Source organism: Kitasatospora sp. NPDC096077 (assembly GCF_040303245.1).
GTDB lineage: Bacteria > Actinomycetota > Actinomycetes > Streptomycetales > Streptomycetaceae > Kitasatospora.
This window is the reverse complement of the sequence record NZ_JBEOSV010000005.1, coordinates 1-55968: the sequence shown is the minus strand read 5'-3', so window position 1 is coordinate 55968 and position 55968 is coordinate 1. Positions and strand designations below refer to the sequence as shown.

At 72.0% G+C, this 55968-nt stretch carries 51 protein-coding genes and 1 pseudogene (1 of these 52 only partly in view); 21 read left to right on the top strand and 31 right to left on the bottom strand.

The annotated features are described in order from the left end of the window. A protein-coding gene (gene corA / locus ABTZ03_RS07185; RefSeq protein ID WP_350511863.1) for a magnesium/cobalt transporter CorA crosses the window boundary here: on the top strand, positions 1–98 show its 3' end. Its footprint begins 1024 nt before the window's first position; 98 of the gene's 1122 nt are visible here — the last part of the coding sequence; its start codon lies beyond the left edge, outside the window; the stop codon is at positions 96–98. A gap of 45 nt (positions 99–143) precedes the next feature. On the opposite strand, the gene ABTZ03_RS07180 is transcribed toward corA, so the two are convergent. Further along, positions 144–1073 carry a DMT family transporter gene (locus tag ABTZ03_RS07180; protein ID WP_350511862.1) on the bottom strand — a complete coding sequence of 310 codons (930 nt, stop codon included), beginning with the start codon at positions 1071–1073 and terminating at the stop codon, positions 144–146. 138 nt (positions 1074–1211) lie between these two features. Here ABTZ03_RS07180 and ABTZ03_RS07175 point away from each other — a divergent pair, with 138 nt between their 5' ends. The 4 genes from ABTZ03_RS07175 to ABTZ03_RS07160 all read left to right on the top strand — a co-directional run bounded on the left by ABTZ03_RS07175 (position 1212) and on the right by ABTZ03_RS07160 (position 5042). Then, positions 1212–1751, top strand: coding sequence for a pyridoxamine 5'-phosphate oxidase family protein (locus ABTZ03_RS07175; protein WP_350511861.1), 540 nt, complete (start codon positions 1212–1214; stop codon positions 1749–1751). 145 nt (positions 1752–1896) lie between these two features. Then, positions 1897–3174, top strand: coding sequence for a magnesium transporter MgtE N-terminal domain-containing protein (locus tag ABTZ03_RS07170; protein WP_350511860.1), 1278 nt, complete (start codon positions 1897–1899; stop codon positions 3172–3174). Between the two features lie 102 nt (positions 3175–3276). Then, complete coding sequence (locus ABTZ03_RS07165) at positions 3277–3825, top strand: DUF1003 domain-containing protein (RefSeq protein WP_400924936.1); 549 nt, start codon at positions 3277–3279, stop codon at positions 3823–3825. A 56-nt stretch (positions 3826–3881) separates the two neighbouring features. Further along, complete coding sequence (locus ABTZ03_RS07160; protein ID WP_350511859.1) at positions 3882–5042, top strand: Mrp/NBP35 family ATP-binding protein; 1161 nt, start codon at positions 3882–3884, stop codon at positions 5040–5042. Positions 5043–5106: 64 nt separating this feature from the next. On the opposite strand, the gene ABTZ03_RS07155 is transcribed toward ABTZ03_RS07160, so the two are convergent. From ABTZ03_RS07155 to sigE, 4 genes are all read right to left on the bottom strand, one after another. Then, positions 5107–5784: a hypothetical protein gene (locus tag ABTZ03_RS07155; RefSeq protein ID WP_350511858.1), complete on the bottom strand. Its 678-nt coding sequence runs from the start codon at positions 5782–5784 to the stop codon at positions 5107–5109. A gap of 200 nt (positions 5785–5984) precedes the next feature. Next, positions 5985–6419, bottom strand: a complete 435-nt coding sequence (locus ABTZ03_RS07150) for a sec-independent translocase (RefSeq protein WP_350511857.1) — start codon at positions 6417–6419, stop codon at positions 5985–5987. Between the two features lie 119 nt (positions 6420–6538). After that, a complete protein-coding gene (locus ABTZ03_RS07145) occupies positions 6539–7459 on the bottom strand; it encodes an anti-sigma factor family protein (protein ID WP_350511856.1) in 921 nt (306 codons plus the stop codon). Positions 7460–7560: 101 nt separating this feature from the next. Continuing rightward, the gene (gene sigE / locus ABTZ03_RS07140) at positions 7561–8289 is read right to left on the bottom strand and encodes an RNA polymerase sigma factor SigE (RefSeq protein WP_400924765.1); all 729 of its coding nucleotides are present in this window, start codon (positions 8287–8289) and stop codon (positions 7561–7563) included. Positions 8290–8576: 287 nt separating this feature from the next. On the opposite strand from sigE, the gene ABTZ03_RS07135 reads away from it, so the two are divergent. Beyond that, positions 8577–9209 carry an O-methyltransferase gene (locus ABTZ03_RS07135; protein WP_030287423.1) on the top strand — a complete coding sequence of 211 codons (633 nt, stop codon included), beginning with the start codon at positions 8577–8579 and terminating at the stop codon, positions 9207–9209. A 92-nt stretch (positions 9210–9301) separates the two neighbouring features. Here the strand turns inward: ABTZ03_RS07135 and ABTZ03_RS07130 are convergent, their stop codons facing one another. Then, entirely contained in the window at positions 9302–9469 is a 168-nt protein-coding gene (locus ABTZ03_RS07130) for a DUF3117 domain-containing protein (RefSeq protein ID WP_188303543.1), read from the bottom strand. A 295-nt stretch (positions 9470–9764) separates the two neighbouring features. Here ABTZ03_RS07130 and ABTZ03_RS07125 point away from each other — a divergent pair, with 295 nt between their 5' ends. Then, positions 9765–10565: an enoyl-CoA hydratase-related protein gene (locus tag ABTZ03_RS07125; RefSeq protein WP_350511854.1), complete on the top strand. Its 801-nt coding sequence runs from the start codon at positions 9765–9767 to the stop codon at positions 10563–10565. Between the two features lie 20 nt (positions 10566–10585). Here the strand turns inward: ABTZ03_RS07125 and ABTZ03_RS07120 are convergent, their stop codons facing one another. Together ABTZ03_RS07120 and ABTZ03_RS07115 are read right to left on the bottom strand one after the other, a co-directional pair. Further along, the gene (locus ABTZ03_RS07120) at positions 10586–11188 is read right to left on the bottom strand and encodes a DNA-3-methyladenine glycosylase I (protein ID WP_350511853.1); all 603 of its coding nucleotides are present in this window, start codon (positions 11186–11188) and stop codon (positions 10586–10588) included. Beyond that, on the bottom strand, positions 11185–11595 hold the full coding sequence (locus ABTZ03_RS07115; protein WP_350511852.1) for a DivIVA domain-containing protein: 411 nt from the start codon (positions 11593–11595) through the stop codon (positions 11185–11187). The genes ABTZ03_RS07120 and ABTZ03_RS07115 overlap by 4 nt, the downstream gene beginning before the upstream one ends. 180 nt (positions 11596–11775) lie before the next feature. Here ABTZ03_RS07115 and folP point away from each other — a divergent pair, with 180 nt between their 5' ends. Then, entirely contained in the window at positions 11776–12588 is an 813-nt protein-coding gene (folP, locus tag ABTZ03_RS07110) for a dihydropteroate synthase (protein WP_350512054.1), read from the top strand. A gap of 41 nt (positions 12589–12629) precedes the next feature. Here the strand turns inward: folP and ABTZ03_RS07105 are convergent, their stop codons facing one another. Beyond that, on the bottom strand, positions 12630–13439 hold the full coding sequence (locus ABTZ03_RS07105) for an LOG family protein (protein WP_350511851.1): 810 nt from the start codon (positions 13437–13439) through the stop codon (positions 12630–12632). A 111-nt stretch (positions 13440–13550) separates the two neighbouring features. Next, positions 13551–14627, bottom strand: a complete 1077-nt coding sequence (gene dapE / locus ABTZ03_RS07100; RefSeq protein WP_350511850.1) for a succinyl-diaminopimelate desuccinylase — start codon at positions 14625–14627, stop codon at positions 13551–13553. A 134-nt stretch (positions 14628–14761) separates the two neighbouring features. On the opposite strand from dapE, the gene ABTZ03_RS07095 reads away from it, so the two are divergent. After that, positions 14762–15826 (top strand): VldE C-terminal domain-containing protein, encoded by a 1065-nt coding sequence (locus ABTZ03_RS07095; protein ID WP_350511849.1) that lies wholly within the window; start codon positions 14762–14764, stop codon positions 15824–15826. A gap of 320 nt (positions 15827–16146) precedes the next feature. After that, on the top strand, positions 16147–16950 hold the full coding sequence (locus ABTZ03_RS07090) for a hypothetical protein (RefSeq protein ID WP_350511848.1): 804 nt from the start codon (positions 16147–16149) through the stop codon (positions 16948–16950). A gap of 71 nt (positions 16951–17021) precedes the next feature. Here the strand turns inward: ABTZ03_RS07090 and dapC are convergent, their stop codons facing one another. Beyond that, positions 17022–18170, bottom strand: a complete 1149-nt coding sequence (gene dapC / locus ABTZ03_RS07085) for a succinyldiaminopimelate transaminase (RefSeq protein WP_350511847.1) — start codon at positions 18168–18170, stop codon at positions 17022–17024. Positions 18171–18190: 20 nt separating this feature from the next. Then, complete coding sequence (gene fdxA, locus ABTZ03_RS07080; RefSeq protein ID WP_350511846.1) at positions 18191–18517, bottom strand: ferredoxin; 327 nt, start codon at positions 18515–18517, stop codon at positions 18191–18193. A gap of 133 nt (positions 18518–18650) precedes the next feature. Here fdxA and ABTZ03_RS07075 point away from each other — a divergent pair, with 133 nt between their 5' ends. Then, the gene (locus tag ABTZ03_RS07075) at positions 18651–19652 is read left to right on the top strand and encodes a GNAT family N-acetyltransferase (protein WP_350511845.1); all 1002 of its coding nucleotides are present in this window, start codon (positions 18651–18653) and stop codon (positions 19650–19652) included. Between the two features lie 31 nt (positions 19653–19683). Further along, positions 19684–20592, top strand: a complete 909-nt coding sequence (locus ABTZ03_RS07070; RefSeq protein ID WP_350511844.1) for a transglutaminase family protein — start codon at positions 19684–19686, stop codon at positions 20590–20592. A gap of 31 nt (positions 20593–20623) precedes the next feature. Here ABTZ03_RS07070 and ABTZ03_RS07065 read toward each other — a convergent pair whose 3' ends face one another. After that, the gene (locus tag ABTZ03_RS07065) at positions 20624–21253 is read right to left on the bottom strand and encodes a response regulator (RefSeq protein ID WP_350511843.1); all 630 of its coding nucleotides are present in this window, start codon (positions 21251–21253) and stop codon (positions 20624–20626) included. 101 nt (positions 21254–21354) lie between these two features. Here ABTZ03_RS07065 and ABTZ03_RS07060 point away from each other — a divergent pair, with 101 nt between their 5' ends. Then, entirely contained in the window at positions 21355–21846 is a 492-nt protein-coding gene (locus ABTZ03_RS07060; protein WP_350511842.1) for a GNAT family N-acetyltransferase, read from the top strand. Here the strand turns inward: ABTZ03_RS07060 and ABTZ03_RS07055 are convergent. From ABTZ03_RS07055 to ABTZ03_RS07040, 4 genes and pseudogenes are all read right to left on the bottom strand, one after another. Next, complete coding sequence (locus tag ABTZ03_RS07055) at positions 21843–23102, bottom strand: sensor histidine kinase (protein ID WP_350511841.1); 1260 nt, start codon at positions 23100–23102, stop codon at positions 21843–21845. The two genes, ABTZ03_RS07060 and ABTZ03_RS07055, sit on opposite strands and share 4 nt — an antisense overlap. An 8-nt stretch (positions 23103–23110) precedes the next feature. Further along, entirely contained in the window at positions 23111–23833 is a 723-nt protein-coding gene (locus tag ABTZ03_RS07050; protein WP_350511840.1) for an ABC transporter permease, read from the bottom strand. Continuing rightward, positions 23830–24723, bottom strand: a pseudogene (locus ABTZ03_RS07045) (ABC transporter ATP-binding protein); the annotation flags it as partial. The gene ABTZ03_RS07050 and the pseudogene ABTZ03_RS07045, both read right to left, overlap by 4 nt. A gap of 241 nt (positions 24724–24964) precedes the next feature. After that, positions 24965–27118 (bottom strand): S9 family peptidase, encoded by a 2154-nt coding sequence (locus ABTZ03_RS07040; protein WP_350511838.1) that lies wholly within the window; start codon positions 27116–27118, stop codon positions 24965–24967. A gap of 312 nt (positions 27119–27430) precedes the next feature. Between ABTZ03_RS07040 and ABTZ03_RS07035 the strand changes: the two genes are divergently transcribed. From ABTZ03_RS07035 to ABTZ03_RS07015, 5 genes are all read left to right on the top strand, one after another. Continuing rightward, positions 27431–27625: a DUF2304 domain-containing protein gene (locus tag ABTZ03_RS07035; protein WP_350511837.1), complete on the top strand. Its 195-nt coding sequence runs from the start codon at positions 27431–27433 to the stop codon at positions 27623–27625. 30 nt (positions 27626–27655) lie between these two features. Further along, positions 27656–28594, top strand: coding sequence for an N-acetyl-1-D-myo-inositol-2-amino-2-deoxy-alpha-D-glucopyranoside deacetylase (mshB, locus tag ABTZ03_RS07030; RefSeq protein ID WP_350511836.1), 939 nt, complete (start codon positions 27656–27658; stop codon positions 28592–28594). Next, on the top strand, positions 28591–29049 hold the full coding sequence (locus ABTZ03_RS07025) for a DUF6113 family protein (protein ID WP_350511835.1): 459 nt from the start codon (positions 28591–28593) through the stop codon (positions 29047–29049). The genes mshB and ABTZ03_RS07025 overlap by 4 nt, the downstream gene beginning before the upstream one ends. A 239-nt stretch (positions 29050–29288) precedes the next feature. Continuing rightward, the gene (locus tag ABTZ03_RS07020) at positions 29289–31733 is read left to right on the top strand and encodes a peptidoglycan binding domain-containing protein (RefSeq protein ID WP_350511834.1); all 2445 of its coding nucleotides are present in this window, start codon (positions 29289–29291) and stop codon (positions 31731–31733) included. Positions 31734–31868: 135 nt separating this feature from the next. Next, positions 31869–33590: an ABC transporter family substrate-binding protein gene (locus ABTZ03_RS07015; protein ID WP_350511833.1), complete on the top strand. Its 1722-nt coding sequence runs from the start codon at positions 31869–31871 to the stop codon at positions 33588–33590. A 21-nt stretch (positions 33591–33611) separates the two neighbouring features. Here ABTZ03_RS07015 and ABTZ03_RS07010 read toward each other — a convergent pair whose 3' ends face one another. The 14 genes from ABTZ03_RS07010 to ABTZ03_RS06945 all read right to left on the bottom strand — a co-directional run bounded on the left by ABTZ03_RS07010 (position 33612) and on the right by ABTZ03_RS06945 (position 53784). Next, complete coding sequence (locus ABTZ03_RS07010; protein ID WP_350511832.1) at positions 33612–34661, bottom strand: ABC transporter ATP-binding protein; 1050 nt, start codon at positions 34659–34661, stop codon at positions 33612–33614. Between the two features lie 156 nt (positions 34662–34817). Next, positions 34818–35939, bottom strand: a complete 1122-nt coding sequence (locus ABTZ03_RS07005; protein WP_350511831.1) for an ABC transporter ATP-binding protein — start codon at positions 35937–35939, stop codon at positions 34818–34820. After that, the gene (locus tag ABTZ03_RS07000; RefSeq protein ID WP_350511830.1) at positions 35929–36981 is read right to left on the bottom strand and encodes an ABC transporter ATP-binding protein; all 1053 of its coding nucleotides are present in this window, start codon (positions 36979–36981) and stop codon (positions 35929–35931) included. The genes ABTZ03_RS07005 and ABTZ03_RS07000 overlap by 11 nt, the downstream gene beginning before the upstream one ends. Positions 36982–36997: 16 nt before the next feature. Beyond that, positions 36998–37996: an ABC transporter permease gene (locus ABTZ03_RS06995; protein WP_502894401.1), complete on the bottom strand. Its 999-nt coding sequence runs from the start codon at positions 37994–37996 to the stop codon at positions 36998–37000. Beyond that, positions 37989–38915 (bottom strand): ABC transporter permease, encoded by a 927-nt coding sequence (locus ABTZ03_RS06990; protein ID WP_350511829.1) that lies wholly within the window; start codon positions 38913–38915, stop codon positions 37989–37991. The genes ABTZ03_RS06995 and ABTZ03_RS06990 overlap by 8 nt, the downstream gene beginning before the upstream one ends. Before the next feature lie 112 nt (positions 38916–39027). Further along, positions 39028–40653, bottom strand: a complete 1626-nt coding sequence (locus ABTZ03_RS06985; protein ID WP_350511828.1) for a peptide ABC transporter substrate-binding protein — start codon at positions 40651–40653, stop codon at positions 39028–39030. A gap of 209 nt (positions 40654–40862) precedes the next feature. Beyond that, positions 40863–41879 (bottom strand): ABC transporter ATP-binding protein, encoded by a 1017-nt coding sequence (locus ABTZ03_RS06980; RefSeq protein ID WP_350511827.1) that lies wholly within the window; start codon positions 41877–41879, stop codon positions 40863–40865. Next, on the bottom strand, positions 41872–42924 hold the full coding sequence (locus tag ABTZ03_RS06975; protein WP_350511826.1) for an ABC transporter ATP-binding protein: 1053 nt from the start codon (positions 42922–42924) through the stop codon (positions 41872–41874). Before ABTZ03_RS06975 ends, ABTZ03_RS06980 begins: the two co-directional genes overlap by 8 nt. Positions 42925–42943: 19 nt before the next feature. Next, positions 42944–43885: an ABC transporter permease gene (locus tag ABTZ03_RS06970; RefSeq protein ID WP_350511825.1), complete on the bottom strand. Its 942-nt coding sequence runs from the start codon at positions 43883–43885 to the stop codon at positions 42944–42946. Next, positions 43878–44807, bottom strand: a complete 930-nt coding sequence (locus ABTZ03_RS06965; RefSeq protein ID WP_350511824.1) for an ABC transporter permease — start codon at positions 44805–44807, stop codon at positions 43878–43880. Before ABTZ03_RS06965 ends, ABTZ03_RS06970 begins: the two co-directional genes overlap by 8 nt. A 141-nt stretch (positions 44808–44948) precedes the next feature. Continuing rightward, positions 44949–46595 carry a peptide ABC transporter substrate-binding protein gene (locus ABTZ03_RS06960; RefSeq protein ID WP_350511823.1) on the bottom strand — a complete coding sequence of 549 codons (1647 nt, stop codon included), beginning with the start codon at positions 46593–46595 and terminating at the stop codon, positions 44949–44951. 432 nt (positions 46596–47027) lie between these two features. Beyond that, on the bottom strand, positions 47028–48932 hold the full coding sequence (gene typA, locus ABTZ03_RS06955) for a translational GTPase TypA (RefSeq protein ID WP_350511822.1): 1905 nt from the start codon (positions 48930–48932) through the stop codon (positions 47028–47030). Positions 48933–49213: 281 nt separating this feature from the next. Next, positions 49214–51043, bottom strand: a complete 1830-nt coding sequence (locus ABTZ03_RS06950) for an ABC transporter family substrate-binding protein (RefSeq protein WP_350511821.1) — start codon at positions 51041–51043, stop codon at positions 49214–49216. A gap of 92 nt (positions 51044–51135) precedes the next feature. Next, the gene (locus ABTZ03_RS06945) at positions 51136–53784 is read right to left on the bottom strand and encodes a SpoIIE family protein phosphatase (protein WP_502894400.1); all 2649 of its coding nucleotides are present in this window, start codon (positions 53782–53784) and stop codon (positions 51136–51138) included. A 394-nt stretch (positions 53785–54178) separates the two neighbouring features. Here ABTZ03_RS06945 and ABTZ03_RS06940 point away from each other — a divergent pair, with 394 nt between their 5' ends. Genes ABTZ03_RS06940 through ABTZ03_RS06930 form a run of 3 tightly spaced genes read left to right on the top strand, consistent with a single transcriptional unit; the run spans position 54179 to position 55744 of the window. Continuing rightward, the gene (locus ABTZ03_RS06940; RefSeq protein ID WP_350511820.1) at positions 54179–54388 is read left to right on the top strand and encodes a hypothetical protein; all 210 of its coding nucleotides are present in this window, start codon (positions 54179–54181) and stop codon (positions 54386–54388) included. Beyond that, positions 54372–54884 (top strand): DUF6879 family protein, encoded by a 513-nt coding sequence (locus ABTZ03_RS06935; protein WP_350511819.1) that lies wholly within the window; start codon positions 54372–54374, stop codon positions 54882–54884. The genes ABTZ03_RS06940 and ABTZ03_RS06935 overlap by 17 nt, the downstream gene beginning before the upstream one ends. After that, a complete protein-coding gene (locus tag ABTZ03_RS06930) occupies positions 54881–55744 on the top strand; it encodes a helix-turn-helix domain-containing protein (protein ID WP_350511818.1) in 864 nt (287 codons plus the stop codon). Before ABTZ03_RS06935 ends, ABTZ03_RS06930 begins: the two co-directional genes overlap by 4 nt. Positions 55745–55968: the final 224 nt, after the last annotated feature.

Sequence of the window (55968 nt, the reverse complement as noted above, 5' to 3'; positions counted from 1 at the left end):
AGCTGCACCACGCGTACGGCTATCCGATGGTGCTCGGCGCGATCGCGCTGATCTGCGTCGGGATGTACCGGGGCTTCCGCCGCAACGGCTGGCTGTAGGCCCCACCAGCCCCCACCGGCCCCCACCAACCCTCAGCGCCGCCCTCAGCGCCGCCCGCCGCGGGCGACCAGGACCAGGCCGAGCAGGATCAGCGCCACCGCCGGGTAGGCGGCCGCCGGGGGCCACTGGCCGAGCCACAGGGCGGCGATCAGGGTCGCGCCCGGGGTCTCCAGCAGGATCGCGGTGGAGGTGATGGACGGGCCGAGGCCCTTCACCACCCGGTTGCTCAGCGAGTGCCCGAGCAGCTGGGCGGTGACCATCAGCAGCACGATCTGCCACCAGGCCCCGGTCGACCAGCCGGACAGCCGGGTCCCGGTGACCAGGCAGATCACCAGCAGGCCGACCGCGGTGGTGGCGTAGCAGACCAGGGTGTACGCGGTGGTGCTGACGGTCTTGCGGACCTCGGCGCCGAGCAGCATGTACCCGGCAGCGGCCAGGCCGGCGGCGAGCGCGAGACCGTCGCCGAGCAGGGCGCGCGGGGACATCGAGAGGTCCACCCCGGTCAGTACCAGCACCCCGGCGAAGGCGACGACCGTGCCGAGCCAGACCAGCCGCGGCGCCCGGACGCCGAACAGCCGCATCAGCAGGATCGTCCACAGCGGGGTGGTGGTGACCAGGGCGGTGGCGGAGGCCACCGAGGTCATCCGCAGGCTGGGCATCCAGAGCGCGAAGTGCACCGCGAGCAGCGCCCCGGCGGCGATCGCGAGCAGCAGCGCCCGGCGGCCGATCCCGCGCAGTTCGGCGCGGTGGCGCAGCAGCGCGTACGGGCCGAGGACGCCGACCGACATGACGTTGCGCCAGAAGGCGATGGCCAGTGCGGGCGCGGCGGTGGCGGAGATCAGCGGGCCGGAGAAGGAGATGCCGCCGATCGACACGGCGAGCAGCAGCAGGTCGAGGGTGGGGAGCGGGTGCGCGGGCCGCGGGTCGGCGGCGCTGGCGGGGGCGGGGGCGGTCGCGGGCCGGGCGGCGGGCACGGCGCTCCTTCGCTGGTCGCATGGCTGGGGCGCTCATACGGTAAGGCCCGTGGGCCGCTGATGGAACTGTCGCCCGGGGGCTGAGACGTCCGCCGGACGGAACGCGCGGTGGAACCCGCACCCCGTACGCTGTCCGCCATGGACCGCAACCCCGCCGCCGTGACCGCCGACGACTTCCTCGACCGGGCCCTGCTGGAGGAGGCCGCGAAGAAGTCCGGGCTGCTCTGGGTGCGCGCGGACGGCGAGACCCAGGCCCGCCCGCTGTGGCACGCCTGGCACGACGGCGCGGTGGTGGTGGTCGGCGGGGGCGGCGAGCAGCCGCTGCACGGCCTGACCGCGGGTGCCCGGGCCGTGGTCACCGTGCGCAGCAAGGACAAGGGCGGCCGACTGACCGGCTGGGCCGCCGAGGTGACGGAGTTGGCGCCGAACGGCGAGGCCTGGCTGGGCGCCGTCGAGGAGCTCAAGGGCAAGCGGCTGAACGCGCCCGACACCGACACCATCACCGAGCGCTGGGCCCGCGAGTGCCGGGTGCTGCGGCTGCGGCCGCTCGGGGCGCTGACCGAGCGCCCGGGCGCCATGCCGGACGGCTCGCACGCCGCCGAGCCGATGCCCACCGCGGCCACCACCCGGCAGCCGATCCCGGCCGGGCTGCCCAAACTTCTGTTCAAGCGCCGCTGAAGGTTCACGCCCAGGACTCCTGCGGCCGCTACCGTGCCTCACCGGGCCGGGCGTACGCCGCGCGGGTAGCCTGGGCCGGACGTGCGCCCCGGCACGCGCCGCGGCGGCCGGCGGACAGGGCAAGTCGAGCGAGTCGAGGGAGTTCATGGCAGGGCCAGGTACCCGGGTCTTCATCTCCCATCTCTCCGCCATCGCGGTCTTCGACCCGAACGGCGACCAGGTCGGACGGGTCCGGGATGTGGTCGTCTCGCTGCGTCTGGGCGGCCGTCCGCCGCGGGTGCTCGGCCTGGTGGTCGAGGTCGTCGCCCGGCGCCGGATCTTCCTGCCGATGACCAGGGTGACCAGCCTGGAGTCCGGCCAGGTGCTCACCACCGGCCTGATCAACCTCCGCCGCTTCGAGCAGCGCCCGGCCGAGACCCTGGTGCTCGCCGAGCTGCTGGACCGCACCCTCACCCGGTCCAAGACCGGCGAGGAGGTCACCGTGCTGGACGTCGGCATGGTGCAGACCCGGCTGCGCGAGTGGGAGGTCAGCAAGGTCTTCGTGCAGGTCGGCCGGACCACCCGGCTGCGCAAGGGCAAGGGCGAGCGGCTCACCCTGGACTGGCAGGACGTCACCGGCTTCTCGCTGCCCGAGCAGGACCAGGGCGCGGCCAACCTGCTCGCCACCTTCGAGCAGCTGCGCCCGGCCGACCTCGCCAGCGTGATGCACCACCTGTCCGCCAAGCGCCGCGCCGAGGTGGCCGCCGCACTGCCCGACGAGCGGCTCGCGGACGTCCTGGAGGAGCTGCCCGAGGACGACCAGATCGAGATCATCGGCAAGCTCCAGGAGGAGCGGGCGGCCGACGTCCTGGAGGCGATGGACCCGGACGACGCCGCCGACCTGCTCTCCGAGCTGCCCGGCGACGAGGCCGAGCGGCTGCTCGGGCTGATGGAGCCGGAGGAGGCCGAGCCGGTCCGTCGTCTGCTGTCCTACGAGGAGGACACCGCGGGCGGTCTGATGACCACCGAGCCGATCGTGCTGGAGCCGGACGCGACGGTGGCCGAGGCGCTGGCCCGGATCCGGATCCGCGACCACAAGCCCGCGCTGGCCGCCCAGGTGTACGTCTGCCGGCCGCCGAACGAGACCCCGACCGGCAAGTACCTGGGCGCGGTGCACTTCCAGCGGCTGCTGCGCGAGCCCCCGTACGTACTGGTCGGCGAGCTGGTGGACGACGACCTGGACGCGCTCCCGCCGGACACCCCGCTGCCGCTGGTCACCAGCTACCTGGCGACGTACAACCTGGTGGCCGCGCCGGTCGTGGACGAGGCCGACCACCTGCTCGGCGCGGTGACCGTCGACGACGTGCTCGACCACCTGCTGCCCGAGGACTGGCGCGACGCCGCCCTGCACGCCCGGGACGACGAGTCCACCCCGCACGACTAGACGGAGGAGTGACCGGTGGACGGTGACCGCAACGGACGGCCCGGCGACTCCGCGCGCCGACGCCTGCAGGGCGAACTGCGGGAGCTGCGCCAGCTGCGCGAACTGCGCACCAGGGAGCGCGGCGGCCGGGACCGTCTGGAGACCTCGCCCATCACCGGCTCCAACCGCACCCGGCTCGACCAGCCGCGGACCGCCCGGCCCGGCCTGCTGACCCTGCCGTCCTACGACCCCGAGGCCTTCGGCGTGCTGTCGGAGCGGATCGCCCGCTTCCTCGGCACCGGGCGGTTCATCGTCTGGATGACGGTGGTGATCGTCGTCTGGGTGCTCTGGAACACCATGCTGCCGGCGGACGTGCGCTTCGACGAGTACCCGTTCATCTTCCTGACCCTGGTGCTGTCGCTGCAGGCCTCCTACGCGGCGCCGCTGATCCTGCTGGCGCAGAACCGGCAGGACAACCGGGACCGGGTCAACATGGAGCAGGACCGGGCCCGCAGCGACCGCAGCATCGCCGACACCGAGTACCTGGCCCGCGAGGTCGCGGCGCTGCGGCACGGGCTCGGCGAGGTGGCCACCCGTGACTTCATCCGCTCCGAGCTCCAGTCCCTGCTCAAGGAGATGGACGAACGCCGGGACGCCTCCGAGGCGTTGTGACCCGCGGCACGCTACCGGCCGGTTAAGCGGTTCGCCCGGAGCCGTACCATCAAGGCATGGCCAACGAGACAGAGGTCGCGGCCGGCGTCACGGAGGAGTCCGTACGCCAGGCGCTGGCGACCGTCAACGATCCGGAGATCAACCGTCCGATCACCGAGATCGGCATGGTGAAATCGGTCGCGATCGCCGCGGACGGCGCGGTGCACGTCGCGGTCTACCTGACCGTCTCCGGCTGTCCGATGCGCGACACCATCGTCACCCGGGTCCGCGAAGCGGTCGGCCGGGTCGCCGGCGTGACCGGCGTCGAGGTCGAGCTCGACGTGATGAGCGACGAGCAGCGCAAGGAGCTCTCCCAGCTGCTGCGCGGCGGCGCCCCCGAGCGGGAGATCCCGTTCGCCAAGCCGGGCACGCTGACCCGGGTCTACGCCGTCGCCTCCGGCAAGGGCGGCGTCGGCAAGTCCTCGGTCACCGTCAACCTGGCCGCCGCGATGGCCGCGGACGGGCTGAAGGTCGCCGTCGTGGACGCCGACATCTACGGCCACAGCGTGCCCCGGATGCTCGGCGTCGAGGGCCGGCCGACCCAGGTCCAGGACATGATCATGCCGCCGCAGGCGAACGGCGTGAAGGTCATCTCGATCGGCATGTTCACCCCGGGCAACGCCCCGGTGGTCTGGCGCGGCCCGATGCTGCACCGCGCGCTGCAGCAGTTCCTCGCCGACGTGTACTGGGGCGACCTGGACGTGCTGCTGCTGGACCTGCCGCCCGGCACCGGCGACATCGCGATCTCGGTGGCCCAGCTGGTGCCCAACGCCGAGATCCTGATCGTCACCACCCCGCAGATGGCCGCCGCCGAGGTGGCCGAGCGGGCCGGCACCATCGCGGTGCAGACCCACCAGAAGATCGTCGGCGTGATCGAGAACATGTCCGGCATGCCGTGCCCGCACTGCGACGAGATGATCGACGTCTTCGGCACCGGCGGCGGCCAGACCGTCGCGGACGCGCTCACCCGCACGGTCGGCGCGACCGTCCCGGTGCTCGGCTCGATCCCGATCGACGTCCGGCTGCGCGAGGGCGGCGACGACGGCCGCCCGGTCGTGCTCGCCGCCCCGGACTCCCCCGCCGGTGCCGCCCTGCGCGCGGTGGCCGGCAAGCTCGGCGGCCGCCAGCGCGGACTGTCCGGCATGTCGCTCGGACTGACGCCCAAGAACAAGTTCTGACCGGACGTCCAGGAGGGCCCGGGTGCGGATTCCGCGCCCGGGCCCTCCTCGTCCCCGTAGCTCCCTACGGGCGGGTGTAGCCGCCCAGGTCCGGGACGGTGGCGAAGCCGACGCCGTAGGCGCTGACGCCCCGGCCGAAGGCGCCCAGCAGCACCCCGGGGGCCTCGCCCGCCAGCACCCAGCCGTACTCGGACTCGCGGTAGCGGAAGGGCTGCGGCAGGCCGTTGACCGGCAGGCTGAGCGTGGACCAGCCGGGGCCGGCCAGGTCGTCGGCGAGGTCCCAGGCCAGGTTGCTCTGCTGGTCCAGCCAGTCCTGGCGCAGCGCCCGGTCCAACTGGCCGGGCCAGGTCGCGGCGAGCAGCCCGGAGCCGGCCAGCCAGGCGGCGGAGGAGGCGGAGGTCGCCTCCAGCGTGCCGGTGTTGTCGGCGCTGCGGCGGCTGTCCCGCCGGGCCACGGTGACCACCACGGCGAACTTCCGCATGTCGCGCGGCTCGTACTGCTTGGCGGGCTCGTCGCCGTGGCCGAGGGTGCCGTAGTCGACGCTGCCGGCCGCCCCGCCCCGGGGGCCGCCGGCGCCGGCCTGCATCAGGTAGCGGCGGCCGGTCCAGCCGTCGTCCAGGCCGTACCAGGGGAAGTCGGCGGACAGGTAGGGCACCAGCGGGTCCGCCGGGCCTGCCTGCCCGCCGACCACCGGGCCGCCGGCCGTGACCGTCGCCCCTCCCGCCTGACTCGTCGCGTCCATCCCCGGGCCTCCTCAAACGCACGTGTGCCTGCCGTGGCGCGCTCCCATGGTGGCGTACCTCGGCGTCCCCGGGGGCCGTTCCTGGTCCGCGCGGACGCGGATGTGACGGACGGCTCAACGGGAACAATCAGCACAATAGCGGCGTGCACGCCGCCGCCCCGCTCAGCCGGGGGCCGGGCGGGGCGGTGGTGTCAGGGCCGCTACGTGGCGTCGGGGTCGAACGGGGGGCGCTCGCCGGGCTGCAGCGGGGCGCCGGCGGAGGCCGGCGCGGGGGCGGCCTTGTCGAAACTCACGCCGCCCGCCCGGCCGTTCACCGGCGCCGCGGGCTTGTCGTCCAGGACCGAGCGGATGTCGAGCGACTCCTTCATGTCCTTCAGGCCCAGCGGGTCCTGCTCGTCGCCCATCAGCTGCTTGCGCACGAAGGTCTTCGGGTTGAGGTCCTCGAACTCGAAGTCCTTGAACTCGGGCCCGAGCTCGCTGCGGATGTCCTCCTTCGCGGTGTCGGCGAAGGAACGGATCTTCCGGATGAAGCCCATGGTGTCCTGGATCAGCTTCGGCAGCTTGTCGGGGCCGAAGATGATGATCGCCATCACGATCAGGGTCAGGATCTCCAGCCCACCTACGTCGCTGAACACCTTTGCTCCCTAGCTCGTCGGACGACGGTTCCTACAGGGTAATGGCCACCGGCGGGTCCCTGGTCCACGGCGGGATGAAGCCGTGGTAAAGACCAGCCGGTGGCCGGGGGCTGAGGAGGTCAGCGGATCTGCTGCCGCAGCGCGGCGATGTTGCCGGGGTAGCGCTCCGGCGAGGAGGACGGCTCCGCGTCGCGGGTGGCGGCCACCGCGCGGCCCGGGAAGTCCACCGGGACCTGCGCGGTCATCGGGACCAGGCCGGTGCGGCCGATCGTGCCGCTGCCGCCGGCCGGGCTGACCGTGGTGCCGTGCTGCTCCTCGCCCTGGGTGAGCCCGCCGACGCCGCCGAGGGTCACCGCGGCGACCGAGAAGGCGCCCGCGGCCGCGAACACCAGTCGGCGCCCGCGCGCCGCCGAGGGCCGCACGGCGGCCACGGCCGGCTGCGGCCGGGCGGGGGTGCGGTCGGCGGTCTCCGGACGGCCGGTGCGCCGGCCGATCAGCGGGCGCAGCACCGAGCCGCGGCCGAAGGCGCGCGGGTCGACGCCGGGGACGGGGGTGTCGGCGCCGAGCGCGCCCGCGCCGAAGGAGGCGCCGGCGCCGCGGCCGAAGGAGCCGCCGGTGAGCCGGCTGCCGCCGAGCGTGCCGGTGGCGGTCACTCCGCCACCGGGGAGGTCGTCGTCGCCCCGGCCGCGGCCGCGGGGCCGGCCGGCGTCCGCCGGGGCGTCCTCGGGGAGGCTCCCGACGGCCATCAGGCGGGCCATCAGCGCGGTGGAGGGGCCGGGGGTGTCGGTGCGGGTCAGCAGGTGCTTCACGGACCGGCCCTCGTCGGCCTCGGCCTTGCACTGCGGACAGGTCGCCAGGTGGGACAGCACCCGCTCGCGGGAGTCGTGGCCGAGTTCGCCGTCCAGGAAGGCGGACAGCCGGTCGCCGAGGTGGTGTTCCTCGACCGGGGGTTCGGCGGGCCGTACGGGCACCGCGCGCAGTGCCGTGTCGGCGGGCAGCGGGACGGCGGGCAGCAGCGGGTCACCGGGTTCGCCCGGCACCGGATCCCCGGCACCTCGGCGGCCCGGCAGCCCCCAGCTCCGCCAGGTCGAGGACCGCTCGGACGCATCCGAACGATCCGGACCGGACCAGCTGGTTCCGCTCACGATCGCCTCCGTCCGCGCCCGCCCGGTGCGGCCGCGACCTCGGCGACGGCGCCGACCGGGACCGGCTCCTCCGAGCCGCCGCGGCGCTCGCGCCCCGGGGCCGAGCCGGGCGCGCGGTGCTTCAGCGCGGCGCGCAGGTGGGAGCGGCCGCGGTGGATGCGGCTGCGGACGGTGCCGAGCTTGACGCCCAGCGTGGCGGCGATCTCCTCGTAGGACAGGCCCTCGATGTCGCAGAGCACCACGGCGGCGCGGAACTCCGGGGCGAGGGTGTCCAGGGCCTGCTGCACGTCGGCGTCGAAGTGGGTGTCGCTGAAGTGCTGGGCCGGGCTGGGCTCGCGGGAGGCGAGCCGCTCGGCCGCGTCCTCGCCGAGCGCGTCGAAGCGGATGCGCTGGCGGCGGCGGACCATGTCCAGGAACAGGTTGGTGGTGATCCGGTGCAGCCAGCCCTCGAACGTGCCGGGGGTGTAGGTCGACAGCGAACGGAACACCCGGACGAAGACCTCCTGGGTGAGGTCCTCGGCGTCGTGCTGGTTGCCCGTCAGGCGGTACGCGAGGCGGTAGACGCGGGCGCTGTGCGCCTCGACGATCTCCTCCCACGTGGGCGGAGTCCAGCTCTGCGCGTCGGGACCCTCGGAGAAGGTCGCGAGGACAGGGGCCTCGGTGGTGCCGGCGGCCGACTGCTCGGCGGCGGGCTGGTCCAGGTCGGAGTGCGCAGGCTGGTTCATCACGGGCTTCGGCGTACGGGCCGACGCGGTGCCGCGGGAGTGCCGCCGCACAGGGACGTCGCCCTCGGCCACACCTCCTCGGTCGGCTCTTCTGCCCAGCAGGGCCACCACCATATCCACCTCACCCGTCAAGCCCGGATAAAAGTGCCCGGGAGGTCCTGCGCACCCGGTCGTCAGTGACAACGGCCCGCCGCCGTACGCGGTTCCCGCCCGGCCAGTAATCTGTGCCAGGAAATATCGACATCCCCCGGCACCGGGCCGCCACCCGGGCTCCGAAAGAGGCAGCCATCAGCGAGTTCGGGCCCGCGCGTGCGGCCCTCGCCGACACCTACGTGGGCGAGGACGCGGTGCTGACCTACGCCCGGGCCCAGTCCGCGCGGACCGGCATACGGGCCATCGGACCGAGCGGCGGGGCCTGCCTGCGGCTCCTGGCCGCGGCCCTGGACGCCAAGGCGGTGGCCGAGATCGGCACCGGCACCGGGGTGTCCGGCGTCTACCTGCTGCGCGGGATGCGGCCGGACGGCGTGCTCACCACCGTCGACTCCGAGCCGGTGCGCCAGCAGCTGGCCCGCGAGGCCTACCAGGCCGCCGGGTTCGCGGCCAACCGCTCCCGGTTCATACCGGGCCGGGCACTGGAGGTGCTGCCCCGGCTCGCCGACGGCCAGTACGACCTGGTGTTCTGCGACGGGGACCCGGCCGAGTCGCGGGAGTACCTGCTGGAGTCGCTGCGGCTGCTGCGGCCGGGCGGGATGGTCTGTTTCGAGGGGGTCTTCCAGGAGGGCCGGCTCGCCGAGCCGGAGCTCCAGGACCCGCAGACCGGCGCGGTCCGGGACCTGGTCCGGGACGTGCGGGAGAGCGACGCGCTGCTGCCCGCGCTGCTGCCGGTCTCCGACGGGCTGCTCTGCGCCGTCAAACGCTGAACCGCCCGGGGGAACGCACGGGCCCGGGCCGACGTGATGTCGTACCCGGGCCCGGCAGTACGTCTCCAGGAGACGACGAGCACCCGCTGAGGTCAGCCGGTGACCTTCTTCAGGGCATCGCCCAGGGCGTCGGCCTCGTCAGGCGTGAGCTCCACCACGAGGCGTCCGCCGCCTTCGAGCGGAACGCGCATGATGATGCCCCGCCCCTCTTTGGTGACTTCGAGCGGGCCGTCACCCGTCCGCGGCTTCATGGCCGCCATGCTCGTTCCCCTTCCTGCAACCGCTCAGCTACGCACCGGCAGTCCGTCCACCGCCGGTATCGAACGCATTGATCGGAAGCCATTATCCCGCATGCCACGGCCTGATGACCAACATCACTCTCGGTGCAACCACGGCCGGACCGGCCGCAACCACCGCAATTGGCGTGATAAGCCCCGGCGTGGCGGTGGTGACGGCACCGCCGGAAGGTGCGATACCTCACACTCCCGACCCGCCCCGGGCTCCGGCATCCTGGCACGACCACCGACACGACGATCGTTGAGGGAGCCCTCACCCATGTCCGATTCCGTGCTGTACGAGCTGGACGGCGGCCTGGCCGTCATCACCGTCAACCGCCCGGAGGCGATGAACGCCCTGGACGTGGCCACCAAGGTGGCCCTGCGCGACGCCGTGACCGAGGCGGCCGGGGACCCGGCGGTGCGGGCGGTGCTGCTGACCGGGGCCGGCGACCGGGCGTTCTGCGTCGGGCAGGACCTCAACGAGCACCTGGCGCTGCTGAAGCGGTTCGAGGAGACCGGCGAGGGCGCGCTGCGGACCGTCGCCGAGCACTACAACCCGCTGACCCGGGCGCTGGCCGGGATGCGCAAGCCGACCGTCGCCGCGGTCGGCGGGGTGGCGGCCGGCGCGGGCGCCTCGCTCGCCTTCGCCTGCGACTTCCGGATCCTCTCCGACCGGGCCGGCTTCAACACCGCCTTCGCCGGGATCGCCCTGACCGCCGACTCCGGCGCGTCCTGGACCCTGCCCCGGCTGGTCGGCCACGCCAAGGCCACCGAGCTGCTGATGCTGCCCCGGACGGTCAAGGCCGCCGAGGCGATGGAGCTGGGCCTGGCCACCAAGGTCGTGCCGGCCGACGAACTCGCCTCCACCGCACGGGTCTTCGCTCGCGAGCTGGCCGAGGGCCCGACCTTCGCCTACGGCGCCATCAAGGAGTCGCTGGCGTACGGCGCCTCCCACTCGCTGGACGAACTGCTCGACAAGGAGGACGAGTTGCAGACCCTGGCCGGGGAGAGCGAGGACCACCGGATCGCGGTGCGCGCCTTCATCGCCAAGGAGAAGCCCACGTACCTGGGCCGATAGGGCCGGGGCCCGGCGCCCGCCTAGCGCTTCCCGGGCTTCCGGCCGGTGCGGACGTGACAGTCCGCCAGGTGGTCGTCGACCAGACCGCAGGCCTGCATCAGGGCGTAGGCGGTGGTCGGGCCGACGAACCGGAAGCCGGCCTTCTTCAGCGCCTTCGCCAGCGCCGTCGACTCGGGGGTGACGGCCGGGACCTCGGCGAGGGTGCGGGGGGCCGGCCGGTCCGGGTCGGCGGCGAACTGCCAGATCAGCGCGGACAGGCCGCCGTCCAGGTCGCGGGCGACCCGGGCGTTGGCGATCGCCGCGTCGATCTTGGCCCGGTTGCGGATGATGCCGGTGTCGGCGAGCAGCCGCTCCCGGTCGGCCTCGCCGAACTCGGCGACCTTGCCGATCTCGAAGCCGGCGAAGGCGGCCCGGAAGCCCTCCCGGCGGCGCAGGATGGTCAGCCAGGACAGGCCGGACTGGAAGGCCTCCAGGCAGACCCGCTCGAACATCGCGTCGTCGCCGTGCAGCGGACGGCCCCACTCGGTGTCGTGGTAGACCCGGTAGTCGTCGGTGGAGTCGCCCCAGCCGCAGCGGCGCAGGCCGTCCGCGCCGAGCACCGCGCCCTCGACCGCCCCGGTCACTTCTCCGCCCCGGGCTGCGCGTCCTCGGGGACGGCGGCCGGCCGGACCAGCTCGGCGAACCCCTCCAGGCCGGGCAGCGGTTCGGCGGCCGGGTCGGGGACGGTGCCGGCCCCGGCCGCGCCGTGCGGGTGGGCGGCGGCCTCCAGTTCGGCGATCCGCGCGTCGCGGTAGGCGAGTTCGGCGCCGAGGCGGTCCAGGACGTCGTCCACCTCGTCCATCCGGTAGCCGCGCACGGCCATCGGCAGGCGCAGGTCGTCCACGTCCGTCTTGTTCAGCGGGCGGTCCTGCGGCAGCCGGGCGGCGATCCGGTCCGGCACCGCCTCCGGCATCGAGCCGCCGCCGCCGAGCGCCACCAGCGCGGCACCGCCGACCACCACGGCCATGGCGACCACGATCACCCAGAACACGAGCTGTCCTCCCGAACTCCCGGTCGGCCTCCGCCAGGGGGCCAGGGAACCGGGCTGATCATGACAGCATGGTCCCTAGTGAGGCCGGGGGCCATCATCGCACCCGCAGGAGCTGTGGAGGAGACATCGGTGGCACTGCGCCTGGGACCGCGCGAATTCGGTGACGACGAGCTGGTGATCATGGCGATCGTGAACCGGACCCCGGACTCGTTCTTCGACAAGGGCGCGACGTTCGCGGACGAGGCCGCGTTCGCCGCCGCCGACCGGGCGATGGCCGAGGGCGCGGCGATCCTGGACATCGGCGGGGTGAAGGCCGGCCCGGGCGACGAGGTCACGGTCGAGGAGGAGCTGCGACGCATCGTGCCGTTCGTGGCCGAGCTGCGCAAGCGCCACCCCGGGGCGGTGATCAGCGTGGACACCTGGCGGCACGAGGTCGGCGAGGCGGTCTGCGAGGTCGGCGCGGACCTGCTGAACGACGCCTGGGGCGGGGTGGACCCGAAGCTCGCCGAGGTGGCCGCCCGGTACGACGCCGGGCTGGTCTGCACCCACGCGGGCGGCGCCGAGCCGCGCACCCGGCCGCACCGGGTCGGCTACCAGGACGTGATGGCCGACATCCTGCGGGTGACCACGGGGCTGGCCGAGCGGGCGGTGGAGCTGGGGGTGCGCCGGGACGCGGTGATCATCGACCCGGGGCACGACTTCGGCAAGAACACCCGGCACTCGTTGGAGGCCACCCGGCGGCTGCCGGAGATGACCGCCACCGGCTTCCCGGTGCTGGTCTCGCTCTCCAACAAGGACTTCGTCGGCGAGACCCTGGACCGGCCGGTGAACGAGCGGCTGCTCGGCACCCTGGCCACCACGGCGGTCTCGGCCTGGCTGGGCGCCCGGGTCTACCGGGTGCACCAGGTCGAGGAGACCCGCCAGGTGCTGGACATGGTCGCCTCGATCCGGGGCACCCGCCCCCCGGCGGTCGCCCGCCGGGGGCTGGCCTGAGGGAGCCTTGCTCAGCGCTCGGCTCGCTCGCGCGGCTCGCGCTAGATCTCGTCGCCGGGCCGGCGGGCCTCGGCGAGGATCTTCAGGACCTCGTCGATCTCGTCGGTGATGTGGAACAGCTCCAGGTCGTGCGGGGCCGCCTTGCCCTGGGCGACCAGGGTGTTCTTCAGCCACTCGTAGAGGCCGCCCCAGTAGTCGCTGCCGAAGAGGATCACCGGGAAGCGGGTGACCTTCTTCGTCTGCACCAGGGTGAGCGCCTCGAACAGTTCGTCCAGCGTGCCGAGCCCACCGGGCAGCACCACGAAGCCCTGGGCGTACTTCACGAACATCGTCTTGCGGACGAAGAAGTAACGGAAGTTCAGCCCGAGGTCGACGAACTCGTTGAGTCCCTGTTCGAAGGGCAGCTCGATGCCGAGCCCGACGCTGAGGCCGCCGGCCTCCGAGGCGCCGCGGTTGGCGGCCTCCATCGCGCCGGGGCCGCCGCCGGTGATCACCGCGTAGCCGGCCTCGGCGAGGGCCCGGCCGATGGTCACCCCGGCCTCATACTCGGGCGAGTCCGCCGGGGTCCGGGCCGAGCCGAACACGCTGATCGCGGGCGGGAGTTCGGCGAGGGCACCGAAGCCCTCGACGAACTCGGAGGTGATCCGCAGCACCCGCCACGGATCGGTGTGCAGCCAGTCGGTGGGACCGGTGGTGTCCAGCAGCCGCTGGTCCGTGGTGCTGGTGCCGACCTGGTCCCGGCGCACCAGCACCGGGCCCTTCTGCTTCTCGGGCCAGGCCTTCTTCTTCCGCGGCACGCCGACCTGCTCGGGGCCGTGTCCGTACTGCTTGTCGTCTCCTGTGCCTGTCATGACGAAACCCTACGCCGATCTTCCCCCGTTTTCAGGCAACGGGGGAAGGTCGGTTGGGCGACCGGAAGGTGGCCTTCGACCACCGGTCCGGTCGGCGCGAACACTTTCGATTCAGCTGGTCAGCCAGGCGCGCAGGCACTCCTCGGTCTCCGCGATGGCGGTCAGCGAGCAGTGCTCCTCGCGCTTGTGGGCGAGGTTCGGGTCGCCGGGGCCGTAGTTGACCGCCGGGACGCCGAGCGCGCTGAACCGGGCGACGTCGGTCCAGCCGAACTTGGCCCGGGCCCGGCCGCCGGTGGCCGCCAGGAAGGCCTGGGCGGCGGGCTGGGACAGTCCGGGCAGGGCGCCCGGGGCGAAGTCGGTCACGGTCAGCTCGAAGCCGTCGAAGACCTCGCGGACGTGCTTCTCCGCCTCGGCCTCGCTGCGGTCCGGCGCGTAGCGGAAGTTGATGGTGATCACGCACTCGTCGGGGATCACGTTGCCGGCCACGCCGCCGTCGATCCGCACCGCGTTCAGGCCCTCGCGGTACTCCAGGCCGTCGATCTCCACCTGGCGGGGCCGGTAGTCGGCGAGCCGGGTGAGCACCTCGGCGGCGTGGTGGATGGCGTTGTCGCCGAGCCAGCTGCGGGCCGCGTGGGCGCGCACGCCGGTGAGCCGGATCTGGGCCCGCAGGGTGCCCTGGCAGCCGCCCTCGACCATGGCGCCGCTGGGCTCCATCAGCACCGCGAAGTCGGCGGCCAGCCACTCCGGGCGGTCCTTGGCGAGGTGGCCGAGGCCGTTGCGGTGGGCCTCCACCTCCTCGCAGTCGTAGAACACGTAGGTGAGGTCGCGGTTGGGCTCGGGCAGGGTGGCGGCGAGCCGCAGGGCCACGGCCACACCGGACTTCATGTCCGAGGTGCCGCAGCCGTAGAGCAGGTCGCCCTCGACGTGCGAGGGCAGGTTGTCGGCGATCGGCACGGTGTCCAGGTGGCCGGCCAGCACGACGCGCTCGGCGCGGCCCAGGTTCGTCCGGGCCACCACGTTGTTGCCGTAGCGGTCCACGGTCAGGTGCGGGTAGGCGCGCAGGGCGGCTTCGACGGCGTCGGCGAGCGCCTGCTCGTCGCCGCTCACCGAGGGGAAGTCGACGAGCCGGGCGGTCAGCGCGCCACCGTCGATGGTCAGGTCCAGGGGCGTCGGGTTCGGGCTGCTCATGGCGTCAGCCTAGCCTCGCCGCCGAAGTCGTCCTGTGACGTGGAATGCCCCGGGATCGGCAACCGGAGTGCGCCGCACACCCGTCCGAGTGGGTACGGTGTCGGATCAAGAAGGTGGGCGCGAGAGGGGCGATGGTGGCCAGGAAAAGGCGCAGCGAGGAGCTGGACGACGAGCTGGGCGACGAAGTGGCGCCCCGCCGCGGTCCGGTGCGCGCGCTGCTGCTCGTACTGGTCGGACTGCTCGGCCTGGCGATGGTCGCGGGCCTGGCGGTGGTCGGGATCTGGTGGTTCGGGTTCCGGCAGAGCGCCTCGGAGGAGTGCACGGTGAAGACCGCGGCCGGCAGCGGGACCCTGGAGCTGCCGCAGGCCGCCAACGCGGCGACGATCGCCGCGGTGGCGCGCTCGCGCGGACTGCCGGACCGGGCGACGGCGATCTCGCTGGCCACCGCGATGCAGGAGTCCAAGCTGCGCAACCTCGCGGGCGGCGACCGGGATTCGATCGGCCTGTTCCAGCAGCGGCCCTCGATGGGCTGGGGCACCCCGGAGCAGATCGCGGACCCGGTGTACGCGACCAACAAGTTCCTGGACGGTCTGGTCAAGGTCCCCGGCTACACCCGGATGCCGCTGACCGACGCGGCCCAGGCGGTGCAGAAGAGCGGCTACCCGCAGGCCTACGCCAAGCACGAGACCAAGGCGACGCTGCTCACCTCGGCGCTGGCCGGCCGGGAGCCCGCCTCCTTCAGCTGTGTGGTGAAGGACTACGCCAAGCCGGACCCGGGCGACTCGCCGTCGCCGACCGCGGGCGCCTCGGCCTCCCCGGCCGCGCAGCCGGACCGCTCCCAGGTGCTGTCGGACCGGGTGCGCCGGGAGTTCGGCCGGACCGTCTCCGCGACGGCCGGCTACGCCTCGACCATCAAGGGCGCCGAGAACGCCGTCGCGCTGACCCCGGACCCGGCCGCCGCCGCGCTGACCACCTCGGCGGACGCCGGGGCCGACGCCGGGGCGAACGCCGAGCGGGCCAGCGGCTGGGAGGTGGCCCACTGGGCGGTCGCCCAGGCCCAGCAGCTGGGCATCGCGACGGTCGCCTACGACGGGAAGATCTGGCGCAAGACCGAGTCGGAGGACGGCTGGCAGTCCCAGACCTCGGGGACGTCGACCAAGCTCGTCCAGGTCACCGTGGCCCCGTACGGCAAGGGCTGACGGACAGGTGTTCGGGTAGCCGCCGGACGGGTGATTCCGGTCAACTCCGGTGGACCGGTCGCCCGATCCGGCGGCCTTCGGTGATGAACCGTCACTCCCCTTGACCGGGCGGGTCGGGCGGCATTCGGCGGGGCCCGGAGAGCACCTCCGCTGCGGTCGTACGATCTGATGGTCAGTCAGGCACTTTCCTTGCACCGCCCGCAACCTTCTGGCTTCTCAAGCGGTAACAACGTCGTCCGCCAGGTCCTGTCCGCGCCCGGATCGTCCACCCGGGCGTCCACCGGCGGACGGGACGGACCCAGACCCCTTCGAGGAGCCCCATGTCTCACCCCCTCACGCGCCGGATCGCCCAGGCCGCGCTCGTCGTGGCGGCCGGAGCGACCCCGCTGGTCGCGGCCGGCTCCGCGTCCGCCCTGGGCGGGGACGCCCTGCTTCCCAAGAGCGACCTCGCGGCGCCGCTGGGCCAGCTGACCAACACCGACACCGGTTCCACCCTGCAGCACACCACCCACCAGCTCGGCCAGGCCGCCGGCACCACCGGTGCGGCCACCGTCGCCGCGGGCGTGCCGGCCTCCGCCGACGCGGCCGGCAACATCGTCGCCCACCAGCTCCCCGAGGCGAACGAGAAGGCCAGCTCGCTGACCGCCCCGGTCGACCAGACCGCCGCCACCACCGGCCAGCTCTCCGCCGTCACCCCGAAGGTCGCCTCGGCCCTGGCCGGCAAGCTCGGCGAGGCCGTCACCGGCAAGGGCATGGGCACCCGCAGCGCCAACGCCGGCACCAGCCCGGTCGGCGGCCTCGGCCAGGCGGGCGCCCTCGCCCAGGCCGTGCCCGGCGCCGGCAAGCTCTCCAGCGCCGTGCCCAGCACCAGCGCCGTCACCGACGCGCTGCCGACCAGTGCGGTCGAGCGCGCCCTGCCGCTCGGCTCGGTCGAGCACGCGCTGCCCGGCGGCCTGCCCGCCACCGACGTGCTCGGCCTGGCGGAGCACGGCTCGGCCAACCGGCTCGGCGGCGCCGACCTCGGCCCGAACAACCCGCTGTCCGGCCTGACCAACTCGCTCGGCCCGGTCGGCGGCCTGCTCGGCGGCGTGAACGGCGGCAGCATCAGCGGCCTGCCGCTGTAGGCCCCCGGTACGTCCGCACACGCGCGAGGGGCCGGTGTTCCGTTCGGAACACCGGCCCCTCCGTCGTGCCGTCAGCGTGCCGCGGTGAGCCGCTCCACGGCCGCGGCGACCCGCTCGTCGGTCGCGGTGAAGGCGACCCGGACGAAGCTGCCGCCGGCCGGCCCGTAGAAGTCGCCGGGCGCCACCAGGATGCCCAGCGCGGCCAGTTCGGCCACCGTCTCCCAGCACGGGCGGTCCTGGGTCGCCCACAGGTAGAGGCTCGCCTCGGAGTGCTCGACCCGGAGGCCGTACGCCTCCAGCGCCGCCCGCAGCGCCGAGCGCCGGGCCGCGTACCGCTCCCGCTGCTCGGCGACGTGCGCGTCGTCCGCCAGCGCGGCGACGGTCGCCGCCTGGACGGGCGCCGGCACGATCATGCCGCCGTGCTTGCGCAGCCCGAGCAGCTCCTTGACCACCACCGGGTCGCCCGCCACGAAGGAGGCGCGGTAACCGGCCAGGTTGGAGCGCTTGGAGAGCGAGTGGACGGCCAGCAGGCCCTCGTGGTCGCCACCGCAGACGTCCGGGTGCAGCACCGAGACCGGCTCGGCCTCCCAGCCCAGCTCGAAGTAGCACTCGTCGCTGACCAGCAGCGCCCGGTGCTCCCGGGCCCACTCGACCGCGCGGCGCAGCTCGGCCGCGCCGAGCACCCGACCGGTCGGGTTGGACGGCGAGTTCACCCAGAGCAGGCGCACCCGGGAGCCGTCCAGCTCGTCCACCGAGTCGTACTCGACCGGCTCGGCGCCGCACAGCCGCGCGCCCACCTCGTAGGTCGGGTAGGCCAGCCGCGGGTAGGCGACCTGGTCGCCCGGGCCGAGGCCGAGCTGGGTCGGCAGCGAGGCCACCAGCTCCTTGGAGCCGACGGTCGGCAGGACGGCCGACGGGCCGATCCGCGCGCCGCAGCGGCGGTCCAGCCAGCCGGCGATCGCCTCGCGCAGCTCCAGCGGGCCCCAGACGGTCGGGTAGCCGGGGGTGTCGGTGTGGGCGGCCAGCGCCTTCTGGATCACCTCGGGGACCGGGTCGACCGGGGTGCCGACGGAGAAGTCGCACAGGCCGCCGGGGTGGGCGAGGGCGGTGGCCTTGTAGGGCTCCAGCTTGTCCCAGGGGAACACCGGGAGCCGGTCGGAAACGCGGCGCGCCGCTCCCGGGTGGCCCGGGAACGGCGCGTGCGTGCTGTTGGTGTTCACAGCTCAGTAGCCACCGATCGTCAGTGGTCGGCGTTCTGCGGCGGCAGCGCGGCGATGAACGGGTGGTCCCGCTCGATCAGGCCGAGCTTGGAGGCGCCCCCGGGCGAGCCCAGGTCGTCGAAGAACTCGACGTTCGCCTTGTAGTAGTCCTTCCACTCCTCCGGGGTGTCGTCCTCGTAGAAGATCGCCTCGACCGGGCAGACCGGCTCGCAAGCGCCACAGTCGACACACTCATCCGGGTGGATGTAGAGGGAACGGCTTCCCTCGTAGATGCAGTCAACCGGGCACTCTTCGATGCACGCCTTGTCCTTCACGTCGACACAAGGCTGCGCGATGACGTAGGTCACGCTGTCGTTCCTCCTCGGAAGGGCCTGGCGGCCCGTTCTGTTCTGCTGCCGTGCGCGGTGAGCGCGGCGTCGTCGATGCCCACCCCTAGTATCGCGGGTCGGAGCAGGCAAATGCACAGGAGGTGGCCGGATCATGACCCGAGACCAGCTGGAACGCCGTCCGGAAGTCCGGATAGATCGCTCTGACGTGGGTCTTCGGGTGTCCGTACGACGCCTCTCGGAGTTCGTGGACGACCGTCCAGTGTTCCGCGATGTGATCGGCGTGCTCACATCGTGGGATGATCACGGACTCACGGTCGAGCCGCGCGCGGGCGGTCCGGTGACCTTCCCGGAACGCCTGCTGGTCGCCGGGAAGACGGTGCCGCTCTTCCCGGTGCGGCGGGCGCCGCAGCCCGCCGCCACCCCGGTCGAGCTGCAGCGCACCGCCGGTCGCGGCTGGCCCGGGGCCGAGCAGCGGGCCCTCGGCGCCTGGACGCTGCGCGCCGCGGCCGGGTTCACCCAGCGGGCCAACTCCGTACAGGCGCTCGGCGATCCGGGCCTGCCGCTGCCCGAGGCGCTGGCCGCCGTCCGGGACTGGTACGCGGCGCGCGGCCTGCCCGCCCTGGTCGAGGTGGTCACCCCCGGGACGGCGGACGACCTCCGGGAGCTGCTCGGCCCGCCGCGCTCCCCCACCCAGGTGCGCACCGCCCCGCTGGCCGCCCTGGCCCGCGTCGGGAGCGGGCACGACCGTGTCCGGCTCGCCCGGACCGCGGACGCCGACTGGATGTCGCTGTACGGGCGGCTGGGCGGGGACCCGGCGGTGCGCGAGGCGGCCCGGCAGGTGCTGCACGGCGGCCCCTCGGTCTGGTTCGCCACCGTGCCCGGCGCCCCCGGACAGCCGCCGCTGGCGATCGGACGCTGCGTCATCGACGGCCCGTGGGCCTGCTTCGGCGCCATCGAGGTGCAGCCGTACGCCCGGCGGGCCGGACTGGCGACCGCCGTGATGGCGGTGCTCGCCGCCCGCGCGGCCGAGGAGGGGGCGAGCGGCGTCTACCTGCAGGTGGAGGACGGGAACGACGCCGCACTCGCGCTCTATGACGGACTCGGCTTCACGACCAGTCACACTTACCACTACGCGCTCCTTCCCCAGGAGTAGCCGCCCGACCGTTCCATCCTGGTTTGTCCGCTTGTCCGTCCGTCGTACGAAGGCCGTCGCCGTCACCGTGACCGAGCAGAGCAGAGACCGCTTCCGGACCGCCGCCCGCGCCGAGCAGCCCGACCCCGTGCTGCTGTGCCTGCTCGCCGCCGCCGAGCACGACCCCGTCCTCGACCCGGGTGATCCGGGCGAACCGCCGGGCGTGGACACCCTGCTGGCCGCCTGCGAGGCCGCGCTCGAACGGCACGCGGCGGCCGTCCGGCTCGCCGTGGCCGAACGCTCGCCGTCCGGGCCCGAGGAGACCGCCGCGCTGCTCGCCGCCGTGCTCGGCGGGCGCGAACGGTTCCACGGGCGGCAGTCCGACTACCGGCGGCTGGAGTCCTCGCTGCTGCCCGACGTGCTGCGGCGCCGCCGCGGCCTGCCGATCATGCTCTCGCTGGTCTGGACGGCGGTCGGCCGGCGGGCCGGGCTCACCGTCCACGGCATCGCCCTGCCCGGCCACTTCATCGTCGCGGTCGGCGGCCCGACCGGCGGCGAGGAGTACGTCCTCGCCGACCCGTTCCACGGCGGCCGGCTGCTCGACCCGGCCGACGTCGAGCATCTGGTCGCCCTCTCCGGGCAGGACTTCACCCCCGCGCTGCTCACCCCGGCCCAGCCGCTGGACATCGTGCTGCGGGTGCTCGGCAACATCCGGGCCTGGGCCGCCGACCGGCCCGAACAGGCCCGCACCCAGCTGTGGGCCACCGAACTCGGCCTGCTGCTCCCCCGGCACCCGGCCCAGCTCCGGCTGGAACGGGCCGAACTGCTGGTGCGGATGGGCGACTTCCTCGGCGGCTCGGCGGAGATGGACTCCTACGCGCAGATCCTGGACGCCTTCGACCCGGACACCGCCGCCAAGGTCCGCCAGGAGGCCCGGGCGGCCCGGCACCGGCTCAACTAGCGCGCCACACCTGGGCTCCACGAAGGGCGGGTTACAACCAGCCCTTCTCGCGGGCGATCCGGACCGCCTCGGTGCGGTTGCGGGCCTCGGTCTTCTGGATCGCCATCGAGAGGTAGTTGCGGACCGTCCCCTCCGACAGGTGCAGCCGCCGGGCGATGTCCGCGTTCACCGCGCCGTCCGCGGCCGCCCCCAGCACGTCCCGCTCGCGCGCGGTCAGCGGGTTGGCGCCCTCGGCCAGCGCGGCCGCCGCCAGCGCCGGGTCGATCACCCGCTCGCCGCGCAGCACCCGGCGGATCGCCTCGGCCAGCTCGGAGGCGGGCGCGTCCTTCACCAGGAAGGCGTCCGCGCCGGACTCCATCGCCCGGCGCAGGTAGCCGGGGCGGCCGAAGGTGGTCGCGATCACCACCTTCACCGCGGGCGCCGTCCGGTGCAGTTCGGCGGCCGCCTCGATGCCCGTCATCCCCGGCATCTCGATGTCCAGCACGGCGACCTGCACCTCGTTCGCCAGCACCGCCGCCACCACCTCGTCCCCGCGGCCCACCTGCGCGACGACGTCGATGTCCCCCTCCAGCCCGAGCAGCGCCGCCAGCGCCTCCCGGACCATCCCCTGGTCCTCGGCGAGCAGCACGCGGATCGAGGGGCTGTTCTCTGCGTTACCCATGGCCATACCCATGGCCATGACCTTAGGGCCTGTCACTTCCCGGTACCGGCCGCGGGTATTCCGGTGGTCCGGCGGGGGCACCGAGCGCCACACTGACCGGTATGCCGACCCTGGAACTGCTCCGCCCCGACCACGCGGGGGCGCTGCTGGCCTTCGAACTCGCCAACCGCGCCTGGTTCGCCCGGAGCATCCCCGACCGCGGCGACGCCTACTTCGCGGAGTTCGCCGACCGGCACGCCGACCTGCTCGCCGAACAGGCCTCGGGCGACTCCTGGTTCCACGTGATCCTCGATCCGGCCGGGGTCCTGATCGGCCGGATCAACCTGGTGAACCGGCTGGACGGCGACGCCGAACTCGGCTACCGGGTCGCCGAGTCCGCCACCGGCCGGGGCGTCGCCACCGCGGCCGTCGCCGAGGTCTGCCGGCTCGCCGCCCGCGACTACGGCCTCGACACCCTGACGGCCGCCGCCCGGCCCGACAACCCGGCCTCGCTGGCCGTCCTGGCCCGCAACGGGTTCACCGTCACCGGGGAGTTCCTCCTCGCCGGCAGGCCCGCCCTGCGCCACCACCGCGTCCTGGACCAGACCGGCTAGGAGGTCTTCGAGGACTCCGGGGCCGGCGCCGACACCGTCCGCAGCGGCACCGAGGCCCGCATCCGGAAGCCCTTGCCGTGCTCCCCCGGGCCGGTCTCCAGCCGCCCGCCGACCAGGGCGAGCCGCTCCTGGAGGCCGGAAAGCCCGTTGCCCGGATGGGACTTGCCCGGGCCGCGCCCGTCGTCGGTGATCTGCAGGACGGCGTACCGCCCGCCGTCGCCCTCCCAGGTCTCGTCCGCCGTCACCGTGCAGACGGTGGCTCCCTCACCGTGCCGGACGATGTTGGTGACGGCCTCGCGCAGCGCCCAGGCCAGCGCGCCCGCCTCCTCGTTGGCCAGCGACGGCCAGGCGTCCACCAGCTCCGGCGCGGCCTCCAACCGGACCTGCGCGGCGGACAGGGCGGTCCGGGCGGCGGCGAGTTCGACCGGCAGGGTGGGCCGGCGGAAGCCGGTCACCGCCTCCCGGACGTCGATCAGCGACTGCCGGGCGACCTGCTCGATGTCGGCGACCTGGGCCCGCGCCGCCTCGTCCTTGCCCGCGTCCATGAACCGGCCGGCCAGCTCGCTCTTCAGGGTGATCAGCGAGAGCGAGTGGCCGAGCAGGTCGTGCAGGTCGCGGGCGAGCCGCAGCCGCTCCTCCGAGGCGGCCAGGTGGGCGACGGCGGCCCGGGCCTCGCGCAGCTCCTTCATGGTGGCGACCAGCCGCTGCATGCCGGTCATCGCGACACCGGAGAGGAAGGCGCTGAGGGCGAAGGTGGAGGTGTTGTCCGTACCGGCGTGGATCAGCAGCCCGGTCGCGACGGTCAGCGCCGCCATGGCGACCAGCGCGCGCAGCGCGTGCTTCACCGGGATGATCACCGCGAGGCACACCGATGCGTAGATGAACATGGTCAGGAACGCGCCGCCGAGCACCGCGGAGGAGGCCACGGCCAGGGCGATCATCGTCCCGACGATCACCTGACAGGCCCGCGGCCGCATCCCGGCCTGCGAGCGGAAGATCACCAGCAGGACGTAGGCACTCACGAAGACCACCAGGCAGCCCCAGCCGAGCACCTGCTCGACCACGCTGTGACCGCCGTTCACCAGGTCGCTCGCCGGGTAGAGCAGGTAGAGCATCCACAGCAGCATCCAGGCGACCTTGACCAGCATCTGCCGCCTGGTCTCCACCGCGGCGCCCGGGACGTTCATGAACGACGCGCGCGCCGGACCCGCCTCCGGCGGTTCGTCGGTGCGGTGGGTCCGGCGTTCGTCACTCATGTGGATCATCATGCCTGGCGGGCGTCGCGCCGGTACAGCGCCGCCGCGGCGGTCACGAAGACGGCGAAGAAGGCGGCCAGTCCGGCGACCGCGACCAGGTCCAGGGAGTGCCCGGGCTGGATGAAGACGGCCAGCTTGTTGTACAGGAACACCGGGTTGAACCGGGCGAACTTCTCCAGCGAGCCGGTCACCGGGAACCAGGTGCCGCCGAGCAGCGCCATCGCCATGTAGACGATCATCACGATCGGCTGCACCGCGTCCGGCGCCGCCGCGTAGCCCAGCGCCACCCCCAGCGCGGCGAACACGAAGCTGCCCAGCCAGAGCGCGACCACCAGCCCGGCCCACTGCGCCGCGGTCAGCGAGACGCCCTGGCTCGCCCCGACCGCGAACACCACCAGGATCGCCGGCAGCGTGGTCACCGCGGTCGCCGCGATCTTGCCGACGGTGTACGCCCGGCCCGGCAGCGCGGTCAGCCGCAGCTGGCGCGTCCAGCCGCTCTTGCGCTCCAGCGAGATCCGCTGGGCACTGCCGGTGAGCACCGCGCCGACCGCGCCGAAGGTGGCCATCGAGACCATGAAGTAGGTCTTCACCGGCATGCCGCCGGCCTGGTTGCCGGAGCCGTAGGCGTTGATGAAGAACACGTACATCAGCGCCGGGTAGACGACGGTGAAGAACAGGTAGCGCCGGTTGCGGAGGGTCCGCAGGATCTCCAGCTTGATCAGGGTGGTCATCGCGCGTTCTCCTCGGCCAGGTCCTGCTTGTCCAGCTCGCCCGTGATGGTCAGGAAGGCCTGCTCCAGGCCGACCCCGGTGACCTCCAGCCCGCGCGGGTACAGGCCCGCCCGGTAGATCGCGGCCACGCTCGCGTCCGCGTCCGCGGCCCGGATCCGCACCGTCCGCACCCCGGGGACCCGGGCGGTGACGTCCAGCGACTGCACCCCCGGCAGCGTGCGCAGCATCCCCTCGTCGAAGAACTCCCCGTCCGCGTCGTGGAGTTCGAAGGCGATCCGGCGGGCCCCGGCGCGCGCCTTGATCTCCGCGGAGCTGCCGTCGGCGATCAGTCGGCCCCGGTGCAGCACCAGCACCCGGTCGGCGATCGAGTCGGCCTCCTCCAGGTAGTGGGTGGCGAACAGCACCGTGCGCCCGGCGTCGGCCTGCGCCCGCATGCTCGCCCAGAACGCCTGCCGGACGCTGACGTCCATGCCGGTGGTGGGCTCGTCCAGCACGATCAGGTCGCTGTCCCCGGCGATCGCCAGGGCGAAGCGGACCCGCTGCTCCTGGCCGCCGGACAGCTTGTCGACCCGGCGGTCGGCGAACTCCTCGATCCCCGCGTCGGCCAGCACCTCCGCGACCGACCGGCCGCGCGGATGCACCTTGCAGGCGAGTTCGACGATCTCGCGGACCTTGACGTCGGTCATCAGCCCGCCGCTCTGCAGCATCGCGCCGACCCGGCCGTCCGTGATCGCCGACCGCGGGGTGCCGCCGAACAGCGTGACGCTGCCCTGGTCGGGCTCGCGCAGGCCGAGCAGCAGGTCCAGGCTGGTGGACTTCCCGGCGCCGTTCGGGCCCAGCAGGGCGACGGTCTCGCCCGGCCGCAGCACCAGGTCCACGCCGTCCACGGCGCGCACCCGCCCGTAGCTCTTGCCGACGCCGCGGAAGGCGGCCACCTCGGTAACCATTCGCCCGGCTCCTCTCCTCTGATGGTGTCGCGTGCGGGGCTGTCCGCGCACCACCACAGAGTCCCGCGCGGGCGGGGGCCGGCGGCAGTGTCGGCCGTCGTGCCTTCGGTATGACGGATGTCATGCCGACGGCCGGCCCCCACCGCCCGGGGGCCGGCCGTCGAATCCGCTGGTCGGGTGGGCCCTACAGCCCCAGCGAGCGCTTCACGAAGTCGACCTGGAGCAGCAGCAGGTTCTCCGCGACCTCCTCCTGCGGCGTCATGTGGGTGACGCCGGACAGCGGCAGCACGGTGTGCGGGCGCCCGGCCGCGAGCAGCGCGGAGGAGAGCCGCAGGGTGTGGGCGGCCACCACGTTGTCGTCGGCGAGGCCGTGGATGATCATCAGGGGGCGCTCCAGGCCGGCCGCGTAGCCGGTCAGCGAGTTCTCCCGGTACACCTCGGGGCGCTCGGCCGGGTGGCCCAGGTAGCGCTCGGTGTAGTGGGTGTCGTACAGCTCCCAGTCGGTCACCGGCGCCCCGGCCACGGCCGCGTGGAACACGTCCGGGCGGCGCAGCACGGCGAGCGCGGACAGGTAGCCGCCGTACGACCAGCCGCGGATCGCGACCCGGTCGAGGTCCAGCGGGAACTCCCCGGCGAGCGCCCGCAGCGCCTCGACCTGGTCGTCCAGGGTGGCCCCGGCGAAGTCGAAGGCGATGGACTTCTCCCAGGCCGGCCCGCGCCCGGGGGTGCCGCGGCCGTCGGCGACGACCACCGCGAAGCCCTGGTCGGCGAACCACTGCGAGTTGAGGTGCGGGTTGTGCGCCTGGACCACCCGCTGGCCGTGCGGGCCGCCGTACGGGTCCATCAGGACGGGCAGCAGGCCGTCCCGCTCCCGGTCGTAGCCGGTGGGCAGGAAGACCGCGGCCGGGATGCGGCGCTCGCCGGCGAAGCGGAAGACCGGGCGGGCGGTGATCACCGGGGTCTCGGCGTGCGAGGCGATGACGGCCACGTCGTCGACCACCACGCCCTCCGGGAGGTCCCGGGCGACCTGCACCAGGGTGCCGGGCAGGTCGGGCTCGGCGGTGGCCCGGACGGTGATCCCGCCGGCGTGCACCGCGCTGGTGACCGAGGTGAACGGACGGCCGTTGGAGGACTCCCAGGCCAGCTGCCGGCCGTCGTGGCCGATCCGGCCGACGGCGATCCAGCCGGGCTCCGGGTCGGTCTCCGCGACGCCGCCGGAGGCGCTGAAGAACACCTCCCGCTCGGTGACCGCGATCACCGAGCGCAGGTGCAGGTCGGGCCCGGTGACGACCCGGTCGCCGACCACCAGCGCCCGCACTCCCCCCTCGTCGGAGATCCGGACCAGCTTGCCGTCCGGGGTCCAGGCCGGCACGCCGGGGAAGGCCTCCAGCCAGGCCTCGTCGCGCTCCTCGAACAGCAGCTCGGTGGCGCCGGTGGCCGGGTCCAGGCCGAGGACCTGCTGGGCGCGCTGGTCGCGGGACTGGACGAGCAGCAGCGGCGCGCCGCCCTCGGACCAGTGCACCCGGGCCAGGTACGGGAAGGCCTGACGGTCCCAGACCACCTCGGTGCGCCCGCCGTGCAGGTCGAGGACGAAGAGGGCGACCTCGGCGTTGGCGGTGCCGGCCGCCGGGTAGGCGACCTCGGCGGGCTCTCTCTCCGGGTTGGCCGGGTCGGCGATCCACCAGCGGCGCACCGGGCTGTCGTCGGCGCGCTCGACCAGCAGCCGCTCGCCGTCCGGGGACCACCAGAAGCCGCGGCTGCGGTCGATCTCCTCCTGGGCGATGAACTCGGCCTGGCCCCAGGTGACGTTCGGGCCGTCCGGCTCGGCGAGCGCCCGGTCGCCGCCGCCGTCGGTGCGGGTCAGCCGCAGTTCGCCGGCCGTGTTGGCGTACGCGACGTGGGTGCCGTCCGGGGACGGCCGCGGGTCCAGCAGCGGCCCGCGGGCGGGCAGTTCGGTGGTGGCGCCGGTGCCGAGGTCGGCGGTGAACAGCCGGCCGGACAGCGCGAAGGCGGCCAGGGCGGCCTTGGCGTCCAGGGCGTAGCCGACGATCCCGGCCGAGCCCTCCCGGCTGCGCTCGCGGCGGGCCTTCTCGGCCGGCGAGAGGTCCTCCTCGCCGCCGCCGAGCAGCGCGGCCGGATCGGCGGCGATCCGCTCCTCGCCGGTGGTGGTGTCGAGGGCCCAGAGCAGGTTGGCCCGGTCCTCGCCGGACCGGGAACGGAGGAAGACGACCCGCGAGCCGTCCGGTGCGACGGAGAAGGAGCGGGGGGCGCCGACGGTGTAGCGCAGGGTCCGCGCGTACTGCCGGGGGAAGGTGTCCGCAGGGGTGTGGGAGGTCATGGCACCAGACCCTACGACGGCGGACTCCCACGGCCGGGTGACTGACGATCACTCGTTCGGAGCATCCCTCCCGAGTACGCCCCAAAGGCCCCCAAACCCGCTCCGACCGGCCCATGCGCCCCAGGAGTGCCCCTGTGCCCCGGCGCGCGTGGACTCACTGAATGTAATGCTCCCCTTACCCATCGGGTATGACTGGTCAGGCGAGTGATCGTCGGGCCCCGTCCCGGACCCCGGTCACCCGACCCCGGTTCCCGTACGGTCCCACGGCCGCCCTCCGCGGAGGGCGGCGCCCGAGAAGGGGTATGAGCCCACATGGCCATGAACATCTCCGCAGCCGTGCTGATGCTCGTCATCGTGGCGGTGCTGATCCGCCGCTCCGGCCTCAAGCTGGCGCACGCCGTCGTCTGCGCGCTGCTCGGCTTCTACCTGGCCTCCAGCTCGATCGCGCCGTCGATCAGCCAGGTCACCAGCAACCTCGCCGGGATGATCAACGGCCTGAAGCTCTGACCCCGCAGTCGCGGTCGTTAGGCTTCCCCCATGACCGCGACTACCGGCCGCCGCCTCCTCCTGGTGCACGCCCATCCCGACGACGAGTCGATCGGCAACGGCGCCACCATGGCCAGGTACGCCGCCGAGGGCACCCGGGTGACGCTGGTGACCTGCACCCTCGGCGAGGGCGGCGAGGTGATCCCGCCCGGGCTGGCCCATCTGACGGCCGATCGGGAGGACACCCTCGGCGCGTACCGGATCGGCGAGCTGACCGCGGCGATGGACGCCCTCGGCGTCGCCGACTTCCGCTTCCTCGGCGGCCCGGGGCGCTACCGCGACTCCGGGATGATGGGCGTGCCCGAGAACGACGTCCCCGGCTGCTTCTGGCGGGCCGACGTGGACGAGGCCGCGGGCCACCTGGTCGCGGTGATCCGCGAGGTGCGGCCGCAGGTGCTGGTCACCTACGACGAGAACGGCGGCTACGGACACCCGGACCACATCCAGGCGCACCGGGTCGCGATGCGGGCGTACGAACTGGCCGCCGACCCGGCGTACGCCCCGGAGTCGGGCGCCCCCTGGCGGATCGCCAAGGTGTACTGGAACCGGATGCCCCGCTCGGTGCTCGACGCCGGGCTCGCCGCCACCGCCGCCGCGGCGCGCTTCCCCGGCACCGCCCGACCCGCCGACGTCCCCGGGGTGGTGGCCGACGAGGTGGTCACCACCGTGCTGGACGGCGCCGGCCACGCCGGGCGCAAGGCCGCCGCGATGGCCGCCCACGCCACCCAGATCACCGTGGACGGCGACTCCTTCGCGCTCTCCAACCACCTCGGCCAGCCGCTGTTCGCCACCGAGTACTACCAACTGGTGCGCGGCCAGGCCGGGCCGGAGCGGCCCGAGCGCGACCTGTTCGCGGGCCTCGACCACCAGCCGGCGCCGCAGGCCGCGACGCCGCACGACCCGACTCCGAGCGAGGGGAACGCCCGATGACCGCGCCCGCCGCCAAGCCGAAGCGCCCCTCCGTCGCGGTGGCCGTGCTCGGCACCCGCGAGGAGCGACTGGCCGAGCCCCAACCCCCGCGCGCCGCCCGGATCGCGGCGTATGTCCTGTTCTTCCTGCTGGGCGTCGCGGTGTCGGTCTGCGGATCCTTTGTGCAGGCCCTGTGGCCGCCCGTGGGGGTTCTGCTGGCGCTCGCCGCCACCGCCGCGACCTTCTACGCCGGCCTGCGGGTCACCGGCACCCGGCTGGGCGCCGCGGTCCCCGCGGGCGGCTGGTTCCTGGCGATGCTGCTGATGATGGTGCCCCGGCCGGAGGGCGACAACGTGCTGTGGTCCAACGCCACCTCGCTGGCCTGGCTGTTCGTCGGCTCGATCCTCGGCGTGATCTGCGCCACCCTGCCCACCCGCACCAGCTGGTTCCCCGGAGTGCCCAACCCCCCTCGCTGAGCCCGGTCGACGGCCGCGTACGGTAGCGCGCACAACGCGCAGTCAGGACCACTCCGCCGTACTCTCATACCGGAGGAACCGGACGTATCAGGATCTGTCCGAAGCCGTTCACCGCTCAGTTCTTCCCAGTATGGTGGTCCCGCAGTACGTCGTACCCGACCGCCGTTTGCCCCAGGCCCGGCGACCACGAACCGCGGTCGCGCCGCACGGCCCGCCCGCGAACCCGGAGCAGAGCAGCATTGAGCAGCCGCGAATCTGACAACGCCAACCCGACGCCCCGGCGCACGGGTCCGGACGCCTACCCGTCGGGCACGCCGCCCTACGGCACCCCGGGCCCGGGCTTCCCCGGCGGCGACCGGGCCGCGGCCGACACCGGGTCGGGCGGCGAGGACGACGGTCCGAAGACCGAGACCACCCTGACCACCCGGGTCCGGATCAACATCCCCGGCTCGCGCCCGATCCCGCCGGTCGTCGTCCGCAGCACCGTCAAGAACGAGACTGCCAGGAACGATGACGGCCCGGCCGAGCAGGCCCCGGCCGCCGACCCGGCCGGCCCGCGGCACCGCTCCGCGCCCGCCTCGCCGGTCTCGCCCGTCCTCGGCGTGATGGAGGGCGGCGGACCCCAGGGCACGCCGCCGAACCTGCCGCCGGAGTGGCAGATCCCGCCGATCCCGCCGGCCACCTCGGAGTCCGAGTCCACCGGTGCGTGGTTCCGGCCGCGGCAGAAGAAGGCCCCGGCCGCCGAACCCGCCCCGGCCGCCGTGCCGGCCGGTGCCCCGACCAGCCCGGAGGCCCCGGCCGGGCCGGGCGCCGCCGAGGCCCGTCCGCAGGCCGCCCCGAACGGTGCCCGCCCGGCTCCGGCCGCCGACCGGACCCGGCCGGACGGCCGCCCGGTGCCGGCCCAGGGCAAGGCCCCGAACCCGGGCACCGGGCCCGCCCCCGCCGCCCCCGGGTCGCCGTACGGCGCCCAGGCCCCGGTGGAGGAGCCCGGCGTGTACGAGGCCACCGGCCCGTTCGCGCCGGTCGCCGACCCGTTCGCGCCGACCGACCCGTTCGCCCCGACCGCTCCGACCGGCCCCGACGCCGGTGCGCGCGGCCCGCGCGGCGACCGTCCGCAGCGGCAGGCGCCCCAGCAGGGCGGCCTGCCCCAGAACGGCCTCCCCCAGCGCGCGCCCCGGGCCGACGGAACCCGACCGGGCGGCCCGCAGCCGGGCGGTCCGCTGCCCACCGGCCCGCTGCCGGGCGGTGGCCCGCAGGCCGGGCCGAACCCCGAGGACACCTCGGTGGACGGCTTCGCGCCGATCCGCGAGAACACCCCGCCGCCCGCCGCCATACCCGGCCTGCCCCCGCACGGCACCGACGGCCGCCCGCAGCCGGGCCTGTTCGCCTCGGCACCGACCGGCACCGACCCGTTCGCCGCCCAGCGCCCGGCCGGCCCCGGCCAGGACCCGTTCGCCACCCCGGCGACGCCCGGCGGGCTCTTCCCCGGCGCGCCCCAGCCCGCCGCGCAGCCCGCCCCCGGCGGGCCCCGGCAGGCCGACCGCGACCCGGAGGCCACCGCAGTCACCCCGCTGCCGACCCCGGCCCCCGGCCCCCAGGCCGGCCCCGGCGCCGGTCCCGTCCCCGGCCCGGGCGCTGTCCCCGGCCCGGGTGCCGTACCCGCGCCCGGCCCGGTGCCCGCCAAGGCCAAGGCCGAGCCGGCCGCCCCCGCCAAGGGCAAGGCCAAGCGCGGCGGTGCGAAGAAGCTGGTCAAGCTCGGCGTCTACGCCGTCGGCGGGGTGCTCTTCCTCGGCGCCGCCGCGTACGGCACCGGCCTGATGCTCAACCAGTCCGACGTCCCCAAGGGCACCGTGGTGCTCGGCACGGACATCGGCGGCAACGGCCGCGACCAGGCGATCCACGCGCTGGACGAGTCGGTCGGCAAGGTCGGGCAGCAGCCGCTCAAGCTGAAGATCGGCGACCAGTCGGTCGACCTCGACCCGACCGTCGCCGGGCTCGGCTTCGACACCACGGCCACCGTGGACGGCCTCGCCGCGCACAGCTACAACCCGGTCGACGTGATCAAGTCGATCAAGGGCGGCACCAAGGCCGTCGCCCCGGAGGTCCGGGTCGACCGCGCCAAGCTCAAGGCCGCGCTGGACTCGCTGGCGGCTGGCTCCGGCCAGGGCCTCCAGGAGGGCTACGTCAAGTTCGCCGACAACGGCGACCCGGTCGTGGTCCCCGGCAAGGCCGGCCAGGCGGTGGACTCCAACGCCGCCGTCGACGTGGTCGAGCAGGCCTACCGCGACCGCGCCGCCGGCAAGCCCGACCAGCCGATCGCGCTCGCCGTCACGGCCGCCCAGCCCAAGGTCTCCACCCAGGCCCTGCAGGCCGCCGCCGACAGCCTCGGCAAGCAGGTGACCAGCGGCAAGGTGCACATCGTGGCCGGCATCAAGTCCTGGGACTTCGGCCCCAAGACCGCGGCCAAGGTGCTCACGCTCGCCCCGGACGCCTCCGGCAAGATCGCCCCCAAGTGGGACCTCGACGCGCTGAGCACCCAGCTCAACGGCGTGTTCGACAAGGTGAAGGCCAAGAAGAACGGCCAGACCGCCGCGATCACCCCGCAGGACGTCGCGGACGCCGTCACCTCGCTGTTCGACAAGACGGGTGACAAGGAGCGCACCTTCAAGTTCACCGTCGCCTGACGAACCGGACACGAACGAGGGGCGGGCCCGCCGCATCGAACGGATGCGGTGGGCCCGCCCCTCGACAACTCCCCCTCCCGGTCAGCAAGATGTGACGCCACACCATCCGCCACAGTCACCCCGGGAGTCACGCCGATGGGCCGCCGCCTCCAGCACCACCGGACGGCACTGCTCGCCGGTCTCACCGTCCTGACGCTCTCCCTCGCGCTCTGCTCCTGCTCCTCCGGGACGGACGGCACCGCCGCCTCCGACGCGGTGCCGGGCGCCACCGGAATGCCCAAGCTCACCTCGGTCGACATCAACGCCCACGACCGCGGCCGGCTGCGCCAGGGCGGCACCCTGAACCTGGCGATCGCCCAGTTCTCCCACCAGTGGTCGCCGATCCACACCGACGGCACCGAGTCCTCGACCGTCGCGGTCGCCAAGCCGCTGCTGCCGACCTTCTTCCGCTCGGACGCGGCCGGCACCCAGACCGTCAACCCGGCCTACCTCCAGGAGGCCCACGCCGAGGTCAGGGACGGCCGCCAAGTGGTCACCTGGACGCTCAACCCGAAGGCCCACTGGTCCGACGGCACCCCGATCACCTGGCGCGACATCGAGGCCAACTGGCGTGCCATGAACGGCAAGGACCCGGCCTACCGCCCCTCCAGCACCTCCGGCTTCGAGCTGGTCGACTCGGTCGAGCGGGGCAAGGACGACTTCCAGGCCGTGATGACCTTCGACCGGCCGTTCTCCGAGTGGCAGTCGATGTTCAACAGCGCCGCCAACGCCCCGCTGCTGCCCGCGAGCAGGGTCGCCACCCCGGACCTCTTCAACTCGGCCTACCTGGACGCGATCCCGCTCACCGCCGGCCCGTTCAAGGTCGACCGGCTGGACCCGGCCGCCCAGACCGTCACCCTGGTCGCCGACCCGACCTGGTGGGGCGACAAGCCGATGCTGGACCGGATCGTCTTCCACGCCATGCTGCCCGACGCGATGCGCACCGCCTTCGCCAAGGGCGCGATCGACCTCCTCGACAACGGCCCGGACCTGGCCGGCTACCAGGCCATCAGGAACACCAAGGGCGCGGCCGTCCGCCGGGCCGGCGGCCCGGACTTCCGCCAGCTCACCCTGAACGCCCGGTCCCCGCAGCTCGCCGACCCGACCGTCCGTCAGGCGGTCTTCCAGGCGATCAACCGGGACGCCCTGATCCGCACCGACCTCAACGGCCTGGACTGGCCCGCCGTCCCGCTCAACAACCACCTGCTGGTCGCCAACCAGAACGGCTACCGCGACAACTCGCTGGGCCTGTCCCGCTTCGACCCGGCCGAGGCCGCCCGCAAGCTGGACGCGGCGGGCTGGAAGCTCGACGGCGACGTCCGGAAGAAGGACGGCCGCGAGCTCGATCTGCGGATGGTCGTCCCGGCCGGGGTCACGGTGGCCCAGAACGAGACGGCCGCCCTCACGAAGATGTTCAAGGACGTCGGCATCAAGCTCACCCCGGTGACCGCCGGCCCCAACGAGTTCTTCGACAAGTACGTCAACCGCAACGACTTCGACCTCGCCGCCTACGCCCTGCTCGGCACCCCGTTCCCGGCCAGCGGCAGCCGCGCGAGCTACGTCCAGGGCAGCGCCACCAACCGGGCCGGCGCGGGCAGTCCGGCGGTGGACGCCGCCCTCGACCGGGCGGCCGGCGCGACCGACGCGGGCAGCACCTCCGAGGCGATCAACCAGGCCGACGGCGAGCTCTGGAAGGTGGCCGGCGTGCTGCCGCTCTACCAGCGCCCGCAGCTGTACGGCGCCCGCGCCGACCTCGCCAACATCGGCGCCCAGGGCCTGTCCGACATCGTCTGGGAGAACGTCGGCTTCACCAAGTAGCGGCCCCGGACCCCGCCCGGCTCAGCCGTGCAGGGTCTCCCGCCAGTAGTGGCAGGCGCTGCGACGACCCGGCAGCTCGGCGCCGTGCTCGTCCGCGATCGGCACCAGCGGCGGGAGTTCGGTCCGGCAGAGGTCCTGCACCCGGTCGCAGCGCGGGTTGAAGGCGCAGCCCTCCGGGATCCGCAGCAGGCTGGGCGGCAGGCCCTTGATGGCGTGCAGGTCCTGGCCCTTCTGGTCCAGCCGCGGGATGGAGTCCAGCAGACCCCGGGTGTACGGGTGGGCCGGCCGCGCGTACAGCTCGTGCACCGGCGCGGTCTCGACGATCCGGCCCGCGTACATCACCGCGATCTTGTCCGCGACGTCGGCCACCACGCCCAGGTCGTGGGTGATCAGGACCAGCCCCATGTTGAACTCGGCCTGCAGCTCGGCCAACAGGTCCATCACCTGGGCCTGCACCGTCACGTCCAGCGCGGTGGTCGGCTCGTCCGCGATGATCAGGTCGGGCTCCAGGGAGAGCGCCATGGCGATCATGATGCGCTGCCGCATCCCGCCGGAGAACTGGTGCGGGTAGTCGCCGACCCGCTGCCTGGCGGCCGGGATCCGCACCCGCTCCATCAGCTCGACGGCCTTGGCCTTCGCCTCCGCCCGCGACAGCCCCTGGTGCACCCGGTACATCTCACCGAGCTGGTAGCCCACGCTGAGCACCGGGTTGAGGGCGGACAGCGCGTCCTGGAAGATCATCGCGATCCTCCGGCCCCGGACGGTCCGCCGGAGCCGGGGACTCATGGTCAGCAGGTCCTCGCCGCGGAACAGGATCCGCCCCGCGGTGATCCGCGCGGGCGGCGCGTCCAGGATGCCCATGACCGCCTGCGCCGTCACCGACTTGCCGGAGCCGGACTCGCCCAGCACCGCCAGCGTCTCCCCCGCCGCCACCGAGTAGCTCACCCCGTTCACGGCCCGGGCGACACCGTCCTGGGTGTGGAACTCGACGTGCAGGTCCTCGACCTCCAGCAACGGGGTCCCGGGCACCAGGTTCTCCCGGCCGCCGCCGGTCACCTCCACCACGTCCATCCGGGCAGCCCTCCTCCGCGCAGCAGCGAGCAACGACAGGCGCAGAGCAACTATCAAGGAACGGCGTGCACTTGGGGAGTGCGCTGCAGATCTCGGTTCCATCACGGCGGAGGGCGCGCCCTCCGTTCGGAGGACGCGCCCTTCGTACCGCACGGGTCAGTCGGCGCTCTGCCCGTCTTCGCGCTCCGCCGCGCTCTGCTCGATCTCGCGCTCCGCGGCGAAGTGACAAGCCGAGTCGTGCACCGCCGCCCCCGCCAGCCACCCCGGGGCGGCCAGCAGCGGCACCTCCACCGCACACCGCTGCTCCGCCTTCCAGCAGCGGGTCCGGAACCGGCACCCGGAGGGCGGGTTGGCTGGCGAGGGCACGTCGCCGGTGAGCACGATCCGGTCCCGGGTCTCGCGCGCCGTCGGGTCCGGCACCGGCACCGCGGAGAGCAGCGCCTGGGTGTACGGGTGGGTGGCGTGGTCGTAGATCTCGATGTCGCTGCCGATCTCGACCATCCTGCCCAGGTACATCACCCCCACCCGGTCCGAGATGTGCCGGACGATGGAGAGGTCGTGGGCGATGAACATGTACGAGAGGTTGAACTCGCCCTGCAGCTGCTCCAGCAGGTTGATCACCTGCGCCTGCACCGAGACGTCCAGCGCCGAGACCGGCTCGTCGCAGATGATGATCTCCGGCTTGAGCGCCAACCCCCGGGCGATGCCGATGCGTTGACGCTGACCGCCGGAAAACTGGTGCGGGTACCGGTTGATGTACTCCGGGTTGAGCCCGACCACGTCCAGCAGGTCCTGGACGGCCCTGCGGCGGTCGCCCTTGGGCGCCACCTCGGGGTGAATCCGGAACGGCTCCCCGATGATGTCGCCGACCGTCATGCGCGGGTTCAGCGAGGTGTACGGGTCCTGGAACACCATCTGGATGTTGCGCCGGACGGCCTTCAGCGCCGATCCCGACAGCCGGGAGATCTCCTCCCCCTTGTACCGGACGGACCCTCCGGTGGCCGGTTCCAGGTTCATCAGCACCTTGGCCAGCGTGGACTTCCCGCAGCCGGACTCGCCGACGACGCCGAGCGTCTCGCCCTGCCTCAGGTCGAAGCTGACCCCGTCCACCGCCTTGACCGCGCCGACCTGCTTCCTGAACAGCACGCCCTTGGTCAGCGGGAAGTGCTTGACCAGGTCCCGGACCTCCAGGATCGGCTCGCCGCGCGGCACCGGCTGCTCGAAGGCGATCCCCTCCGGCACCACCGCGCCCAGCGCGCTGGACCCGTTAGCGGCCATGGAGGGTCTCCTTCCAGAAGAAGCAGGCGCTGCCGCGCCCGGTCAGCGGCAGCCCGTCGTCGCCCTCGACCGGGAACAGCTCCGGCACGTCGGTCCGGCAGACCTCCTGCGCCCGGGGGCAGCGCGGGTTGAAGGCGCAGCCCCGGGGGATCCGCAGCAGGTTGGGCGGCAGGCCCTTGATGGCGTAGAGCTCCTGGCCCTTCTGGTCCAGCCGCGGGATGGAGTCCAGCAGACCGCGGGTGTACGGGTGCGCGGGCCGGGCGTAGAGCTCGTGCACGGGCGCGGTCTCGACGATCCGGCCGGCGTACATCACCGCGATCTTGTCCGCGACGTCGGCGACCACACCGAGGTCGTGGGTGATCAGGATCAGCCCCATGTTGTACTCGGCCTGGAGTTCCGCGAGCAGGTCCATCACCTGGGCCTGCACGGTGACGTCCAGGGCGGTGGTGGGCTCGTCGGCGATGATCAGGTCCGGTTCCAGGGCCAGCGCCATGGCGATCATGATGCGCTGGCGCATGCCCCCGGAGAACTGGTGCGGGTAGTCGTTGACCCGCTGCTTGGCGGCCGGGATCCGCACCCGGTCCATCAGCTCGACGGCCCTGGCCTTGGCCGCCGCCCGTGACAGCCCCTGGTGGGCCCGGTACATCTCACCGAGCTGGAAGCCCACGCTGAGCACCGGGTTGAGGGCGGACAGCGCGTCCTGGAAGATCATCGCGATCTTCCGGCCGCGGATCCTCCGCCGCTCCTCCTTGCCCATCTTCAGCATGTCCCGGCCGCGGAAGCGGATCTCCCCGCGCGGGATCCGGGCCGGCGGCATGTCCAGGATGCCCATGATCGCCTGGGCGGTCACCGACTTGCCGGAGCCGGACTCGCCCAGCACCGCCAGCGTCTCCCCGGCCCGGACGCTGTAGTCGACCCCGTTGACGGCCCGGGCGACGCCGTCCCGGGTGACGAACTCGACGTGCAGGTCCCGGACGTCGAGCAGCGGCCCCTGGTAGGGCGCCTCCCGCCCGGTCCGGCCGGTGTCCACAGCTGTACTCACGACGCGCTCCCCTCGCTCAGCGAAGCTTCGGGTCGAGGGCGTCGCGCACCGCGTCGCCCAGCATGATGAAGGCCAGCACGGTGACGGAGAGCGCCGCGGCCGGGAAGAACAGCACGTACGGTGCCGTGCGGATCACCTTCTGGGCGGAGGAGATGTCGATGCCCCAGGAGATGGTCGGGTCCTGCAGACCGATGCCGAGGAAGCTCAGCGTCGCCTCGGTGGCGATGTAGCCGCCGAGCGCGATGGTGGCGACGACGATCACCGGGGCGATCGCGTTCGGCAGGATGTGCCGGAACATCAGCCGTCCGGTCCCGGCGCCGAGCGCCCGGCCGGCCATCACGTAGTCGGACTGCTTGACGGTCAGCACCGCGCCGCGCATGACGCGGGCGATCTGGGTCCAGCCGAGCACGCCGAGGGCGATCACCACGCTCCACACCGTGCGGGTGGCGAAGGCGTTCAGCAGCACCAGGGCGCCGAGCAGCAGCGGGATGCCGAAGAAGATGTCGATGATCCGGGAGATCACCGCGTCCACCGCGCCGCCGAAGTACCCGGCGACCATTCCGGTCAGCCCGCCGAGCACGGTGACCGCGGCGGTCACGAAGACGCCGACGGTGATCGAGGCGCGGGCCCCGTACACCACCCGGGCGAAGATGGAGCGGCCCTGCGCGTCGTAGCCGAACCAGCCGGCCCCGAACACGTCGCCCCAGTTCGGCCGGCGCAGGTAGTCGTTCACCAGGTCGGCCCGGCGCGGGTCGGCGTCGGTGAAGGCGTACGGGAAGACCGCCATCACCACCAGCAGCAGGATCAGCACCGCGGAGATCAGGAAGATCGGCCGCCGGCGCAGGTCCCGCCAGGCGTCGCCCCAGAGGCTGCGGGCCTCCTCCCGCTTCTCCACGTCGCGTTCGACCAGGGTGTCCTGCTCGACCGCCATGCCCTGTTCTCCCGCGTAGTCCAAGCGCGCGACGCCGGGCTTGGGGTTCGGCTTGGTCGAGTCCTCGTCGTGCAGGTCAGGCATAGCGGATCCTCGGGTCCAGGACCGCGTAGAGCAGGTCGACGAGCAGGCTGGCGACCAGGTAGACGATCACCAGGACGGTCACGATGCCGACCACGGTGGGCCCTTCCTTGGTGTTGATCGCCCGGTACAGGACGTTGCCGATGCCCTGCACGTTGAAGATGCCCTCGGTGACGATCGCGCCGCCCATCAGGGCGCCCAGGTCGGTGCCGAGGAAGGTGATCACCGGGATCAGCGAGTTGCGCAGCAGGTGCCGCAGCACGATGGTGCGCCGGGGCAGGCCCTTGGCGACGGCCGTGCGCATGTAGTCGGCCCGCAGGTTCTCGCCGATCGAGGTCCGGGTCAGCCGGGCCACGTACGCCAGCGAGAGCGAGCCCAACACCACGGCGGGCAGCACGAGTTGGGACAGGTCGTAGCTGTCCTGGACGGTCGGGGTGACCCAGCCGAGGTTGGTGGCGAAGACGGTCTGGGCGATGTACGCCAGCACGAAGACCGGGATCGAGATCACCACCAGGGTCAGGATCAGCACCAGGGTGTCCGCGACGCTGCCGCGCCGCAGCCCGGAGACCAGACCGAGGGCGAGGCCGAGGACCATCTCGAACACGAAGGCCAGCAGCGCGAGCCGGATGGTGACCGGGAAGGCGCCGGCCATGATGTCGGAGACCGGGCGGCCGGTGAAGCTGGTGCCGAAGTCGCCCTGGAACAGGTTCCCCATGTAGTGCAGGTACTGCTTCCAGACCGGCTGGTCCAGGAAGTACTTGTGCTTGATGCTGGCCACCACGGCCGGGTCGGCCGCCTTCTCCCCGAACAGCGCCGCCACCGGGTCACCCGGCAGCGTGTAGACCATCAGGAAGATCAGCAGCGTGGTGCCGAAGAACACCGGGATCATCTGCAGCACCCGCCGCAGCACGTAACTGCCCATCCGAGCCTCCTTCCAGGGCACGCCCTGCGCGCGTGGCCGACCGGGGCCGGTCGGCCGAGAGGACCGGGCCCCGCCCCCCGTGCGGGGAGGGCGGGGCCGCGTGTGGGGCCGATCAGCCCTTGACCTCGACCTGGGTCCAGGCCGGGTTGCCGAAGGAGTCGAACTTCACGTTCTGCACCTTGTTCGAGTAGCCCGAGTTGGTACGGTAGTACCAGAGCGGGATGGCGGGCATGCCGCTCGGCAGCACGGCCTCGGCCTGCTGGTAGCCGGTCACCGTGTCGGCGACGCTGGCGGCCTCGTCGGCCTTGGTGGCCGCGTCGTCGAACTGCGGGCTGCTGTAGCCGAAGTCGTTGGAGGCCGCGCCGGTGCGGTACACGTCGGACAGGAAGTTGGCGTTCAGCGGGTAGTCCTGCACCCAGCCGGTGCGGAAGGCGCCGTTGAGCTGGTGCGCGGTGATCGCCGCGCGGGCGGTCTTGAAGTCGGGCTTCGGGTCGCCCAGGCAGTCGACGCCGGTGCTCTGCCGGATCGAGTTGCAGACCGCGTCGACCCACTCCTTGTGGCCGCCGTCCGCGTTGTAGGTGATCAGCAGCTTGTTGTTGGGGACGCCGCCGCCGTCCTGGATCAGCTGCTTGGCCTTGGCCGGGTCGAACTTGCAGTAGTCGCCGCAGGCGCCGTCCTTGTAGCCCTCGACGCCCTCGGCGACCCAGGCGGTGGCCGGCTTGCGGGAGCCCTGCAGCACGGTCTTGGTGATGGTGTCGCGGTCGATCGCCATCGACAGGCCCTGGCGGACCTTGGCCTTGTCCGGCGCGGACCAGTCGGCCTGGTACAGGGTGAAGCCGATGTTCTGGATCGCGCCCTGCGGGGCGTCCACCGCCCGGTCCCCGAGGTCGCCCTTGTACGTCGCCAGCGCGGACGGCGGCACCTGGTCCATCACGTCCAGGTTGCTGGACTGGAGGTCCGCGTAGGCGGCCTCGGACGTGGTGTACATCTTGAAGACGATGCCGCCGTTCTTCGGCTTGTCCACGCCCTGGTAGTCCGCGAAGGCCTTGGTGACCACCTCGGTGTTGTGCGACCAACTGACGAACTGGTAGGGCCCGTTGCCGACCGGCTTCTGCCCGTACCCGGCCGGGTCCTTGAAGAAGCCGTCCGGCAGCGGGGAGAAGGCGATGTAGCCGAGCTTGTACTCGAAGTACGAGACCTTGTGGCTCAGCTTGACGGTGAAGTGCAGGTCGTCGGTGACGGTCAGTCCGGACATCTTGTCCGAGGTCGGCTTCCCGCCGGCCGGGTGGACGTCCTGGTAGCCCTCGATGTCGGAGAACCAGGAGCTGTTGATCTGCCCGTTGGCCGGATTGGCGGACCAGTTCCAGGAGTCGACGAAGTTCTTGGCGTGCACCGGGGTGCCGTCGTGGAACTTCCAGCCGTCCTTCAGCGTGACGTCGAAGGTCTGCGAGTCGCTGGTGTCGATCTTGTCCGCGACCTGCATCCGGATCTTGGCATTGCTCGGGTCGTAGTCCACCAGCCCCTTGAAGAGGTTCTGGATGATGCGACCGCCGCCGACCTCGTTCGCGTTGGCGGGCTGCAGCGGGTTCTGCGGCTCGCTGCTCTGGTAGCTGAAGGTCTTGCCGGCGTCCGACGAGCTGCTGCCGCCGCCTCCACCGCCGCTGCACCCGGCGGTGGCCACCAGGGCCACGGACGTCGCAGCGGCGAGGACCAGGCGGGCACGGGCGGCTACGGGCATGGAGGTCCCTCCTCATGGGGTGTGTGTCGCATCACACCCCATGAGAAGCGGCCCTCGGTGACGGCGCGAGCCGGGTGCACCCGGACGGGTGCCGTGACCCCCTCCCGAGTTGACGCGGCGTCCGCCCCGGAGCACGCCGGAGCCGCCCCCGGGAACGCCGGAAGGGCCCGTGGCCGGAGCCACGGGCCCTTCCGGGTGCGTACGGGACGTCAGGCCGCGGCCGACTCCCGGACCTCCGGGAAGTGGCAGGCCGACTCGTGCGCGGCCGGGCCCTCCAGGGTGGTCGGGATCGCCAGCAGCGGGATCTCCTCGGCGCAGCGGTCCTCCGCCTTCCAGCAGCGGGTGCGGAAGCGGCAGCCGGACGGCGGGTTGGCCGGCGAGGGGATGTCACCGCTGAGGATGATCCGCTCGCGGGACTCGCGCGCCGTCGGGTCCGGCACCGGCACCGCGGAGAGCAGCGCCTGGGTGTACGGGTGGGTGGCGTTCTCGTAGATCTGCTCGTCGGAGCCGATCTCGACCATCTTGCCCAGGTACATCACGCCGACGCGGTCGGAGATGTGCCGGACGATGGAGAGGTCGTGCGCGATGAACATGTACGACAGGCCGAACTCGCCCTGCAGCTGCTCCAGCAGGTTGATCACCTGCGCCTGGACGGACACGTCCAGGGCGGAGACCGGCTCGTCGCAGATGATGATCTCGGGCTTGAGCGCGAGGCCGCGGGCGATGCCGATGCGCTGGCGCTGACCGCCGGAGAACTGGTGCGGGTACCGGTTGATGTACTCCGGGTTCAGACCCACGACGTCCAGCAGGTCCTGGACCGCCTTGCGGCGGTCGCCCTTGGGCGCCACCTCGGGGTGGATCTCGAAGGGCTCCCCGATGATGTCGCCGACCGTCATGCGCGGGTTCAGCGAGGTGTACGGGTCCTGGAACACCATCTGGATGTTGCGGCGGACGGCCTTGAGCGCCGAGCCGCCCAGGGTGGAGATGTCCTCGCCCTTGAACAGCACCTGGCCGGAGGTGGCCCGCTCCAGGTTCATCAGCACCTTGGCCAGCGTGGACTTGCCACAGCCGGACTCGCCGACGATGCCGAGCGTCTCGCCCTTCTCCAGCTCGAAGCTGATGCCGTCGACGGCCTTGACCGCGCCGACCTGCTTCTTGAAGAGCACGCCCTGGGTCAGCGGGTAGTGCTTGACCAGGTCCTTGACCTCCAGGATCTTCTCAGCCATGGAGGGTCTCCTTCCAGAGGTGGCACGCGCTGCGGCGGCCGGCGAGCTCCGCGCCGTCCTTGTCCGTCACGTGGTGCAGCGCCGGGGTCTCCGTGCGGCACAGGTCGGTGGCGACATCGCAGCGGGGGTTGAACGCGCAGCCGGTCGGAACCTTCAGCAGGTTCGGGGGCAGACCCTTGATCGCGTACAGCTCCTGGCCCTTCTGGTCCAGGCGCGGGATCGAACGAAGCAGACCCTTGGTGTACGGGTGCGCGGGGTTCGCGTACAGGTCGTGCACCGGGGCGGTCTCGACGATCCGGCCCGCGTACATCACGGCGATCTTGTCCGCGACGTCGGCGACCACGCCGAGGTCGTGGGTGATCAGGATCAGGCCCATGTTGTACTCGGCCTGCAGCTCCGCGAGCAGGTCCATCACCTGGGCCTGGACGGTGACGTCCAGGGCGGTGGTGGGCTCGTCGGCGATGATCAGGTCGGGCTGCAGCGACATCGCCATGGCGATCATGATGCGCTGGCGCATGCCGCCGGAGAACTGGTGCGGGTAGTCGTTCACGCGCTGCTTGGCAGCGGGGATGCGCACCCGGTCCATCAGTTCGATGGCCTTGGCCTTCGCCTCGGCCTTGGAGGCGCCCTGGTGCACCCGGAACATCTCGCCGAGCTGGTAGCCGACGCTGAGCACCGGGTTGAGGGCGGACAGCGCGTCCTGGAAGATCATCGCGATCTTCCGGCCGCGGACCTTGCGCCGCTCCTCGTTGCTCATCTTGAGCATGTCCTGGCCGCGGAACAGGATCTCGCCCTGGGTCACCTTGCCCGGGGGCATGTCCAGGATGCCCATGATGGTCTGGGCCGTCACGGACTTGCCGGAGCCGGACTCGCCGAGGACGGCGAGGGTCTCGCCGGCCGCGACGGAGTAGTTGACGCCGTTCACGGCCTTGGCGATGCCGTCCCGGGTGTGGAACTCCACGTGGAGGTCCTTGACCTCCAGAAGCGGGGTACCGACTTCGAGACGGTCGTCATTCTGCTGGTTGTTCTCGATCACGGTGGTCATCGGGTCGTCACCTCTTCTCTCAGCGGAGCTTCGGGTCGAGGGCGTCGCGCACCGCGTCGCCGAGCATGATGAAGGCCAGCACGGTCAGGCTCAGCATGCCGGCGGGGAAGAACAGGGCGAACGGCGCCGTACGGATCACCTTCTGGGCCGAGTTGATGTCGATACCCCAGGAGATGGTCGGGTCCTGCAGACCGATGCCGAGGAAGCTCAGCGTGGCCTCGGTGGCGATGTAGCCGCCGAGCGCGATGGTCGCGACCACGATCACCGGGGCGACCGCGTTCGGCAGGATGTGCTTGAACATGATCCGGCCGGTACCGGCGCCGAGCGCCTTGGCCGCGGTCACGAAGTCGGACTGCTTGATCGTGATCACCGAGCCGCGCATGACACGGGTCATCTGGGTCCAGCCCAGGGCGACCAGCGCGAAGACCACGCTCCAGACGGTGCGCGAGGTGAAGGCGTTGAGGATCACCAGGGCGCCGAGCAGCAGCGGGATGCCGAAGAAGATGTCGGTGATGCGGGAGATGATCGTGTCGATCCAGCCGCCGAAGTAGCCGGCGAGCATGCCGGTGATGCCACCGAGGATGGTGACGCCGACGGTGACGCAGATGCCGACCACGACCGAGGCGCGGGCGCCGTAGATGACGCGGGCGTAGATGCTGCGGCCCTGGAGGTCGTAGCCGAACCAGTCCGCCCCGAAGAAGTGGGTGTAGTCCGGCTTCGTCAGGTAGTGGTTGCGCAGGTCGCCGGCGCGCGGGTCCACCGAGGTGAACAGGCCCGGGGCGATCGCGATGACGATCAGCAGCAGGATCAGCAGCGCGGAGATCACGAAGATCGGCTTGCGGATCAGGTCGTGCCAGGCGTCGGAGCCGAGGCTGCGGGGCTTCTCGGGCTTGGCGGCCGCCACGACGGCGGTCTGGGCCGGGGTCTCCTCGACCGTCTCGTTCTTGGTCAGGTCAGGCATAACGGATCCTCGGGTCCAGGACCGCGTAAAGCAGGTCGACGATCAGGCCGGCGGCCAGGTACACGAGCACCAGGAAGGCGACGAAGCCGGAGACCGTCGCACCGTCCTTCAGGTTGATCGCGTGGTAGAGCGCGTTGCCGACGCCCTTGACGTTGAAGATGCCCTCGGTGACGATCGCGCCGCCCATCAGGGCGCCCAGGTCGGTGCCGAGGAAGGTGATCACCGGGATCATCGAGTTGCGCAGCAGGTGGGTGCCGATCACCTTCCGGCGCGGCAGGCCCTTGGCCACCGCGGTGCGGACGTAGTCGGCCTTGATGTTCTCGGCTATGGAGGTACGGGTGAGACGCGCGACGTAGGCCAGCGACAGCGAGCCGAGCACCAGAGCCGGCAGCACCAGCTGGGTGAGGTCGTTGCTGTCCTGGACCGTCGGGGTGACCCACTTGAGGTTGGTCGCGAAGATCGTCTGGAAGATGAAGCCCAGCACCGGGACCGGGATCGAGATCAGCAGCAGGGTGAAGACCAGCGCGCCCTTGTCGAACGCCTTGCCGCGGCGCAGACCGGCGAACAGGCCGATGCCGATGCCCAGCACGATCTCGATGGCGAACGCGAACAGCGCGAGCCGGATGGTGACCGGCAGCGCCTCGGTGATCTTGTCGATCACCTGACGTCCGTCCAGGGGGGACGTGCCGAAGTCGCCGGTGAGCAGCTTGCCCATGTAGTCGAGGTACTGGCTGACCAGCGGCTTGTCGAACCCGTACTGGTGCCGCAGCGCGGCGAGCTGCACCGGGTCCGGCGCCTTGTCGCCCCACATCGCTGCCACCGGGTCACCGGGCAGCGCGTGCACCATGAAAAAGATGAGTGCGGTTGTTCCGAGGAACACCGGGATCATCTGGAGCAGTCGCCTCGCGACAAAGCGCCCCATCGTGCCTCCATGTATGACTCTGCCGGGCCCGTCAACCCGGCAAGAGATAAGTCGGCGTGCCAACGGCCGGTGCCAGTCCTCGCCCTTGTGGGGATGGGACGGGCACCGGCCGTTGTCACCGGGTCAGGCGGTGCCGACCGATTACTTCTTCTTCTTGACCTCGACGTCGGTGTAGACCGGGTCGCCGAAGGAGTTGAACTTCACGTTCTGGACGTTGTTGGAGTAACCCGAGTTGGTCTTGTAGTACCAGAGCGGGATCGCCGGCATGTCCTTGGCCAGAACGGCCTCGGCCTGCTGGTACAGCTCCGCGGTCTTCTCCACCGTGGTGGCGGCGTCGGCCTGCTTGGCCAGCGCGTCGAACTCGGGGCTGGAGTAGCTGGCGTCGTTCGCCGCGGCACCGGTGCCGTAGACGTCGCGCAGGAAGTTGGCGTTCAGCGGGTAGTCCTGCACCCAGCCGGTCCGCATCATGCTCGAGACCTGCTTCTTGGTGACGATGTCACGCGAGGTCTTGAAGTCCGGCTTCGGGTCGCCGAGGCACTCGACACCGGTGGCCTGCTTGATCGAGTTGCAGACCGCGTCCACCCACTCCTTGTGACCACCGTCGGAGTTGTAGAGGATGGTGATCTTGTTGCCGGGGACGCCGCCGCCGTCGGCGATGAGCTGCTTCGCCTTGGCCGGGTCGTACTTGCAGGCGTCGCCGCAGGTGCCGGCCTTGTAGCCCATGACGCCCGGCGCCACGAACGAGTCGGCGGGCTGACGGCTGTTGTTCAGCACGGTCTTGGTGATGGTGTCGCGGTCGATCGCCATCGACAGGCCCTGGCGGACCTTGGCCTTGTCGGTACCCTGCCACTCGGGCTGGTACATCGCGAAGGAGATGTTCTGGATGGCGCCCTGGGCCTGGTCGATCGCCCGCTTGCCCAGGTCGTCCTTGTACTTCGGGAGGTCGGTCGAGTCGACCTGGTCCAGCACGTCCAGGGTGTCGGACATGAGGTCCTTGTACGCGGCCTCGGGGGCGGTGTAGTTGCGGAAGACGATTCCGCCGTTCTTCGCCTTGTTGGTGCCGGTGTACTTGTCGTAGGCCTTCAGCGTGATGGCCTTGTTGTGCTCCCACGAGACGAACTGGTAGGGGCCGTTGCCGACCGGCTTCTCGCCGTAGCCCTTCGGGTCGCTGAAGAACCCGGTGGGGAGCGGGAAGAAGGCCGAGTAGCCGAGCTTGTACGTGAAGTACGAGACGGGCTGCGTCAGTTCGATGGTGAAGTGGGTGTCGTCGACGACCTTGAGGCCGGTCATCTCCTTGGCGGTCGGGTCGCCCTTGTCCGGGTGGACGGCGTCGTAACCGACGATGTCGGAGAACCAGTCGGAGTTGATCTGGTTGTTGGCCGGGTTGGCGGACCAGTTCCAGGAGTCGACGAACGACTTGGAGGTGACCGGGGTGCCGTCGTGGAAGGTCCAGCCGGACTTCAGCGTGACGGTGTAGTTCTTGGCGTCGGTGGTCTCGATCTTGTCGGCCACCTGGTTGCGCAGTGCACCGGTCGCGGGGTCGTAGTCGACGAGGCCCGTGAAGAGCTGCTTGACGATACGGCCGCCCTGGTTCTCCATGGCGTTGGCCGGCTGGAGCGGGCGCTGCGGCTCCGCGCTCTGGAAGCTGAACGTGCCGTTCGGGTCGACCGCGGCGCTGTCCGAGCTCCCGCCGGAGGTGTCGCTGCTGCCGCTGCTGCTACAAGCAGTCGCGGCGAGCGCGACAGCAACAGCTGCGACAACCCACTTGGCCTGGCTCACACCACGCATCGGTGTGCCTCCTGAATTCGACGTTTGCGACGAGGAAGGCAGCGCGGAACGGTGATCACCGGGTCCGCATTGCCGTCCGCGCTCGTGGTTTCGGCGCGCACCCCTGCGCGTTCACCCTTGACCCGAGCCTGACTGCACCCACTATCCGTCACGCACGGACACGAAAGTGACCAGTGACGATCTCAATTAGGTCACATGAACAGTCGGTAAGTTTCGAAAACCGGACATATGAGACATAGCCAGACAGGCACCAAACGGACAGTCGTCACGGATGACGAACTGTCACGTTCGCTCAGCGGACACCCGGGTGTGATGAGCGCTATTCGGTGAATAGCGACCCGGGCAACTTGGAGTAGTTGAAAAAGTTCGCCCCCCTCTCCATCGGAAAGGGGGGCGAAGCATTCCGGCCAAAGGCCGATCAAGCCGTCCGGATCACACCTTCTTGGCGCGCGAGGCGGTGCGGCCGCGGTCCTTCTGGTCGAGGACGACCTTGCGGATGCGAACCGTCTCTGGGGTCACCTCGATGCACTCGTCCTCGCGGCAGAACTCCAGCGACTGCTCCAGCGAGAGCTTGCGCGGCGGGACGATCGACTCGGCCACGTCAGCGTTCGAGGAACGCATGTTGGTGAGCTTCTTCTCCTTGGTGATGTTCACGTCCATGTCGTCGGCGCGCGAGTTCTCGCCGACGATCATGCCCTCGTACACCTCGGTGCCCGGGTCGCAGAAGAGCACGCCGCGCTCCTGCAGGTTGGTCATCGCGAAGGCGGTGACCACACCGGCCCGGTCGGCGACCAGCGAGCCGTTGTTGCGGGTGGTCAGCTGGCCGAACCACGGCTCGTGACCCTCGTGGATCGAGTGGGCGATGCCGGTGCCGCGGGTGTTGGTGAGGAACTCGGTGCGGAAGCCGATCAGGCCGCGGGACGGCACCACGAACTCCATCCGGACCCAGCCCGAGCCGTGGTTGGACATGTTGTCCATCCGGCCCTTGCGGATGCCCATGAGCTGGGTGACGGCACCCATGTGCTCCTCGGGCACGTCCACGGTGAGGCGCTCGACCGGCTCGTGGGTCTTGCCGTTGACCTGCTTGGTGACCACCTGCGGCTTGCCGACGGTCAGCTCGAAGCCTTCCCGGCGCATGGTCTCGATCAGGATGGCCAGCGCCAGCTCACCGCGGCCCTGCACCTCCCAGGCGTCCGGGCGCTCGGTGTCCAGCACGCGCAGCGAGACGTTACCGATCAGCTCGCGGTCCAGGCGGTCCTTCACCTGGCGGGCGGTGACCTTGCGGTCCACCTTGACGCCGGCCTTGGCGTCGGCGCCCTTGCCGGAGCCACCGCGGCCGACCAGCGGCGAGGTGTTGGTGCCGATGGTCATCGAGATGGCCGGCTCGTCCACCGTGATGAGCGGCAGCGCGATCGGGTTCTCCGGGTCGGCCAGGGTCTCGCCGATCATGATCTCGCCGATGCCGGCGACGGCGCAGATGTCACCGGGGCCCGCCACCTCGGCCGGCTTGCGGGTGAGCGCCTCGGTCATCAGCAGCTCGGAGATGCGGACGTTCTGGATCGAACCGTCGCGCTTGATCCAGGCCACGGTCTGGCCCTTGCGCAGCTCGCCCTGCTCGACGCGGAGCAGCGCGATGCGGCCGAGGAAGTTGTCGGCGTCCAGGTTGGTGACGTGGGCCTGGAGCGGCGCGTCCTCGTCGTAGCTGGGGGCCGGGACGTGCTCCAGCAGGGTGGAGAAGAACGGCTCCAGGTTGGTGCTGTCGGCCGGGACGGTGCCGTTCTCCGGCTTGGTCAGCGACGCGACGCCGTCACGGGCGCAGGCGTAGACGATCGGGAACTCGATCTGCTCCTCGTCCGCGTCCAGGTCGAGGAACAGGTCGTAGGTCTCGTTGATGACCTCGTCGATCCGGGAGTCCGGACGGTCGGTCTTGTTGATGCACAGGATGACCGGCAGGCGCTGGGCGAGCGCCTTGCGGAGCACGAAGCGGGTCTGCGGCAGCGGACCCTCGGAGGCGTCGACCAGCAGGACGACCGCGTCCACCATCGACAGACCGCGCTCGACCTCGCCACCGAAGTCGGCGTGGCCCGGGGTGTCGATGATGTTGATGGTGATCGGCGCGCCACCGTCCTTCGGGTGGTACTTCACCGCCGTGTTCTTCGCGAGAATGGTGATGCCCTTCTCGCGCTCCAGGTCGTTCGAGTCCATCATGCGGTCGTCGAGGTGCTGGTGGGCGGCGAAGGCGCCGGCCTGCTTCAGCATGGCGTCGACCAGCGTGGTCTTGCCGTGGTCGACGTGGGCGACGATGGCGACGTTACGGATGTCGTTGCGCGTGGGCATGCCTAGCTGATTCTCCCGGAATCGTGGGTTACGGCGGGCCCGGCCGCGAGACGCGCACCGGCGGCCCTTCGGCCGCGCCACCCGTTCCGCCTGCTACTACCGGTCCACCCGCCGGGCATCTGGACATGCCTCGGCTTTTCCCTATGGTACGGGGAAGCGCCCAGCGGGGCAGAAACGGGCAGGTCGGGCGGGATCAAGATCACAACCGGGTCACCCGCTCGTCACCCGCCGGTCGCGTGCCGACCGCCCGCCGTTCGCCGCCCGCCGGGCTCCCGGGACGGCTACCGCTTCCAGCCCACGTCCTGGAACCGCGGCCAGCCGAAACCGAACGCGCCGACCCCGGTGACCCCGGTCCGCACCCCGACCAACTCGGGCCGCTGGTAGAGCGGCACCGAGTGGCCGAGCTGCCAGATCCGGACGTCCGCCTCCTGGAGCAGGTCCAGCCGGGCGGCCGGGTCGAGCTCGGCGGCCGCCCGGTCGAACAGCCGGTCGATCTCCTCGGTGCCGCTGCGGCCGTAGTTGGCGCCGACGTCGGGCGTGCCGTCCGGATCCGGCCGGGGCTTGGCGTACGCGGCCCGCTGTTCGGCGGCCGGGCTGGGGCCGACCGGCCAGGAGAAGAGCGCCAGGTCGTAGTCGCCGGCGGCCAGGTGGTCCTGGACGAAGGTCCCGGCGGGCGCGGTCTGCAGCCGCACCACGACCCCGTACTCGGCGAGGTCGGCGGCCAGCGCGTCGGCGGTGCGCCGGGCGATCGCCGAACCGGCCGGGACGAGCAGGCCGAGGGCCAGCTCCTTGCCGTCCTTGGTCCGGGTGGCGCCGCTGGCCAGCTTCCAGCCCGCCTCGTCCAGCAGCCGGGCCGGCTCCGCCGGTGCGGTCGCGGCGCTGTCGTCCCGGTAGCCGTCCTGGTCCGCGGCCAGCAGGTGGCTGCCGAGCGGGGCGCCGGGCAGGCCGAGCGGGCCGAGCGCGGCCTCGGCGATCCGCCGCCGGTCGACGGCCCGGCCGATCGCCTTCCGTACGGTCGGGTCGGTGAGCGGGCCGCGGGTGGCGTTCAGGGTGAGCTGGGTGAGCGAGGCGGCGGACGCCCGGTGCACGGTGACCCCGGGCAGCGACTCGGCCCGCCGCAGCGCGAGCGCCGCCGCCTCGGGAGCCGGGACGGGCGGGGCGGGCGGAGCGGCGGCACCGCCCGTGCGCGCGGCGGTGGCACCGCCCGAGGGGTCGGCCGGGGGCGCCGCCGTGGGGGCGGCCGGCTCCGCCCGGTCCACCGCGGCGGTGAGCGGGGCGACGTCCAGCCGGCCCTGGTCCAGCGCGTCCAGCCGCCGTTCGGGCGCCGACGCCAGGAAGTCGATCCGGTCGGTCTTCGGCAGGTCCCCCCACCAGAGCGGGTTGCGCTCCAGGGTGACCTGCCCGCCCTCGGCGTCGTACCGGGTGAGGGCGTACGGTCCGGCGCTCAGGTGGCCGGTGCCGGTCAGCGCCCGGTTGAAGGCCTCCGGCCCGGACGTCTCGGCGGCCGGGTAGAGCGGCCCGAACAGCGCCCGCCACTCGGCGTAGGGCCGCCGGAAGGTCACCTTGACCTCGTGCGGATCGCCGCCCGGGGTGACCGAGTCGATGGCGTCGTACCCGGCCGCCCGGGTGCCCCGGTAGGCCGGGTCCAGCCCGGACAGGGCGGCCCGCTGGGCGGTGAGGTCGGCGGCCGACAGCGGGGTGCCGTCGCTCCAGACGGCGTGCGGGTTGAGCCGGTAGGTGACCACCTGCGGCTGCTGCCCGGGCGGGGTGGACTCGGCGCCGACCAGGTAGTCCGGGTCGGGGACGAGCCGGCCGTGCTCGTCGGGCCGGAACAGCGAGGGGTACAGCGCGTGGGCGAGCAGCGCCGCGTCGGCCCCGGCGTCCCGCTGGTAGACGTTGAGCGTGGCCGGGACGCCGTCCAGCGCCCAGTGCAGCGTCCCGCCGTCCCGGACGGCGCCGCGGTCGGCGGGCCGGACGTCCCCGGTGGTGGCGCTGGGATCGGCCTGGGCCGGTGCGGCCGAGGGCCCGCGGGCCGGGTCGTCGGAGCAACCGCCGAGACCGGCGGCGAGCAGCAGCGCGACGGCTGCGACGGTGAGCTGGCGGACGCGCATGGCGGCCATCGAACGCCGCCCGCCCGGCCCGGCCGGTGCCGACACGGCGGGCCGCCGGGCGACTGCACCCGGACGGCCCACACCCGGCCGGCCTACAGCCCCAGTTCGAACCAGACGATCTTGCCCTTGGGCGTGCGCCGGCTGCCCCAGCGCTCGGCCAGCAGGCTGACCAGCTGCAGGCCGCGCCCGCCCTCGTCGGTCTCCTGGGCGCGCCGCTGCCGGGGCTGGGCGTAGCCGTCGTCCCAGACCTCGCAGACCATGCTGCGGTCGCGCAGCAGCCGCAGCCGGATCTCGCCCCGGCCGTGCTTGAGGGCGTTCGTGACCAGCTCGCTGACCAGCAGCTCGGTGGTGTCGACCAGCTCGTCCAGGCCACGGGCGAGCAGCCAGCTGCAGGCCAGTTCGCGGGCCTTGGCGACGGAGGTGGGCTCGGGCGGCAGGAACCAGTTGCCGACGGCGTCCTCGGGGAAGGCGTGCACCTTGGCCATCAGCAGCGCGATGTCGTCCTCGCCGTGGTGCGGGTCGAGTTCGCCGAGGACGTGGTCGCAGAGGTCCTCCAGGCCCCGGCCCCGGTCGGCGAGCGCGGCCCGGAAGGCGCGCAGGCCCTCGTCCAGCTGGTGCTTGCGGCTCTCCACCAGGCCGTCGGTGTAGAGGCCGAGCACGGCGCCGTCGGGGAGGGTCAGCTCGACCTCCTCGAAGGGCTCGCCGCCGACGCCGAGCGGCAGTCCGGGCGGCACGTCGAGCATCCGGGCGGGCTCGCCCGGGCTGAGCAGGACGGGCGGCAGGTGGCCGGCGTTGGCGAACACGCAGCGGCGGGTGACGGCGTCGTAGACGGCGTAGACGCAGGTGGCCAGGTAGACCTCGCGGGCCTCCTCGTCGGCCGTCGAGGTGAGCCGGCCGTACGGGGTGGGCGGGCCGGCCGGGACGGAGTCGTCGCCGAGGCCGCGGGCGATCTCGTCCAGCGCGCCGAGCACCTCGGCCGGGTCGAGGTCGAGCATCGCCAGGGTCCGGACCGCGGTGCGCAGCTGGCCCATCGCGACGGCGGCCCGCAGGCCGCGGCCCATCACGTCGCCGATGACCAGCGCGGTGCGGTTGCCGGGCAGCGGGATGACGTCGAACCAGTCGCCGCCGACCTCGGTGTTGTTGTTGCTGGGCAGGTAGCGGCAGGCGATCTCCAGGCCGCTGGCGGCCGGGTTGCCCGGGGGCAGCAGACTGCGCTGGAGGATGAGCGCCCGCTCGTGCTCGCGCCGGTAGAGCCGGGCGTTGTCGATGCAGACGGCGGCGCGGGCGACCAGTTCCTCGGCGATCGCGACGTCGCGGGCGTCGAAGGGCTCGCTGCCGATCGCCCGGGAGAGCTGGACCAGGCCGAGCACCTGGTCGCGGGCGACCAGCGGGACGATCAGGGTGGAGCGCAGCAGCGGGTCGCGGCCGGGCTCGGGGACGACGCTGCGGCCGGTGCGCAGCGCCCGGGCGTGCGGGGAGCGGCGCGGGTAGCAGAGGGTGCCGCCGGCCTCGGCGATCGGCAGGCCGGTGACCGAGCCGAGCACCGAGGAGGCGCCGCCGATCACGCTGGAGACGGCGACCCGGCGCAGTTCGCCGCTGCCGTCGGTGAGCACGGTGTCGCCGAGCCGGCCCGCGCTGGGGACGGTCTCGCCGGAGAGCAGCGCGGTGTACAGGTCGACGGTGGCGAGGTCGCAGAACGGCGGGACGACGACGTCGAGGAGCTCCTTGGCGGTGGTCTCCAGGTCGAGGGTGGAGCCGATGTGCGCGCTGGCCTCGTTGAGCAGCGCGAGGTTGCGGCGCACGCCGTCGGCCTCGCGCTCGGCGACGTGCCGGCTGGTGACGTCGGAGACCTGCCCGGCCACGCCGATCGGCTGCCCGGCGGAGCCGTTCAGCCGGTACAGCGAGACGGCCCAGAGCCGGTTGCCCTCGCGGGTCGGGACGGCGCTGTGGAAGCGCAGGTCGAAGACGGGTTCGCCGGTGGCGAGGACCTTGCGCAGGGCGGCGCTGAGCCGGTCGGCCTCGGACGGCGGGAAGAGGTCGTGCGGGGTGAGGCCCTCCAGGTCGGTGGGGACGAGCCCCATCCCGGAGGCGAAGGCGTCGTTGACCCGCTGCAGCCGCAGCCGGTCGTCGAAGAGCACGAAGCCGGTGGGCGTCTGCCCGAAGACGGCCTCGGAGGCGGCGAGGTCGGTCTCGATCCGGCGCAGTCGGCCGAGGTCGACGGCGAGACAGGTGGCACCCGCGGTGGGCAGGGCGCTGTCGGGCATCAGGTAGAGCTCGGCGAGGCCCTCGCCGCCGCCGGCGTCCCGGTAGGGGGTGGTGCCGACCCACTCCTCGCCGGCCAGGGTGCGCTCCAGCCGGGCGCGGCCGCGCCGCCAGAGTTCGCGGGGGACGAAGGTGGTGATCGGGTCGGCGCCGACGGCCTCCACGGCCGGGATGCCGAAGAACTCGGCGGCGCGCTCGCTCCACTGGCTGATCCGCCCGTCGGGGCCGATCGCGAAGGTGGCGACCCGGATGTAGTCGTAGATCGAGCCCGGGTCCCCGGCGCCCCAGGGCCGGGGATCGCCGGTGGGGTGGGCGCCGCGGACCGGGTCCGCCGCACCGGTGCCCGGCGGTGCCGCCGGTACGGGCAGGTGCGGTGAACCGGCCTGCCCGGGCACGGCGACATGACCGCTGCTGCTCGGCGCGTTCCGCGCCGGAGTGCTGTTCAACGGACCGACCCGTCGAATACTGTCTTTGCCCATCAGGCTACCACCCGCCGCACCGGCGCCACCGTGCCGTACCGGTCCTGCCGTGTCACCGCTGGCCACCACCTTCGCCGATCGCCTCGTTCGCGATGCTACTGGGCTTACCTGATCAACGGGAGCGATCCGACGCGCCGTCTCGAAGCCGTGATGTTCCCCTCCCCTACACCTTCGGATCCATGCGGACATACGCCCGATTGGGGGCCGCTGGCCACGCAAGACCACGGAACAGCTTGCCCCGTCCCGTGATCCCTCATTGCCCTACGCCGCGAGGCCCAACCATGATCCTTAGTCAATGACGTGCATAGTCACGTCTATGCATGGACGGCCCGCCCCTGACGGCCCTAGCTTGGTCATCAGTTAGTCAAACCGGCTTGCAGCAAGGAGACTTGACATGTCTGGACGTGCAGCGCTCACACGCCTTACGGGCAGCGGGAGCGGCGAGTGTGGCGAGAAGGACTGCCCCAACGTCTACCGCACCGAGAAGGGCTCGTTCGTGGTCCAGGGTGACGTGTCCCAGGCCTTCACCCCGCCGGAGGGCGAAGGCCTGGTGGAGATCCCCGAGAGCGTCCTGAGGGAGGCCTTCCGTGCTCTTGGCTGGTGACGCCTGGAATCAGTGCTTCGATTCCATGCAGTCGGAGGCGTGGCGACTCGAAACGCTGCCCACCTACACCATGCCGCAGGAAGCAGAGAAGCTTGCGCGTTTCCTGGCCGGAGAAAATTCGCCCGACGACTACAGTTCGGCATGGATGGGCGAGGTCGGACAGTGGACGGCCGAGGGAAAACGCGTTGGACGTGTTCACATCGTCAGCCGCCCGCTTTCCGACTATCTCCGCTTCGAGTTCGAATACTACTACCGGCATCACGTAAGGGCCGGCGAGGATATCAGAATCCTTGACGTGACAGACAGAGGAAACCCGCTCCCGCTCGCGCAGGACTTCTGGATGTTCGACAAGTCCAAGGTCGTCCTCATGAACTATAGGGAAGACGGAACGCAAATCAGCCGCGAACTCTTCGACGGCGACCCGGAACCGTTCCTTGATTATCAGCGGGTTGCCATTGCGGAGTCGGTTCCATTCCTGGAGTACGTCAGATCGTGACGCTCCATCCCGAGCAGCTGGGCCAATCAAAACAGGAACTAGCTGCAACACTGAAAGAACTGCGAAAGCGAGCCGGGCTCTCAGGAGCTCGGCTCGCTGCGCGCTGCAACATGTCTCAGTCCAAGATTTCCAGGATTGAGAACGGAAAAAGCCCAGCGAGCCTTGTGGATGTCGAACGGATCCTTCGGGCCCTGGAGGCTCCATCGGAGGTGCTGGCCCAGGTCACAGAGCTTGCCCGCTTGGCGAACACCGAGTGGCAAGGCCTCCGATCGCTCCGCCGGAAGGGTCTTCACCATAAGCAGCACGAGCTTGCTGGCCTGGAGTCTTCGTCCGCCGAGTTCAAATTCTTCCTACTATCGATGATTACGGGACTTCTCTCAACCCCGGACTACATCAAGGCGAGCCTTGCCCATCTCGAAGGGGATCAGAGCAAACTCATTGCGCGAAAGCTGAGCCGTCAAGAAGTCCTCTACGACACGAGCAAGAAGTTCACGTTCCTGCTGTCGGAGATGGCGGTCAGGTGGCCGCTGATCCCAGCCCCGGCCATGGCCATGCAGCTTGATCGGATCATCTCCGTTTCGAGGCTCCCCAATGTCCAAATCGGGATTATCCCTCTGAGGGGCCTCATGCCGGTGGCCCCGATGGATACTTTCACCATATATGACACCTCTCTCGTCACCATTGAGACAACCAGTGGAGTTCTTGCACTCAGAGACCCAAAAGACGTAGCGATGCATCTTGAAGCTTTCGCAACCATGGCGGGCTACGCCCTTTTCAATGAAGAAGCGCGGAGCCTGCTCAAACGATGGTCAGATGATTTTCTGGACCCACCCAGGGAATTTATGCAGCCACGTGAATAAACGTGGAATTGAGAGCCCGGGAGTCCTACCGTGGTAGCTCGTCCAGGAAATCCGAGAGCCACGGGAGTGCTCATGTTCGCCACGGGTTCCGTACTGCCGACCGACACGGGCCAACCGCCGAAGCGCCGCCGTTCCCACGCGGAGCTCATGGAGCGGATCGACAACAACCCGGTTCGGAAGGACCTGACGACCGGCCACCTGGTGGAGCTGGTGGGGGCCCAGGA

What these genes read in the sequence shown, in the direction of transcription:
- ABTZ03_RS07105 (WP_350511851.1), bottom strand. Translation starts at nt 13,439, where the DNA reads ATGACAGGCACAGGAGACGACAAGCAGTACGGACACGGCCCCGAGCAG.
- ABTZ03_RS07005 (WP_350511831.1), bottom strand. Translation starts at nt 35,939, where the DNA reads ATGGCCGCTAACGGGTCCAGCGCGCTGGGCGCGGTGGTGCCGGAGGGG.
- ABTZ03_RS06965 (WP_350511824.1), bottom strand. Translation starts at nt 44,807, where the DNA reads ATGGGGCGCTTTGTCGCGAGGCGACTGCTCCAGATGATCCCGGTGTTC.
- ABTZ03_RS06975 (WP_350511826.1), bottom strand. Translation starts at nt 42,924, where the DNA reads ATGACCACCGTGATCGAGAACAACCAGCAGAATGACGACCGTCTCGAA.
- sigE (WP_400924765.1), bottom strand. Translation starts at nt 8,289, where the DNA reads ATGAACCAGCCTGCGCACTCCGACCTGGACCAGCCCGCCGCCGAGCAG.
- ABTZ03_RS07010 (WP_350511832.1), bottom strand. Translation starts at nt 34,661, where the DNA reads ATGGACGTGGTGGAGGTGACCGGCGGCGGCCGGGAGAACCTGGTGCCC.
- ABTZ03_RS06950 (WP_350511821.1), bottom strand. Translation starts at nt 51,043, where the DNA reads ATGCGCGTCCGCCAGCTCACCGTCGCAGCCGTCGCGCTGCTGCTCGCC.
- ABTZ03_RS06945 (WP_502894400.1), bottom strand. Translation starts at nt 53,784, where the DNA reads ATGGGCAAAGACAGTATTCGACGGGTCGGTCCGTTGAACAGCACTCCG.
- mshB (WP_350511836.1), top strand. Translation starts at nt 27,656, where the DNA reads ATGACCGCGACTACCGGCCGCCGCCTCCTCCTGGTGCACGCCCATCCC.
- dapE (WP_350511850.1), bottom strand. Translation starts at nt 14,627, where the DNA reads ATGAGCAGCCCGAACCCGACGCCCCTGGACCTGACCATCGACGGTGGC.
- ABTZ03_RS06990 (WP_350511829.1), bottom strand. Translation starts at nt 38,915, where the DNA reads ATGGGCAGTTACGTGCTGCGGCGGGTGCTGCAGATGATCCCGGTGTTC.
- ABTZ03_RS07040 (WP_350511838.1), bottom strand. Translation starts at nt 27,118, where the DNA reads ATGACCTCCCACACCCCTGCGGACACCTTCCCCCGGCAGTACGCGCGG.
- ABTZ03_RS07060 (WP_350511842.1), top strand. Translation starts at nt 21,355, where the DNA reads ATGCCGACCCTGGAACTGCTCCGCCCCGACCACGCGGGGGCGCTGCTG.
- ABTZ03_RS07130 (WP_188303543.1), bottom strand. Translation starts at nt 9,469, where the DNA reads ATGGCGGCCATGAAGCCGCGGACGGGTGACGGCCCGCTCGAAGTCACC.
- ABTZ03_RS06980 (WP_350511827.1), bottom strand. Translation starts at nt 41,879, where the DNA reads ATGGCTGAGAAGATCCTGGAGGTCAAGGACCTGGTCAAGCACTACCCG.
- ABTZ03_RS07035 (WP_350511837.1), top strand. Translation starts at nt 27,431, where the DNA reads ATGGCCATGAACATCTCCGCAGCCGTGCTGATGCTCGTCATCGTGGCG.
- ABTZ03_RS07090 (WP_350511848.1), top strand. Translation starts at nt 16,147, where the DNA reads ATGTCTCACCCCCTCACGCGCCGGATCGCCCAGGCCGCGCTCGTCGTG.
- ABTZ03_RS06960 (WP_350511823.1), bottom strand. Translation starts at nt 46,595, where the DNA reads ATGCGTGGTGTGAGCCAGGCCAAGTGGGTTGTCGCAGCTGTTGCTGTC.
- ABTZ03_RS07125 (WP_350511854.1), top strand. Translation starts at nt 9,765, where the DNA reads ATGTCCGATTCCGTGCTGTACGAGCTGGACGGCGGCCTGGCCGTCATC.
- ABTZ03_RS07160 (WP_350511859.1), top strand. Translation starts at nt 3,882, where the DNA reads ATGGCCAACGAGACAGAGGTCGCGGCCGGCGTCACGGAGGAGTCCGTA.
- ABTZ03_RS06995 (WP_502894401.1), bottom strand. Translation starts at nt 37,996, where the DNA reads ATGCCTGACCTGCACGACGAGGACTCGACCAAGCCGAACCCCAAGCCC.
- ABTZ03_RS06985 (WP_350511828.1), bottom strand. Translation starts at nt 40,653, where the DNA reads ATGCCCGTAGCCGCCCGTGCCCGCCTGGTCCTCGCCGCTGCGACGTCC.
- ABTZ03_RS07050 (WP_350511840.1), bottom strand. Translation starts at nt 23,833, where the DNA reads ATGACCACCCTGATCAAGCTGGAGATCCTGCGGACCCTCCGCAACCGG.
- typA (WP_350511822.1), bottom strand. Translation starts at nt 48,932, where the DNA reads ATGCCCACGCGCAACGACATCCGTAACGTCGCCATCGTCGCCCACGTC.
- ABTZ03_RS07015 (WP_350511833.1), top strand. Translation starts at nt 31,869, where the DNA reads ATGGGCCGCCGCCTCCAGCACCACCGGACGGCACTGCTCGCCGGTCTC.
- ABTZ03_RS07065 (WP_350511843.1), bottom strand. Translation starts at nt 21,253, where the DNA reads ATGGGTAACGCAGAGAACAGCCCCTCGATCCGCGTGCTGCTCGCCGAG.
- ABTZ03_RS07025 (WP_350511835.1), top strand. Translation starts at nt 28,591, where the DNA reads ATGACCGCGCCCGCCGCCAAGCCGAAGCGCCCCTCCGTCGCGGTGGCC.
- folP (WP_350512054.1), top strand. Translation starts at nt 11,776, where the DNA reads ATGGCGATCGTGAACCGGACCCCGGACTCGTTCTTCGACAAGGGCGCG.
- ABTZ03_RS06940 (WP_350511820.1), top strand. Translation starts at nt 54,179, where the DNA reads ATGTCTGGACGTGCAGCGCTCACACGCCTTACGGGCAGCGGGAGCGGC.
- ABTZ03_RS07170 (WP_350511860.1), top strand. Translation starts at nt 1,897, where the DNA reads ATGGCAGGGCCAGGTACCCGGGTCTTCATCTCCCATCTCTCCGCCATC.
- ABTZ03_RS07155 (WP_350511858.1), bottom strand. Translation starts at nt 5,784, where the DNA reads ATGGACGCGACGAGTCAGGCGGGAGGGGCGACGGTCACGGCCGGCGGC.
- ABTZ03_RS07175 (WP_350511861.1), top strand. Translation starts at nt 1,212, where the DNA reads ATGGACCGCAACCCCGCCGCCGTGACCGCCGACGACTTCCTCGACCGG.
- ABTZ03_RS07055 (WP_350511841.1), bottom strand. Translation starts at nt 23,102, where the DNA reads ATGAGTGACGAACGCCGGACCCACCGCACCGACGAACCGCCGGAGGCG.
- ABTZ03_RS07075 (WP_350511845.1), top strand. Translation starts at nt 18,651, where the DNA reads ATGACCCGAGACCAGCTGGAACGCCGTCCGGAAGTCCGGATAGATCGC.
- ABTZ03_RS06970 (WP_350511825.1), bottom strand. Translation starts at nt 43,885, where the DNA reads ATGCCTGACCTGACCAAGAACGAGACGGTCGAGGAGACCCCGGCCCAG.